Below are 56778 nucleotides of genomic sequence, written 5' to 3' on the forward strand. Positions count from 1 at the left end.
ATCGCGGTGAAAACGGCTACCTGGAGCCAGAGGGGCAGCGGGACACCCCAGACCATCGCGACCATCGCCAGGCTCATCACCGCGTGGCCGCCGCTGGTGACCCGCTCGGCCCCGGCAGCCGTGGCGCAGCCGATCGTGAACCACACGCCGGTCCCCAGGAATAAACCGGTCAGCAGCCAGTTAAAAGACATCAAGACACCTCCATGTCAATACAGACCGGATAGGAGGCGGAAACTGATCGGGGCGGTACCGTGGATTTCATGGGGTACGTGACCAGGTTGGGCAGTGCGGGGTAGGCGATGGGCGGCTTGGCCATCGGACCTGTGGATCCCTTCGGCCCGCTCGCCGAGCTGGCGGTGCGGAGGGTGATGCTCAGCGATCTGGTCGCGGCCGCGAAGTTCGGCACGGGTCAGCAGATTGACGACCCGGTGCGGGAACAGCAGATCCTCGACGCCGTCGTGGCCGAGTCAGTGCGCCGAGGCATGCCCTCGGGGCCACCGGCCGGGTTCTTCCGCGCGCAGATCGAGGCGAGCAAGGTCGTCCAAAATGGACTGTTCAAACGATGGGAACGGCACCCGGACCAGCGGCCGGCTCGCACGCCTGATCTGGCGACCGAAGTACGCCCGCAGCTGGACCTGCTGACCGAGCAGATTCTGGGCCAGTTGCACGCGACGGTGGAGCTCTGGCGGCCGACGATGCTGTGCGGGATCTGGCGCCTCGACGACATCGTTCACTCGCTGGACGAACTGCACCGGCACGCGGTCGCGGTGTCCTTGCGCCCGATTTTCGCTAGCTGAAGCCGATGCGAGAGACGCACCGGCTTCACGCGTGCTTCACAGGGTTTCGGTCAAAGCGTTCGTCAAGGACAAGTCCGGTGATGGTCAAGCCGGATGACGATTGGCCGAAAACCAGGCGGCTACTGGAAGTCGCAGCCGGGGTTCGGTTCGTCCACCGACAGCGGCGCACCTTCCGGCAGGACGTACAGGACGTCCAGCACCACTGGTGTTTTTCCTAGGTTGCGGCCGACGTGGATGTTGCTCTGTCCGGCGGGCTCGACGAACACCGAGCCGGGCTCGTAGATGCCGTCGATCGAGCAGTCCGCCTTGTTGTGCGTCAGTGTTCCGCTGCGTACCAGGGCGTAGAGCGTCCCCTCGTGGTGGTGCCAGCCAGTCGTTCCGCCCGCGGCCAGGGTGATCTCCCTGAGAATGTAATCCTTGCCACCGGCGGTCGTCTTGCTGATGATTGTCCCAGTGACCCCGCTGGGGGGAGTGGCGTTGGCTGTGGTCGCCGACAAAGCGACCGTGGTGAGCACCGCGCCGGCGAGTGCGGCTAACCGCATGAGTTGTCTCCTCTCGTCATGGTCCATTCTGGGTCCATAAACCATCATGGACTGTCCACTCTCGACATCCATCCTGGCCCGATGCCCGAATGGTCACCACACACTGCGCGAAAACTCCAGGCCGAACGCCTTGCTGGCCGCCTTTGCGGGTGTAGCGTCGTTCTTGTCGCACTGCGATGGGGTGTGACAGCCTCAAGAAACGCTTTACCGAACAGATATGAGGGCAGGGCTCGTATCTGCTCACAACTCGGTGCCGATGCCCCCTTCGGCACCGGGCAGCGTATGAGGCACGGCCTGGTGTGATGTCGGCGCTGGCATCACACCAGGCGTCCTACCGACCGCCGTATCGGGAGCCGTACCGAAATGAAGCCCTCTACCACTCCACGTGTTGTCGTTCTCGACCGGGAACAGCGGGAATTGCTGCGCTTGCTCGCCACTGGCCTGCCGGACACCGCGATCGCCCGCCGGATGTCGCTCGCGCCACGGACTCTGGCTCGCCGGATCTCCAGCCTGTACCAGATGCTCCAGGCGGACAACCGTTTCCAGGCCGGTGCCGCGGCCGAACGCCTCGGCCTGCTGGCCGGTGCGCGCGCGGACGAACACCCGAAGTCCGTCGCCGTCTGACGTTCTCGTTCGAACATGTGTTCGAACCTGTGATAAGTTCTCCGTCGGTCTTACCGTGCTCGCGAGCCGACGGGGAATGGCGGACATGCGCAGTCGAGTGATCAGGATCTACCAGCCGTGGCCGACGCCTGTGCGGGCCGCGTGCTACACCGATCCGGCTGTGTTGCCGGAGATCGATGCCTGGGTCGACAGGTTGCGGGAGCAAGGCCTTGTCCCGCCGGACGTCGACTTCGCCATCCGGGATGGCAAAGCCGGCCCGGTGGGCGTGCTGGGTGATCACGAAGGCGAGCACGAACTTCGGCCGACCGGGTTCCTGGTCTTCGGCCGCGGCAGGTTGCAGGTACTGGACGAGTCGGCGTTCTTCGGCCAGTACCACGACCCCGCCAGGGATGAGATCTGAAAGAACACGTTCCAGTCGCGACCCTTGCTGCTTGGCATAGCGGGCATTGCGAAACTGAAACGTGTTCTAATACTCTGCCTGGTGTGCGGTATGGGATCGTGCTGTTCACCAGTGACCGTGGCATCGCGCCCGCGGTGGCGGCGGCTGCCGCCGAGCGGGCCGGCCTGGATTCCTTCTATGTGCCGGAACATACGCACATCCCGGTCAAACGGGAGTCGCCGCATCCGCACACCGGCGATTCGTCGCTTCCGGACGACCGCTACATGCGGACCCTCGATCCGTGGGTCGCGCTCGCGACCGCGGCCTCGGTGACCACTCGGATCAGGCTGGCGACCGCGGTGGCCCTCCCGGTTGAGAGCGATCCCATCACGCTGGCCAAAACAATTGCCAGTCTCGACCACTTGTCCGGCGGTCGGGTGACCCTGGGTGCGGGGTTCGGCTGGAACGTGGACGAACTCACTGACCACGGCGTTCCCGGTGCGAAACGCCGGACCGTCCTGCGTGAGTACCTGGAAGCCATGCGTGCACTGTGGACTGACGAGGAGGCCAGCTACGCGGGTGAGTTCGTGTCGTTCGGTCCGAGCTGGGCGTGGCCGAAACCGGCGCAGGCGCACATCCCGGTGCTGATCGGCGCCGGCGGTACCGAGAAGACCTTCACATGGATCGCGCGGTCGGCCGACGGCTGGATCACCACGCCGTACGAAGTGGACATAACCGACCAAGTGGCCACGCTGCAGGCGATCTGGCGGGACGCCGGGCGCCGCGGTGCGCCGGAGGTCGTCGCGCTGGGCGGGCGGCCTGATCCGGATCGGTTGGCGCACTTGGCGTCCATTGGCGTCACAGAGGTCGTGTTCGGTTTGCCCGACCGTGCCGCGGATGACGTCGCGGCCTGGATCGGCAGGCTCGGTGAACGGCTCGGCCTTCAACCGAGGTAATTCATCCTCGCAGTTGACTTTGGCAACGGATTTCGTCGCAATCGGGCGTTGACAGTGCGAGATTCGTGCTGTTGCATCTTCGCCATGCCGCGTACAGAGATGTTCCGCTTCGTGCGTCAGGTTGCGGTGGACCATGCTGTAGCCGAGCGACTTGGCATGCCTGTGCTCGAACACCGCGAGGCGCGGCTGGCGCGTGCTGCCGAAGCGCGCACGATCAGCCGTCGCGATGTCCTGAAAATCGGTGGTGTGCTGGCAGGCGCCGCGATGCTCGGCCTGCCGAGACCCGCCAGTGCCGCGACACATCCCAAGGTCGCGATCATCGGCGCCGGGCTCGCCGGGCTCAACGCCGCGCTGACCCTCGCCGACGCGGGCGTGAAGTCCACGGTGTACGAGGCGAGCGACCGAGTCGGCGGCCGGATGTTCTCAGAGCGCACGTACTGGGACGCTGGGCAGATCGCCGAGCACGGCGGCGAGTTCATCGACACCGACCACGAAGCTGTGCGGGACCTGTGCGTCCGCTTTGGCCTCGGGCTGACCGATGTCCGTGCCGCCGCGCCGAAAGACGGCAAGGACGTGCTGTTCTTCGACGGCCGGTACCGCTCGCACAAGGAGTTCGTCGAAGACTTCCGGCCGGTCTACAAAGCGCTCGAGGCGGACGTCGAGAACGCGCCGGACGCACCGACATGGGACGCGACCACACCCGCCGCGACGGCACTGAGCAACATGAGCGTGGCCGAATGGATCGCGACACGCGTGCCCGACGGCTGGCTCGCCCGGTTCCTCGAAGAGGCATATGTCGTCGAATACGGCAGGCAAGCCGACGAGCAGACCGCGGTCAACCTGGTCTACATGATGATCGACCAGAGCGATCTGGAAAACCCGAACGTCTGGGGCGCGTCCGACGAGCGCTACCACATCACCGGCGGAAACCAGCGGCTGCCCGAAGCGATCGCGGCCGCGTTGCCCAAGGGCACGATCGAACACGGTTGGCGACTTGAAGCCATCAAGCGCAATACCGACGGCAGTCAAACCCTGACGTTCGAGGGCGGCAAGACGGTCACAGCGGATCACACGATCCTGGCCGTGCCACTCGGCGTGCTGAAACACATCGACTACCGGCGCGCAGGTTTCGACGCCAGGATGAAACGTGCGATCAGTGAGCTGCACATGGGCTACTGCACGAAACTCAACATGCAGTTCCGGGAACGCGACTGGCTGGGCCGTGGTGTGTGGCCGGGGATCTCCAACGGTGCCAGCTTCACCGACCTTGGCTACCAGCAGATCTGGGATGCGACAGCAGGACAAGCGGGCACGAAGGGCATCGCGGTCCAGTACGGCGGCGGCGATGGTGCCCTGCGGTTCCGCCCGTCGCGGCCGTTCCTGGATTCGGGCAACGCGTACGTGCGGGCAGCGGTCCGGCAGAACCTCGACCAGTTCGGCAAAGTCATTCCCGGCGTGGCCCAGGACTGGACCGGCAAGGCAACGCTGGCCGCATGGCATCTGAACCCGGACTCGTACGGCGCCTACAGCTGCTATCCGATCGGCTACTGCCATCGCTATGCCGGTTACGAAGGAATGCGACAAGGAAACATCCACATCGCCGGTGAACACACCTCGGTGGACTACCAGGGATATATGAACGGTGCGGCCGAAAGCGGTGCCCGCGCCGCCGCGGAAATCCTCGGTTAGAGGAGGGGAAGTGGACCGGCTCAAGCCCAATTCGGTCGGCCTGCTCGGTGTGGTGTTCATGGCGGTGGCCACTGCGGCACCGATCACCGCGATGACAGGCAATGTCCCGGTGGCAGTCGCGTTCGGAAACGGTATCGGCGCACCGGCCGGTTACATTTTCGCGACTGTCGTGCTGACGGTCTTCAGCATCGGATTCGTCGCGATGGCGCGCCGGATCACCTCGGCGGGCGCGTTCTACGGCTTCATCTCCCACGGCCTGGGCCGGGTGATGGGATTGGCCAGCGGGCTATTGGCGGTGCTGGCGTACATCGTGTTCGAGGCGTCGATCGTGGGCATCTTCGCGTACTTCGCGGACACCACGATCAACGCCCAGCTGGGTCTCGACCTGCCGTGGCAGCTCTACGCGGCGATCATGCTGGCGGTGACGGCGGCGTTGTCCTATTTCGACATCCACCTGGCCGCCAAGGTCCTCGGCGTTTTCCTCATCGCCGAGATCGCTGTGCTGGCACTGATGGCATTCGGAGTGTTGTTCCACGGCGGCGGACCCGACGGCATCCCGCTCGATCCGGTCGAACCGACGGCGGCGTTCGGCGGAGCAGCGGCGGGATTCGGCTTGTTCATGGCCTTCTGGTCATGGGTCGGCTTCGAGTCGACGGCGATGTACGGCGAGGAGTCCCGCAACCCGAAGAAGATCATTCCCATCGCGACACTCGTCGCGGTGGTCGGCATCGGACTGTTCTACGTTTTCGTGTCGTGGATGGCGATCGCGGGCAACGGCCTTGACGAGTCGGTCGCACTGGCGGCCAAGAGCCCGCTGGATCTGTTCTTCGCCCCCACCGAACAAACGGTTGGTCACTGGGCCGTGGTTGCCTTCCAATGGCTGATGATCACCGGTTCTTTCGCGTGCGGCATGGCATTCCACCAGTGCGCCGCACGGTACCTCTACGCGTTGGGACGCGAGGGCCTGATCTGGCGGCCACTCGGCCGGACCCACCCGAAGCACGGCTCGCCGTTCGTGGCTTCCTTCACCCAGACCGGAATCGCGGTCGTGATCGTGGCCCTGTTCAGCCTCTCCGGGCAGGATCCTTACCTCGGCCTGTACACCCTGATGGCATTGCTGGGCACAATGGCGATCCTGATCGTGCAGGCACTGTGCTCGTTCGCCGTGGTGGGCTACTTCTGGCGGCGCGGCGGCAACAAGCTGACGACTCTGTTGGCTCCCTTGCTCGGCGGCGCAGGCATGATCACCGTTGTCTGGCTGTTGTTCGACAACGCTGACGCGGCGGCAGGCCCAGCGGCGCGGTCCACTTTGTTCGCCGCGATCCCGTGGATCGTCGCGGGAGTGTTCGCAGCCGGTGTCCTCGGCGCGCTCTACCTGCGCAAGGCCAAACCCGAGACCTACGACCGGCTCGGCCGGATCGTGTTGGAGGACACCGAAGAACGCACCGAACGGATCGCCGCGACGTAGCCGTCCGGGCGAACCAGCACCTGCGTTGCGGGGAGCACGTCGTAAGCGCCGAAGGCCTGTCCTTCGTGATCGGTGAACTCTCCGCCGAAACCGGGCGGGAACACGCTGTACGTGCGTACTTCACCCGGCCAGTTCGGCGGATCCGCGGATTCCTGTCCGAAGGCCAGCACAGTGGCATGCGTGCCGTGGAAGAGCTCGAACAGCCGAGTCAGGCGCCCGTCGCGGGCCTGGACGAGTGCGTCTGGAGCACGGTCACCGGCACGCAGGGTTCCTGGTTTGGCGCGTTCGTCAACCGACAGTGGGCTATGACGGTAACTCAGGTCGAGCTCCGGCGGTACTTTGTCACCGCTGGCGTAAGTCCGCGTCAGACCGGTGATCATGGTATGGATCTGACTCGCGACCCTGTGCCGCTCCTGGTGGTAGCTGTCCAGCAACGCCACGCATTCCGAATTGGACAGTGCGGTGGCGAGTTTCCAGCCAAGGTTGTACGCGTCCTCGACACCGGTGTTGAGCCCGTAACTTCCGGTGGGCGGATGGACATGTGCGGCGTCACCGGCGAGGAAGACACGGCCGATCCGGAAGCGTTCCGCGACACGGAGATTGGACCGCAGCACGGTCGACCACCTGAGGTCGCGCAGGCGGACTTCGCCGGCGCCGCAACGGCTGTCCAGCAGGGCTTGTACGCCCGAGTGTGTGGTTTGCGGGGCGTCCGCACCGAGTGGTGCCCGCAGTTGGAACAGCGGTGGCTGGCCGGAAACGGGCACGAGCGCGAGCCCCTGCGCGAACCAATGCGCGCACGTCGTGTCCAATCCGTCGATCTCGACATCGCAGATCAACATTCGGACCGTTTCGTCGGTCGTGCCCGGAAACGGCACGCCGAGTACGTGACGCACAAAGCTCTTTCCACCGTCGGCGCCGACGAGGTAAGCGGCACGTATCTCCTCGCCGTTTAGACGCACCGTCACCGCTTGGGCGTCTTGGGACAAACCGGTCACAGCGGTTCCCAGCTGAACCCGCACACCGAGCGCGGCGAGCCGGTCCCGGAGCAGCTGTTCGGTTCTGGCCTGACCCAGCAACCACATATTCGGACGTTGCCCGGTGTGCGTGATCCTCTCCCGACGATGCGACAGCGCGCCATCGCGGTAGGTCTGTACCGGGTACTTCGCGTGACCTGCTGCCAAGACCTCGTCGAGGACGCCGAGATCGTCGAAGACAGTCAACGTCCGGGGGACCAGCGCGTCGCCGCGTGAGCTCGTCGGATACGCATCGACCTTGTCGACTATCCGCACGTCGACGCCGCGCCGAGCCAGCTCGATCGCCAGCACGAGGCCGGTCGGTCCGGCCCCGGCGATCAACACTTCGGTGTCCATGTCCCTCCTCACGACAGCAGCAGCGCGCGGTCCCAGTCCGGCGGCTCCGGTGCGACGGCGGCGAGCAGTGCGAGCACCACACCTGCTGTGCCGTCGAGGAAACCCGGCTCATCGGGCGCGGACGTCACGAGCTCGGCTGCGAGCTTCGGCATGGCCGCGACGAGCTCAGGATCGCCGGTGTCCGAGGCGAACCGGAAGGTGACCTGAAGCAGGCCGGCCCTTCCGTGGCAGAGGCCGACGTCCGGCGTCGCGCCCTGACGGTGTGCGGCTTTGACCGTTGACACCGCACGATCGCACATGTCCGGGTCACCAAGGGAAATCCCCGCGTGCCACAGCGCGCGGGCCATACCGGCGCTGCCACGGCACCACGTTGTCCCTGGCATCTCGACGGCGTGCTGCAAAGCCAGCGTGGCAATGGCGTCCCGCTGTCCCGGGACGCGCACGCCTGCCCTTTCGGCCAAACAAAGCAAGGCAAGCGGGCCGGAGCTGCCGTGGGCCATACCTGGCGGAAGGTCCGCACTCGCAGCGGCCAGCGCTGTCAACACGGTCGCGAGCGCCGGTTCGTCACGTCGGCACAGCATGTACGCGCCAGTTCCGGTCAGTCCGGAGATGAGGTCGACCTCGCGTTGACTGCCGCCACCAAGTGCGCGAGATCGTGCGATGGCTTGCCGTACCACGCTTTCGTGTATGTCCGGCACGTCCCGCGCCAGCATCCACGCGGCGAAGGCGACTCCGGCAAGCCCGCCATACATTCCCGGTGACGCGCCGAGCCCACCGAGCCGGTGGACGCCCGCGACGGTCGCGTCGAGATAGTTCTCGGCCATGGCACGCCAGCCCTGCCCCGGCAGGCAGCGATCGAGCTGGTTGAAGGCCAGCACGAGACCAGGCCCGCCGTCAGCGAGGGCAGGCCGGACGCACTGCGGCGCCGGACGCGGCTCGCCGACGAGTGCGGTGATGGCGTCGAGCGTGATCATGGTTCTCCGTGATCGATGGAGCCGGGTTCTGCGCGGCCGCGCGACAGGTGGCCGCGCAGAACAGCGCCGCCGTTATTCCTTACAGCGCGGCGGATCGGTGCACGAACCGCTGGTCCAGTCGGTGTCGCAGCACATCACCGGGTTCAACTGCTCGGTGTCGGTCTCCGGCAGCGTCTGGAGTTCAAGGACGTCACTCTGCATCTCGCTCTCACCTCCTCAAGGTCACTCGAAGTCCGGCAGCCACGCTCGGCCACCGCCGTATTCGAGGCGGAGCAGGAAATCCAGCGCCCCGGACAAGCCGACTTGGTAGCTGGCCTGGACTTCGCGCAATGTCTCGTCGGGTACCAGCAACCGGTCGGCACGCCGGGTGGCTCGCGTCGCGAGGCACACCACCGCTTCCTCCGCCCAATACCTGTACTGCGCCTCGCCAGTCGCGTCGGCGACATCGAGCAACAACTGCGCATTGCCCGCGACGCCGTGGCACGTACTGGGGCTGTGCCGCCAGCGATCCCGATGGACCACGCGGGCGGCTCGCTCGGCGTGATCGAGGAACACCTGTTCACCGGTCGCCTGCCACAGCCGGATCAGGAAGGTGCCGATGCCGCTGGCGCCATGGCACCACAGTGTCAGGCCCATCCGCTCAGTACGACCAGGCCCTTTGGGCCACAACACCAATTCCCCGTCGCGCTCGGCCACCGCGCACAACGCATGGCCGCCGGACGCCGCGATGTCCACCAGTTCAGGCCAGTCCAGTGCGCGCCCGGCGATGAGCAGGAACGTGGCAACGCCCGCTATTCCGTGTCCGAAGCCGTAACTCGGGCATCCGGCGAGCTCCCGGCGATGTTCCAGCGGCCATTCCACACCGCTCGCCGAGTTCTCGAGTAGACGGAGCACTCGATCCGCGCATTCCGTGGCTCGGTCGGCGAACCGTCGATCCCCAGTCGCCCACCAGAGGTGCACCTGGGCAAGACCAGCGCCGGCCAGCCCGTGGCAGATGTCGGGATTGGACCAGTCCAACGGAATGCGCAGGGCATACGCGGTGGCCTGGTCGGCCAGCGCGGTGTCACCGAGCGTCCTTGCCGCGTCATACAACGCCCACACTGCGCCGGACCGTCCAAAGTGGAGGCCAGGAAGGATCCGGTCAGGTTGGGTCAGTCGTCGTCCCAACCACTCGGCCGCACTCCGCAGCACGGGTTCGACCTCGGGATGCGCCCCTGTCCGGACGGCACGGTCGAGCACCGCGAGCACTCCACCGGCACCGAGCTGGACATTGCAGGGATCGCCCGCAGGCACGCCACGGCCACGGGGCCACAGGTATTCGGCATTCACGTCGATGGTTTCGGCCAGATAAGCAAACCCGTCACGCGACAACCGGTTGGCGACACCATTCAGTGCGGGAGCCTCGACAGCGGCTACATCTGGCTTGGCACTGAGAAATGCGACGGCCTTGTCCAGCGGCCACCGATCCGGCACGTCCGCGGTCATGCCGATGACCAGCGGGGCGAGGGCACGCAGCGCCGGATGTTCCGGCGCCGCGGCGCCGACGATCGCGGCGAGCCGGTCAGCGACCGGCCTGACTGGCTCGGTGTCCTCGGCCAGCACCGGATTGATTCCCGTCGCGGTGTGCAGCAGTGTCGCGCCGATGCTGAAGCAGTCCACTTCGGGCCCGGCCTTGACACCGTCGGCGGCAGCGAGGTGTTCGGGCGCGGTGAACCCGGCCGTGCCCCTGACATGGACGGCGGCACCGAGCTCGACCGCGCATTCCAGATCGATCAGCACCGGCTCGTTCCGTGGCGTCATCATCACGTTGCTGGGCTTGAGATCCCGTACGACGAATCCGGCGGCGTGTGCCTGTGCCACAAGCCGGGTGAGGTCACGGGCCAGCCGCCACATCAGCTCCAGTGGCATGCGCGCGCCGTTGCGCGTCGCCTGGTCGATCGACCACTCGGTCAGGCTCGTGCCCTCGATCAGGTCCTCGACAAGGAAGACATGGCCACTGGACTCGAAGACCTCTCGCACCGCCGGCGTCACCCCGAGCGGAGCGAGTTTGCTCAGCACGTGCGCCTCATACCGCAGCCAGTCCCGGGCGTCGCCGTCGCTGGTCCCCGCGCCGATGTGCGGGCGCGCCTCCTTGATCAGCACCGCCTCGCCCGTGCGCTGGTCCTCAGCCCGGTAGACCCCGCCCCGGTTGGCGTGCCGAATTGCCTCACGGACCAGATAACGGCCTGCGAGCAGCACAGGTCGGCCGGTGCCGCCGTTTCGGGCAGACTGCTCGAACGGCGGCACCGCCCATTCGGGAGGCGAGAACCACGGATTGCGCTTGTCTGGGACGAAGCTGCCGTCGGGAGCCAGCAGCTGCCCCTCGTAGAAGCCTTCGTCGTTCAGTTCGCGAGCGGACGTGAAGCTGCCGTAGCGGTAGTGCACGACGCTGTCCGGCCGATAGCGCCGATCGGACAGGATGGCCGGTCCAGCCAGGCCGATCGTTGCCTCGTGCAGGCGCTGAGCCAGCTCACGCAGCTGGTCGTCGTCAGTGGGATAGACGGTGAGGAACTTGCCTGACTGGGCACGCGGCGCCCGCACGCCGGTCAGGTCGATGAGAACCCGCGGGCAGGAAGCGAACTTGAACGCACAACGGTGTTCGGCCAGGATCGGTGTCACGGCTTCGAGGACGTGGTGGGCCGTCGAGGCGATCGCCGAAACGTGCAGTTTCCAGCCCTGCCTGCGGTGTGTGTGCAGGGCAGGCGTCACCATGCACCACGTTGCCCCGTCCTGGAGTGTCCACCCGGGAGCCTCGGTGCCCAGCACCCGCCGGACTATCGCCTGGTAGTCCGACGATGTTGCCGTTGTCAGGCTGGACAGTGCGCCACCCCCTTGCCGGAATTACCTGTCCGACAAGGTAACGACGCGTGACGGTGATTCTCTCTCCCGAAGGGGCGGCAGTTCGGGAGTGCCCGTTCATCGCCCCCTTCGGGCGGCGCCAAGTCAGAGCAGGTGCCACGCCTCGGTGAGCACCTTGCGCAGGATCTGCTCGATCTCGTCGAACTGCTGCTGGTCGCAGATCAGCGGGGGCGAGAACTGGATCACCGGCTCGGCGCGGTCGTCGGCACGGCAGTAAAGCCCGGCGTCGAACAGGGCACTGGAGAGGAAGCCGCGCAACACGCGCTCGGACTCCTCGGCGCTGAAGGTCTCCTTGGTTTCCTTGTCCTTCACCAGCTCGATGCCGTAGAAGAACCCGGCGCCACGGACGTCGCCGACGATCGGCAAGTCACTCAGTTTGTCCAACGTGGACCGGAAAGCTGCCTCATTGGACAGCACGTGGTCGTAGATCCCCTCGTTCTCCATCAGATCCAGGTTCGCAATGGCGACGGCACACGACACCGGGTGTCCGCCATACGTCGAGCCGTGCAGGAATGTTGTCGTGCCTTGGAGATACGGCTCCATCAGCCGGTCGCTGACCAGGACCGCGCCCAGCGGGGCGTATCCGGACGTCAGTCCTTTGGCGACGGTGATGATGTCGGGCTGGTAACCGTACCGCTTGGCGCCGAAGTCGTGTCCCAGACGGCCGAACGCGCAGATGACCTCATCGGACACCAGCAGAACGTCGTACTGGTCGCAGATCTCGCGCACTCGCTGGAAATAGCCAGGCGGTGGCACGAAACACCCGCCGGTGTTCTGCACCGGCTCAAGGAAAACCGCCGCGACCGTGTCCGGGCCTTCCATCTCGATCGCCGCGGCGATCTGGTCGGCGGCCCAACGGCCGTACGCCTCAGGGTCGTCGCCGAACACCGGTGCGCGGTAGATGTTGGTGTTCGGCACCTTGATCGCACTGGGCACCAACGGTTCGAAGTCCTGTTTGGCCGCCGGGATGCCCGTGATGGACAGTGCGCCCTGCGACGTCCCGTGGTACGCGAGCGAGCGGCTGATCACCTTGTGCTTGGTGGGTTTGCCGGTCAGCTTGAAGTACTGCTTGGCCAGCTTCCACGCCGTCTCGACGGACTCGCCGCCGCTCACCGTGAAGAAGACCCGGTTGATGTCACCCGGTGCGGACGCGGCCAAACGCTCGGCCAACTCGACCGCTTTCGGGTGGGCCGTGCCCCACAACGGGAAGTAGCCCAGTTGACGCGTCTGCTCGGCGGCTGCCTGCGCGAGTTCCTCGCGGCCGTGGCCGACCTGCACCGCGAACAGGCCTGCGAGGCCGTCGAGGTAGCGCTTGCCTTCGGCGTCGAAGACGTAGGCGCCCTCGCCGCGCACGATCACCGGCGGCGGCGTGTCAGCGAAGGTGGAGTGGCGCGTGAAGTGCATCCACAGGTGCTCACTCGCGGATCGGGCCAGGTCGGCGGCGTCGTAGGCGGTCATGCCTGCTTTATCGCACACTCGCTACGGATACGCAAGTAAATCACCCTTGCGACCGATGTTTCCGGTATTCAGACCGTGATCAAACTACGGATTCCGTAGTCACCGAGTGCCCCACTGATAGGACTGCTTGCGCAGCTTCAGGTAGACGAGGGTCTCCGCGTTGCGCACGCCGGGGATCGCGCGGATCCGGGTGGAGATCAGCTCGAGCAGGCTGGCGTCGTCGGTGCAGATGACCTCGCAGAGGATGTCGAACCGGCCCGCGCAGACCACCACGTAGTCGATCTCGTCCATCTCGGCGAGCGCGTCGGCGACGGGCTCGATCGGGCCGGCCACGTTGATCGCGATCATCGCCTGGCGGAACAGCCCGACCTGCATCGGATCGGTCACCGCGACGATCTGGATCACGCCGGCGTCGGCCAGTCGCTGCACCCGCTGGCGGACCGCGGCTTCGGACAGCCCGACGATCTTTCCTATCGTCGAGTACGGCATCCGGCCGTCCTGCTGCAGCTGCTCGATGATCTGTTTGGCGATGTCGTCGAGCAGAGGGGCCGCTGTCCGCTCTGGTGCCGTGTTCTTCCGGTTCACGCTGGCATTATGACCGGTCGGTCAGAAAGGCTCGCCGGTCCGGCGGATCCGGGACGTGTCGCGACGTAAACAACGGATTTCGTCGGCGATAGGCCGTTGACATTGCGGTATCCGCGTTGTTTTATGCGTCACACCACGGTGACGTGAGGCGAGGAGAGTATGGATGACCGATACGGCGACTCCCGCCAAGGCCGCGCTCGTCCCCACCGAGCCGCGGCGGCTGACCAGATCGATCGGCGTGTTCGGGGGAACGCTGTTGACGTTGAGTTGTCTGACTCCGGCGTCTTCGCTGTTCGTGGTAGTGCCTCCGCTGCTCGGCGAAACCGGCACCGGGACAGCGTTGACCATCGCGCTGGCCGCGTTGCTCTGTATCGGCGTGGCCTTGTGTTACGCGGAGTTAGGCACGCTCGTGCCCAGCGCCGGTGGTGAATACGCGATGGTGGGCATCGTCGCCGGGAGGTTCGCCGGCTGGATGATGTTCGTGCTGTCGTTCATCATCGTGTTGATCATTCCGCCGGTCATCGCGTTGGGCACGGCGGACTACCTGCATTCCGTGATGGACGTGGATCCGCGGGTCGCGGGGGCGGTCGTCATGCTGCTGGGAACCCTGATGGGCCTGCTCAACCTGCGTGCCAACGCCTGGATTACCGGCATCTTCCTGGTTCTGGAGATAGTCGCGATCGCCGTGGTGGCGTTCCTCGGCTTCGGCAACGCACAGCGCCCGGCCTCCGTGCTGGTCAACCCCACCGTCACCGACCCGGTCGAGCCGCTCAGCACGGTCACGATCATCGCCGGGCTAGCCGTCGCGCTGTTTGTCCTGCAAGGGTTCACCACCGCTGTCTACCTGTCCGAGGAGATGCACAACCCACGCCGCACGGTCGTCCGGACCGTTCTGTGGACGCTCGGCATCGGCGCGTTGGTGGTGATCATCCCCGTCATCGCGATCACGTTGGGAGCGCCGGATATCACGACGCTCACCGGCGGCGACATCGCGGCGATGGTCACCGGCTGGAGCAACACCGGGGTCGGCGTGTTCGTCAGCCTCAGCATCGCGTTGGCGATCATCAACGCGGTGATCGTCATGGTCATCCAGAACTCCCGCGTGCTGTACGCCTCCGCCCGTGACCGCGCCTGGCCGGAGGTTGTGAATCGCGCATTCAGTACGGTCAGCAACCGGTTCTCGTCGCCATGGGTGTCCACATTGGTCGTTGGTATCGGCGGCGCTGTGCTGTGTTTCGTGCCAGTGGAGACGCTCAGCGGCGTCACCAGCGTCGTGGTCGCCGCGCTCTACCTGGGCGTCGCCATCGCCACGTTGACAGGGCGCCGGGGCGAGCACCGCGGCAAGCCTGCGTGGCGAATGGCGGGTTGGCCGGTGCTGCCTGTTTTGATCGCGCTTGTCCTGCTTTACGTCGTGGCTCAGCAGGCGCCGCTCGATCTGCTGATCACGCTCGGGGTGCTCGTCGCGGCTACCGTGTACTGGGTGGCCTACCTTCGCCCGCGACCAGCGGACCGCTGGGTCGTCACCGTTCCGACCGAATGACATCACCGGAGATTCTGTTGTCTGACAAGCAAGTCTTCCGCAACTTCGTCAACGGCAAGCACGCCGACGCGGCCGACGGGCGGACGCTCGACATCGTCAACCCGGCGACCGGCGAGGTCTACGCGACCTCCCCGCTGTCCGGTCAGTCCGATGTGGACGTCGCGTTCGCTGCGGCCGGGACCGCGTTCGAGACCTGGCGGGACACCACTCCGGCGGAACGCCAGCTGGCGTTGCTGCGAATCGCCGACGCCCTGGAGGCGCGGTCCGAGGAGTTCGTCCAGCGTGAAGGCGAGAACACCGGCAAGCCGATGGCCGTGACCCGGGTCGAGGAGCTGCCGGTCGCGGTCGACCAGATCCGGTTCTTCGCAGGCGCGGCCCGCGTACTGGAAGGCAAGTCGGCCGGGGAGTACCTGAGCGGCTTCACCTCGTACGTCCGTCGCGAGCCCGTCGGCGTCTGCGCGCAGGTCACGCCCTGGAACTATCCGCTGATGATGGCGATATGGAAGATCGCGCCCGCGATCGCCGCCGGGAACACCTTGGTACTCAAGCCGTCGGACACCACACCGGCGACCACAGTGATGCTGGCCGAGCTGGCCGCGGAGTTCCTGCCGCCTGGCGTGCTCAACATCGTCTGCGGTGACCGGGACACCGGCCGATCCCTGGTCACGCACCCCACGCCGCAGATGGTGTCGATCACCGGCTCGGAACGCGCCGGCATCGAGGTCGCGGGCGCCGCCGCGGCTGATGTGAAGCGCGTACACCTTGAACTGGGCGGCAAAGCTCCGGTCGTGGTGTTCGACGACGCCGACATCGCCGCGGCCGCAAAGGCAATCGCTGCGGCCGGGTACTTCAACGGTGGCCAGGACTGCACCGCCGCGACCCGGGTGATCGCGGGCGCGGGCGTACACGACGATTTTGTCGCTGCTCTTGCCGAGGCCGCCAAGGAAACCCGAACCGGCGGGCCCGACGAGGACGTCTACTACGGCGCACTGAACAACGCATCCCAGCTCGCCCGGGTCAGCGGCTTCATCGACCGCCTTCCGGATGCCGCAACCATCCACAGTGGAGGATCGGCGGTCGGCGAGCGTGGCTACTTCTACGCGCCGACGGTGGTTTCCGGCCTGAACCAAGGCGACGAGATCGTCACCGATGAAGTGTTCGGCCCGGTCATCACCGTGCAGGAGTTCACCGACGAGGCCGAGGCCGTGCGGTTGGCCAACGGCGTGCGCTACGGCCTGGCCTCATCGGTGTGGACGCGCGATCACGCCACCGCGATGCGGATGTCCCGGCGGCTGGACTTCGGCTGCGTGTGGATCAACACGCACATCCCGATGGTGGCCGAGATGCCGCACGGTGGCTTCAAGCACTCAGGCTACGGCAAGGACCTGTCCATGTACGGCCTCGAGGACTACACCAGGATCAAGCACGTGATGTCCGCGCTGGACTGAGCGCTTGCTCGATGTCGGCCCACAGGTCGTCGGGATGTTCGACACCCACGGCGATCCTGACCATGTTCTGGCTGACACCGGCGGTCCGTAGCTCGTCGGCGGTCAGGTGCCGGTGGGACGTGGTCGCCGGGTGCATGACGGTGGTTTCCGTGCCACCGAGGGAAGACGCGTTCATGATCAGTTCCAGGTTGCCCATGAACTGCTGTGCGTCGGTGACTTCGGTCGCGATGATGGCGCCGTAACCGCTCAGCAGTTTGGTCGCCCTGGCATGACTGGCGTGTGTCGGCAGGCCCGGATAGTGCACTGCGGACACCGCTGGATGCGCCGCCATGCGTTCCGCCAGCATGGCGGCGCTCTCGCAGGCACGGTTGACCCTGAGCGGCAATGTCTTGAGGCCACGGATGATCAGCCATGCCGCGAACGGGTCTGCGACCACGCCGAGGTTGATCGCGTGCTTCCAGGCTTGCCGGTAAAGGGCTTCGTCGGCGAACACGGCGACACCGCCGACCACGTCGTGATGACCGCCCAGGTACTTGGTCGCCGAGTGGATCACGATGTCGGCGCCGTGTTCGATCGGCCGGCACAGCAGGGGAGTGGCGAACGTGCTGTCGACCGCGGTGAGCAGGCCGTTCTGCTTGGCCTCGGCGGCCAGCGCGGGCAGGTCCGGCACGTGCCCGATCGGGTTCGCGATCGTCTCCAGGAACAGCAGCTTGGTGCTTGGCCGCAGTGCCGTGCTCACCTCGGCCGGGTCGACGCCGTCGACATAGGTGACTTCGATACCCCATCGGTCGGCGAGGTGGTTGAACATCGCGACTGTGCCGCCGTAGAGCGCCTTCTGGGCGATGATGTGGTCGCCGTGGCGCAAGATCGTCTGCAGTACGGTGCTGAGCGCGCTCGATCCCGACGCTGTGACCAGCGCTTTCTCGCCCTGTTCCAAGTCGGCCATGGCTTGCTCAAGCGCTCGGTTGGTCGGGTTGCCGTACCCGCTGTAGGCGAAGGAGTCCGGATCTGACATGGCCCTGGTCAGCTCTTGCGGGCTTTCGAACCGGAAGTTGGACGTCTGGTAGAGCGGCACGGTCACGGGCTGACCAGGCGCAGGGGCGGTCAAGCGGGCTGCTCGTGTCTCACGGTGCATGATCAGAGTCTTGTCGGAAAATTGGCCCTATGGCAGAGCCAATCTGGCAGAATTGGTTTGGTGACGAGACCGGAGGACCTGGTGACCCGGCTCGGCCGCTGGTCGGCTGGGCGTGGTCCGCTGTACCTGCTGCTCGCTGGGCGGATCCGGCGCCTGATCGACGACGGCGAGCTGCAACCGGGCACACCACTGCCGCCGGATCGCACGTTGGCCGCGGCTCTGGCGGTTGGCCGGACGACTGTGGTGTCCGCGTACGACCTGCTGGCGCAGGAGGGCAAGATCGTGCGGCGGCAGGGCAGCGGGACGAAGGTCGCTCCAGCCGCGTTGCGCCCGGAGCGTCCTGCCGACAGCGCGAACCCGTTGTTCATGCACCTGCTCGAACCGCTCGACAAGATCGTCCAACTGACGTGCGCGGCGCCGAACGTCATGCCCGCGGCTGTCACCGAGGCCTACGCCAAGGCGCTGTCTGTCGAGGTCACCGACGACATCGGCTACCACCCACTCGGTTACTACGAACTGCGGGCCGCGCTGGCGGACCGCTTCACCGCGCGCGGACTGCCGACCAAACCCGGCCAGATCCTGGTGACAACGGGCGCGCAGCAAGCTTTGGCATTGCTAGCCAGGTTGTTCGTCGCGCCAGGGGACCGGGTTGTGGTGGAGACACCGACTTATCCCGGTGCGCTGGAAGCTTTCCGGGAGTCCACTGCGGACTTCGTACCTGTTCCGGTTGGTGATGCCGACGGGCTGGTTCGTGCGATGCGGGCGCGACCGGCGGCCGTGTACGTGATTCCCACGCATCACAACCCGACCGGGTCGGTGATGTCCACTTTGACCCGTCAGCGCCTTGCCGCCGAAGCCGCGGAGCTGGGCGTCCGGCTGATCGAGGACGAGGTGCTCGCCGACCTGAGCTTCACGGACGAGGCCCCGTTGCCTGTCGCGGCTCACGGTCCAGCGGTGACGATCGGGTCGTTGAGCAAGGTCGTGTGGGGCGGGCTGCGGATCGGCTGGGTCCGGGCGTCCGAATCGGTGATCATGCAGCTGGCGCGGCTCAAGGCCGTACACGATCTGGGCAGCAACTACATCGGCCAAGTCGCCGCGGTGTCCCTGGTGTCTTCTTTGGACGCTCTGCGAGCTGATCGCGTCTCGGCGTTGTATGCACAGCATGCGCAGCTTTGCGCTTCGTTGCGGGAACATCTTCCGTCGTGGGAGTTCACCCCGGCTGCCGGCGGCCAGAGCTTGTGGGTCCGGCTGCCGCACGGCGACGCGGTTTCGTTCGCTCAGTTGGCGTTGCGGCACGGCGTCGCCGTGTTGCCAGGCGGATCGCTGGACGCCTCCGGCGCCAGCAAGGAATTCCTGCGGATTCCGTTCCTGGAACCCGCGGATGTCCTTGCTGGCGCGGTGGTGTCGTTGGCCTCGGCTTGGCGCGAGTACAACCCCGGCGTCCCCGGCGACTCGCTTACGACCCTAGTCGTGTGAACGTCAGCTCGATGCTCGCCTTGTGGGCGTGCAGCTGGTACTGCGGGAGCACACCTGGGCCGCAAGCAGCTGTGCCCACGCCGTTCTGGGCGATGTCGAGGTTCAGATAGATCCAGTCGGTGGGCGTCAGATCGATCGTGTGCTCGGCCGCGTCGAGGTCTTCGGACGTCCACCGCCTCGCGGTGAATTCGAAGTCGCCTTCGATCCTGATGCCCTCGCCGGTGTCGTTGGTGAGCTCGGCCCAGCGGACTTCAGTGCGGTTGCCGTTCTCTTGCGGGACAACGTACGGCGTCTGCATTTCGTCCACTGTGTACTTGTATCTGCCGACGGCCGCGGCTTGCCTGGTGTCAGCGTAGGCTTCGTTCGGGCCTCGGCCGAACCACTCGACGTTGCCGTATTCCTTGGGCAGGGCCATCCTGAGGCCCAGACGGGGCAACGTGCCCGGCCATTCGCCGTCCGGCTCGATGTCGACTTTGAGGTTCAGCGTGGTTTCGTCGCCGGTCCACGTGTAGGTGACGAACATGCCGAACGCTCTCGCGGGCGGGGCCACCCGAGTCTTCGTCGTCCCGCCTTCCACGCTGATCAGGCGGTGCTGCAGGCGATGCAGGCCGTTCTTGCGCCAGGTTTCCTCGTCGGACGGCTTGTCGTTCTCGGTCGGCGCCCGCCACAGGTCCAGCTTGGGCGCTTCGATCGGGATCCCGCCGATGTCCCGGGGTACTTCTCGGGGCTCTCGGCTTCCTTGGGTCTGCTGGCGGGCTTTGACGTTGACTTGTCCCCACGCGATCGGGTGATTCGCGTTCGCCCACGCGGCGTCCTTGGCCAGCGTGGCGGTCACCGTCACCCACGATTCGCCTTGGGTCTCAGGCATTTTCGGCAGGTCAAGGGTGACTTCCTGGCCCGGCTGGACGGTGGGGGTGTGCAGGATGCCGGAGGCGACCTCGACCCCTTCATCCTCCAGTTTCCAAGCGAAACTCAGCTGCTCAAGCCCGGAGAAGTCGTAGTGATTAGCCACAACAACCTTCAAGTTGTCCACAGCTCCCAGCGAACCCTTCTCCCCATCCCCACCCCCCGATACGCTGGATGCGGGGTGCCCCCCGGGAAGGGCGGGGGCTGCCTGGGGGCTGGTCGATGGTGGAGGGGAGTCGAAATCTCCTTGGGGGGCAACGGTTTCGGCGGAATTCGACGATGCTGGGGACTTCGATGCCGCTGGGTTTGCGGTGCCGGGTGTCCCGTGGGTCTGTGTCGTTGGGATGGCGGCGCCGGGAGCCGAGATGCGGACTGGTTCGAAGATCTTCTTGAGCTCGTGCAAGCCTGGAGAAGGCGTGCGATCCGGGAACACCAGGCCGTCGATCACGAAGCTGCCGTCGTGGATCGTCTCGCCGAAGTCGCCGCCATACGCGAAATACGGTCGGCCCTCCGAATCCACCTGACGGATGCCGTGGTCGAGCCATTCCCAGATGAAGCCGCCCTGGCACCGCGGGTACTTCTCGAAAAGCTCCCGGTACTCCAGCAACCCGCCAGGCCCGTTGCCCATCGCGTGGGCGTACTCGCATTGGATGAACGGCAACTCGGTCGTCTGGCCGATCTCGTCGACCTCCGCGTGTGAGGCGTACATCCGGCTGTAGACGTCGACATACTCGCATGCGGCGTCGCCCTCGTAGTGCACGGGCCGCGTCGAGTCACGGGAACGAGTCCACGAGGCCATGGCGGCGAGATTGCGACCGGTGTGAGCCTCGTTGCCGAGTGACCACATGATGATGCTGGGATGGTTCTTGTCGCGCTCGACCATCCGCTTCATCCGGTCGAGGTACGCCGCTTCCCACTGCGGGTCGTCGCTGGGATTGCGTTCCCAGCCGACCTCTGAGAAACCGTGCGTCTCGAGGTCGCACTCGTCGATCACCCACAACCCGTACTCGTCGCACAGGTCGAGGAAGGCCGGGTGCGGCGGGTAATGCGAAGTTCGCACGGCATTGATGTTGTGCTGCTTCATCATCAGCACGTCGGCCAACGCAGTCTCATACGGCACAGCACGGCCCAAGTCCGGGTGGTGTTCGTGCCGGTTGACACCCTTGAGAAGGATACGCTTGCCGTTGACTTTGAGCTGACCGTCCGCAATGGTCACCGTGCGGAAACCGATGCGCAGCGGCACGCGTTCGTGGTCCGAAGCCAGGTATCCCTCGTACAACCGAGGAGTTTCCGCGGTCCACGGCTCCACGACACCCGCGTCGATCGGCAAGTCGGTTGATGCCCGCAGAATGCCCAGCTCCGGGATGGACAGCCACGCCGGACCGTCCACTTCGACGCTAAGGTAGCCGCGACCCGTGGTGTGGTCGTAGTCAGCGCGCAGCCAGTAGTCGCTGATCCCGCCGGTCGGCCGGGCCAGCAGCGTCACGTCACGAAAAATCCCGGACAGCCACCACATGTCCTGGTCTTCCAGGTAACTCCCCGAAGACCATTGGTGCACGCGCACCGCAAGCACGTTTCCGCGTTCCCGCAACAGCGAGCCGACGTCGAACTCGGAAGGCAACCGGCTGCCACGTGTCACACCCAACTCTGTGCCGTTGAGCCAGATTCGCCCGCACGAGTCGATGCCGTCGAACCTCAGCACCGCAGGTTGCGTGAGCCAAGCCGAGGGAAGGTCGAACGTGAGCCTGTAGTCGCCGGTCGGGTTGTCCGATGGCACGTAAGGAGGGTCGACCGGGAACGGGTATTGCACGTTGGTGTACGCGGGCTTGCCGAAGCCGTGCATCTGCCAGTTGGCTGGCACAGCCAAAGTGGACCAGGACGAGTCGTCGAACGTGTCCTGCTCGATGCCCGGTGGCGCGTCGGCCAATGAGGGTGAGAGGTGGAAACGCCAGTCCCCGTTGAGACTTAACGAAGGCGCGTCCGAGGAGAAGGCGGCGCGTGGTGGCAACGCGCCGTATCCCGGGGACACGTCGTCGAGATAGGACATGGTGACCTTTCAGCCTTTGACCGCGCCTGCGGCGATGTTTCGGATGAAATGCCGTGCTCCGAACAGGAACACGACCAGCAACGGGATGACGGCCATCAACGTGCCGGCCATCACCAGGCTGTAGTCGGCGCCGTAGAGGCCGTTGAGCTGGTTCAGCGCGACCTGCAGCGTGGTGTTGGACGGGTCGACCATCACGATCAACGGCCACAGGTAGTCGTTCCACGTGGTCACGAACGTGAAGATGCCGAGGAACGCCAGTGCGGGCCGCAGGATCGGCATCGCGATCGTCCAATAGGTACGGAAGAACCCGGCACCGTCCACCTTGGCCGCTTCCAGCAGTTCGTCCGGGATCGCCGACGCGGCGTACTGACGCATCCAGAAGATGCCGAACGCGTTCGCCGCCGCCGGGACGATCAACGCCTTGAGGTCGCCGACCCAGCCGATCGACGCCATGATCGAGTACTGCGGGATCGCCGAGAGCTGTGTCGGCACGACGAACGTCGCCAGCAGGATGGTGAACAGCACGTTCCGGCCAGGGAAGGCGTACTTGGCGAACGTGAAGGCCGCCAGCGAGTCGAAGAACAACACCAGCACGGTCGTGGCCACCGAGACGATCACGGTGTTGAGCAACGACCCGAAGAAGTCGATCCGGTCGAGCACCTCGCCGATGTTGTCGAACAGGTGCGTGCCGAACGTGAGCTTCGGTGGCGTGGTGAAGATGTCCCCGGTCGTGTTGGTCGCCATCACGGCGAGCCAGTAGTACGGGAACAGCACGATCACGGCGCCGATCGCCAGCAGGATGCCGCCGGTGAGCCTGGTGCGCAAAGTCGGGGTCACGCCTTGACCTCCGCCCGCTCGGGCCGGTTGATCAACCGCCAGTTGATGATCGCGAACAGCAGCACGATCACGAAGATGCCCCACGCGATCGCGGCGCCGTAACCGAAGTCGTTCTCCAGGAACGCCTGGTTGTAGAAGTACAGGACCATGGTCATCCCAGCGTCTTGCGGTCCGCCGCGTTCACCGACCAGCACCTGCGCCTCGGCGAAGATCTGCAGGCCGTTGATCGCCGACATCACCACGGAGAACAGCAAAACCGGGCGCAGCAAAGGAAGTGTCACGCGCAAGAACGTCTGCACCGTGCCGGCGCCGTCGATTCGGGCGGCCTCGTAGACCTCCTGCGGGATCGCCTGCAGGCCGGCGAGGAAGATGATCGCGTTGTAGCCGACCCACCGCCAGATGATCATCACCGAGATGGCGATCTTGATGCCCCACGGATCGGTCACCCATTCCACCGGGTCGAGGCCGAGCCAGCTGGCGAACGCGTTGAGGATGCCGAACTCGGGGGAGAAGATCGAGCTGAACACGATCGCCATGGCCACAATGGACGTGACGTTCGGCGTGAAGTACGCGATCCGGTACAGGCCCTTGAACCGCACCGAGGAGTTCAGTCCGACCGCGATCAGCAGCGCCAGTACCGTCATCGGCACCGTCGACATCACCCAGATGACGAACGTGTTGCCGACCGAGTTCCAGAACTCCAAGTCGGAGACCAGGAACTCGAAGTTGGACAGCCCGATCCACTCGGCCGGGCCGATCCCGTCCCACCGCTGGAACGCCAGATACAGCGAGTAGAACACCGGATAGGCGCCGAACACGGCGAACAGGACGAAGAACGGTGCGATCGCCAGGTACTGCGGCAGGTACTTCAGCCGTTTGCGGGGCATCAGAGCACTCCTCGCCGCCGCAGCAGCCGGTTGACCGAGTTCTGGGCGTCCCGCCACGCCTGACCGGGATCCTTGCCCGCGGACTCCACGTTCACCAGTTCGTCGGTGAGGATGTTGCTGATGTCGATGTCCTGCGGGCTGAAGTACGCGGGCTTGACCTCTTTCGCGGCCTGGCCGAAAACGTCCACTGTGACCTGTCCGCCGAAGAACGGGTCTGGTTCGCGCATCAGCGGATCGTCGAACGCGGCCGGTGCGGACGGGAAAAGCCCGGCGTCCACGTAGTGCCGTGCCTGGTTGGCTGGGTTGAGGATCCAGCTGGTGATCTCGAACGCCGTCTGTGGATCGGCGCAGTACCTGGTGAGCGCCATGAACGAGCCACCCTGATTGCCCGCGCCGCCGGGACTGCGGCAGATCCGCCACGCGCCGGCCGTTCTCGCCGCTGATTCCTTGATCTCGCCGGTGATCCAGGACGCGTTGACCAGGCTCAGCTCCTTGCCGTTGTTCCACGCGGCGTGCCGGTCGACCGAGCCGGACTCACTGCCCGTGTCGACGAGCCCGGCGGTCAGTCCTTTGCGGACAGCGGTGAGCGCGCGGTCCCACGCCAGCTGAACATGCGCTTGGTCACCGATGTACTTGTGCTGCCGGTCAAGATACTTCTGTGGTTCCTGCGCCATCGAGTACGTGAACACGGTCTTGGCGTCGGTGATCATGTACCGGCCGGGCAGCGCCTTCTGGATCTCCGCGCTGAAGTCGAAATACTGGTCCCATGTGGACACGGCACGGGCCACGTCGTCCGGTTCGCTCGGGAACCCGGCCTGTGCGAACAGGTCGTGCCGGTAGAACAGCGCCGCGGGCCCGGTGTCGATCGGGAAACCGAGCAGCTTGCCGTCCGGTGTGGTGCCTGCCTGCCACTTCCACGGCAGGTACTGGTCCTTGAGCCGGTCCGCGCCGAGCGTGTTGAGGTCGATGAACTGGTCGGCGTCCTCGAAATACCCGGCGATGTCGTCGTTGAGCATCGTGATGTCCGGGATGTACGCGTTGCCGGAGATCGCGGCCAGCAGCCGGTGCCGCAGGTTGTGGCCGACGTTGGCCGGGTTGAACTTCGCGTCGGCGAAGCGGGTCTTCGCCTCGTCGAGGACCTTGTCCGACAGGCCGCGGGTCCAGTACCAGAGCGTGAGCCTGCCGGGACTGGTCGTCTGCGGGCTCGTGCACCCGGCGAGCGCGAGCAGACAAGCCCCTGCTCCGGCCAGGAATCCCCGTCGATCCACGGCCACGAAATCACCTCCGGCCAGCGCTGCCCAGGCTTGCCGTGAACGGTCACGTGACCGGTCACGTCCGGCGAGTGTTGAACACGGCAAGCCCAATGTCAAGGATCAGGCGGACCCGCGCAGCAGGAGCGTCGCCTTGATCGTCGCCACCTCGGGCCGCGTGCCGCTGAGCAACTGTCCTACCTGGTCGATGGCGGTTTCGCCGACCTTGCGGGTGTCGATCCGGACGCTGGACAGCGGCGGCTCGACCATGTTGCCGATCGCCAGGCCGTCGAAGCCGATCACCGCGAAGTCGGCGGGAACGCGCCGCCCGAGCAGCCGGGCCTGGAACATCGCGCCGATCGCGATCACGTCGTTGTACGTGAAGATCGCGTCGAGCTCCGGGTGCTTCTCCAGCATGGCGGCCATCGCGCGTTGCCCGCCCTCGATGGACTGCGGGGCTTCGGCGACGAACGTCGGCAGACCGTGCTCGCGCATCGCGTCGCAGTACCACGAGTAGCGGACGCTGGGCTGATGGTGGTGATCGTGGTCGAGCATGCCGATCCGGCGCCTGCCGGTCGACGCCAGGTGCGCGATCGCCGCGTGCACGCCTTCCTCACCGTCCACCCGGATCTCGCCGAACCGCGCGCCGACGTCTGTGCGTCCTATCTGGACAACCGGCATCCCGCTGGTGTACCGGTCGATCACGTCGTCCGGCTGGCTGAAATAGCCGACAACGGCGTCCACTTGCGAGCCGATCATGCCCAGAGTGGACAGTTCCTGGCGCTCGTCGTCGGCGGTGTCGTAGACCACGACGTGCCAGTCCTTGCGCCGGGCGGCGTCCAGTGCACCCGCCGCGACCTCGGTGAAGTACGGGTTCAACAGGTTCGGGATGACCAGGCCGACGGACGTGCTGTCCTGCCGGACAAGACCACGGGCGAATCGGCTCGGCCGATACCCCAGTCGCTTGGCGGTATCCAGGACACGCTGCTTGGTCGTGGTGTCGATTTCGCCTTTGTCGTTCAGTGCACGGGAGACCGTCTGATACGACACGCCAGCCGATTTAGCAACGTCGCGGATCGTGATCCGCTTGCCTGGAACCGGCCCGTCCGTCATTTCGCCGACGTTAGCAGCACTCGGCGCGACACTCTTGCTTCCCAACGATCGGTGCCCTTACCCTGTGGTTCCCGCCGCCTCTGGGAACCCTGCACCGGAGGATATCTGTGGCAAGAAAAATCCCCATTCTCGCCGCTGTGCTCGCGTCCGCTGGCAGCCTCGCGCTGTCCGCGCCCGCGGCCAACGCGCAGGTCGAAACTGGGCCGTGGACTTCGTACAGTCCTGGATTCTCGGTACAGCAGCAAGGCTGCGGAACGGTCAGCGGACTCACCTTCAGCCTCAGCTGCACATCGACGAGCGGCGTCCAGCGCGCCGAGCGCCGGTACGACACCTATTGCGACGGTGTCCGCCAGTTCCAGGGCACGTTCCGGATCAACAGCATGTCCGGTGACCGGCTCAGCCTGAAGCAGACGTTCGGGCCGTCGGACGCCGACTTCATGCTCGCCGTGGACAGCAGCCGGAGGCTGTACTCGGTCCGTAACGGCGGAGCCACCATCTCGCCTGCCGGAACCGCCCCGAACGGACGGTCGGTGACCGTCAACACCGTGCACTCCGGATCGACGCACCGCATCTACATCAACGGCTCGCAGCGGCTGGTCTACGCCGGCCTGAGCGGTTGCCACTACGACAAGTTCGGTGCCTACCGCACCGACAGCGGTCGCGGTGCGATCTCGGTGACCTGGAGCAACGTCAGGTTCTGGCGCAGGTGATCAAACAGCTGACCGCGGTGTCGCTCGTGGTGCTTGCCGGATGCTCGGCCGGCCCCACGGGCGATGCCCCGAACCTCACCGCGACGCTGAAGACGCCGGTCAACGTCGAACTGACGTGGAAGATCACGGACCAGGCCGCGGCGGGACAGGTGGTCGAGTACTCCAACGAGGAAAAAGGGGAGTACACGATCCTGGACTTCCTGCCGCTGACGCGGACGACGTACCAGCACACGGACCTGATCCCGCAGACCAAGTTCTTCTACCGGGTCCGGCCGTACTACGGGACCGCGTCCACACCGGTCGAGCTGACGCTGCCACCCGGTGACCTTGTTGAGAGCGAGTCCGAAGAATGGCTGCAGCCCTCGACCCGTCCGGGCCCGCCCGCCCGAGCTTCCGTCCGCGACGTACAAGGCGCGCCGACAGATTTCACGGTGACGATGATGCACGCCAACGGCGTGAAGCTCGCGTGGACCGACCAGACCACCGACGAACAGGGCTTCCTGATCGAGCTCAAGGCGGACGGGGCGGCGGACTTCGCGAACGTCGCGATGGTGGATCCGAACGTGAACACCTTCGGCCTGATCACCCAGCCGCAGGAGAAGAAAGCGACATATCGGGTGCGGCCGTACAAGTTCGGCGAACCGACGAACATCGCCCAGCAGACAACGGGTTCCTCTTAGTAGGGTTCGCTTCGTGGCGACGTGGGACGAGCTGGCCGAGTACGTACGGGCCGAATATGAGGTCCTCTCCGACAAGCCGGGGGAGATCCGGCTGCTGTACACGTTCGACGAGGAAAGCGATCGCACCCAGGTGATGATCGTGGCGCGGGAGGAGCTGGACCGGAAGTACGAATGGGTCCAGATCGCCACGCCACTCGGCCTGGCCCGCAACGTCGACCTGTACGCACTGCTCGATGCGATCGGGCACACGACCGTGTCCGGCGGCGCCGCGATCATGGGCGACCACATCGTGATCAGGCATTCGCTGCCGCTGGAGAACCTGGACATCAACGAGTTCACCGATCCGCTGACCTTGATCGCGGGTGCGGCGGACGAACTGGAGTCGGAATTCTTTGGCGGCGACGAGTACTGACCGGGCATACTCGCGCCTGTCCGGCAGCTCGGTGAGAGGAGTCGAAGTGCGCACGTGCATGGAAAACGATCACCGCTTCGACGCAGGGTCGCTGAGCCGAAAGCGCCACGGCCCCAGCAAAAGCCCATAACGCCATCGAATCCAATCCCGAGGGCGGCGAATCCCGAGGGCGGCCGAGCCGACAGCGGCCGAGCCGAGGGCAGCCAACCCGAAGGCGGCCAATCCCGAAGGCAACCGAGCCGAGGGCGGCCAACCCGAGGACCGCCAACCCGAGAGCGGCCGAGCCGACAGCGGCCAACCTCCGGAGTGGCCAAGCCCCGGAGTGGCCAAGCCCCAGAGCGGCCCCCGCCCTTTCCCGGGGGCACCCCGCCACGCCAGTCTATCGGTGGTAGACGATCGGCAGGGTTTTGGTCGCGCGCGATGGGGACAACTCGGCCGCTGTGGACAACTCGGTGCAGTTGATCTTCCGTCGGGCTGCGGTGTCGGTGCCCGGCGCTAGGCTGGATTCGGGGGCCGGAGGCTGGGCTCTGGGGCTGGAGCCGAGTTCCTTGTGTCGAAGCGGTCGATTGTCCTTGACCGTTTCCCTTTCGAGGAGTTCCTGTGCGAGCCCGGATTTCCGCGCGGTTCGACTTTGCCAAACTGTGGGCCGCGTCGGCTGTTTCCAACATCGGTGACGGGGTGACCATTGCGGCTGGGCCGCTGTTGGTCGCCCAAATGACCCAGAATCCCGCCTTGGTCGCGGGTGCCGCGTTCGCCCAACAGCTTCCTTGGCTGCTGTTCGGGTTGATCAGCGGGGCGTATGCGGACCGGATCGACCGGCGCAAGCTGGTCGTCTTGGTCAATGTTCTGCGAGGACTGGTGCTCGCTGCACTGGCTGTGAGCATTGCGGCCGACGTGGCGAGCATCCCCATCATCTATGCGGTGTTCTTTTTGCTCGGCCTCGGCGAGACATTCGCGGACACGGCGTCGGTCGCATTGTTGCCCGCCGTCGTCCCGCAGGAGAAATTGGCGTCGGCCAACGCGAAACTGATGGCGACCTACACCATCAGCAACCAGTTTGCCGCGAAACCTTTGGGTGCATGGCTTTTCGTTACCGCCGCAGCCTTGCCGTTCGCGTTCGACGCGGTGAGCTTCCTGGTTGCGGCGGGACTCGTCGCGACGGTCACCAGAGCGCCCAGGCGACTGGAGCCAAAGAAAACCAACCTCAAGGCAGACATCAAAGAAGGCGTCCGGTGGCTGATGAACCACCGCGTCCTCAGAACTCTGGCAATGACCATGAGCGTGGCCAATGTCGTGTTCTGCGCGGCCTTTGCCATCTTCGTGCTTTATGTCCAGCAGCGGCTCGTCTTGACCGAGGTTGGTTACGGCGCCCTGCTCACCACCTTCGCCATGGGCGGGTTGATCGGCGCGGTGATCGCACCGCGCCTGCAGCGGAGGCTTCTCGCCAAGCATCTGCTCAGGGCGGGCCTGATCGTTGAGACGCTGACGCACCTCGTGCTGGCGATCACCGGCGACTGGCTCGTCGCGAGCGCGATTCTGGTGGTTTTCGGCGTGCACACGACGGTGTGGGGAACCATCGTCATCACCATGCGTCAGCGCGTGGTGCCCGACGGCCTGCTGGGCCGGGTCACGAGTGCGTACTTGTTGCTGGACCTCGGCGGCGCGGCGCTCGGTTCCCTGCTCGGCGGGTTGGCGGCCACGGCGCTGGGAGTCACCGGGCCCTTCTGGATCGCGGCGGGGGTGATGCTCGCGATCTGCGTCGCCGCGTGGCGGCCGCTGCGCGAAGCCTGAATCATCGTCCAGTATGGACGCCAGGCAGTTGGAGTACTTTCTCGCGGTTGTCGACCACGGTGGAGTCAACCGGGCCGCGTCGGCGCTTTTCCTGACGCAGCCGTCGTTGTCCCAGGCGATCCGCGCGTTGGAGCGTGATCTGGGGCAGGAGCTGTTCCACCGGGTCGGCCGCCGTCTTGTACTCACCGACGCTGGGCGTTCGCTGGTCGAACCGGCGCGTGACGTGATCAGGAGCCTGGCGGTCGCACGCGACAGCGTGGCGTCGGTCGCCGGGCTCGTCACGGGGTGCGTCGAGATCGCTTCGATGCCCTCACAGGCCGTGGAGCCGTTGAGCGGGATGATCAGGGAGTTCACTGAACACCACCCAGGTCTGAAGGTGAGTGTCCGGGCCGCGTCCACCGCGCCGGACGTGATCGGCATGGTCCGCACCGGGGTGGCCGAACTCGGGCTGCTGGGCACCAGCGAAGAGCCCGCCGCAGCCGACCTGACACTGAAAACCCTGCGGCGACAGCGGTTCGTGGTGGTCGCTCCGGCCGGGTGGTTCGCGCGGCGGAAGGTACTGAAGCGTGCCGACTTGCACGGGCAACGGATGATCGTGGGGCAAGTCGGCACCGGCATGCGGCGGGTTGTCGACCAGATGCGGGCCGACGGGATCGAATTGACCGCGGTCGTCGAGTCGGAGCATCGGGAGTCGATCCTGCCGCTGGTGCTCGGCGGAGTCGGGCTGGCGGTGCTCACCGAGTCGTGGGCGCCGTTGGCCCGGCAGGCGGGCGCTGACGTGCTCGATCTCGACCCGCCCGCGTACCTCAACATCGCGCTGGTCAACCGGAAAGCCTGGCTCAGTCCCGCCGCGGAGGCCTTTATAGGCATCGCCTATAGGTCTGGACGTTAACGTCACTTGGACGTGCCGCCCCGGAAGTGGTGCTATCGAACGATGCAGACGCACCGCATCGCGCTCATCCCCGGCGACGGCATCGGCCAGGAGGTGACGCCCGCGGCCTGCTCGATCCTCGACGCCGTGGGCAAACGCCACGGCTACGAACTCAGCTACGACTCCTTCGACTGGTCCTGCGCCCGCTTCCGCAGCGAAGGCGCGATGATGCCGGCGAACGGACTCGACCAGATCCGCCACCACGACGCGATCTTCCTTGGCGCGGTGGGTGATCCGTCCGTGCCCGACCATGTGTCGCTGTGGGGTCTGCTGATCCCGATCCGGCGCCAGTTCCAGCAGTACGTCAACCTCCGGCCGATCCGCGTGTTCGACGGCGTGCCCAGTCCGGTCCGGTCGGCCACGTCCGAGGTTGACTTCGTGGTGGTCAGGGAGAACGTCGAGGGGGAGTACAGCGAGATCGGCGGCCGGATGAACCGCGGCTTCCCCAGCGAGATGGCCGTTCAGGAAGCGGTGTTCACGCGCGCGGGCGTGACCAGGATCGTCGACTACGCCTTCACGCTGGCGCAGGGACGCGGCAAGCACGTCACCTCGGCCACGAAGTCGAACGGAATCGTGCACACCATGCCGTTCTGGGACGAAGTGGTCGCCGAACGCGCCGGGACCTTCCCGGACATCGCGTGGACGCAGGAACACATCGACGCGTTGTGCGCCAAGGTGGTTCTCGACCCCGCGCGATTCGACGTGATCGTCGCGTCGAACCTGTTCGGTGACATCCTGAGCGACCTCGCCGCCGCGGTCGCGGGCAGCATCGGAGTGGCGCCCGCCGCGAACCTCAACCCGGAACGGGACTTCCCGTCGATGTTCGAGCCGGTGCACGGCTCCGCGCCGGACATCGCCGGGCAGGGCGTGGCCAACCCGGTCGGCGCGGTGTGGACCGGTGCGATGATGGTGCGCCACCTTGGCCACGCCGAAGCCGCGGACGAGATCGAGCAAGCGATTGCTTCACTTTTCGCGACCACGGACCTGCGCACCCGAGACCTCGGCGGCACGGCGACAACGCGCGAATTCATCGACGCGTTGCTGGAACGCCTCTCGTGAGACTTCCTTTCGACTACCAGCGGGTCGACGTCGGTGAGGTGCGCATCAACTGTGCGGTCGGCGGTTCCGGGCCGCCAGTGCTGTTGATGCACGGATACCCGCAGACACACGTCATCTGGCACCACGTGGCGCCAATGCTGGCCAAGGACTTCACCGTGGTGCTGACCGATCTTCGCGGTTACGGCGACAGCTCGAAACCCACGCCGAGTCCGTCCAATGTGGAGTACTCGAAGCGGGCGATGGCCGAGGATCAGCTGGGCGTCATGCGGCAGCTGGGGTTCGCGGAGTTCCGCGTCGCCGGGCACGACCGGGGTGGCCGAGTCGGGCACCGGCTCGCGCTCGACCATCCCGAAGCCGTGACAGCGTTGGCGGTGCTGGACATCGTGCCGACCAAGCACACCTTCGAGCACGCGGACAAGGACTTCGGCCTCGGCTATTTCCACTGGTTCTTCCTCGCCGCGGGCAACGGGATTCCCGAGCGCCTGATCGGGAAGGACCCTGAGTTCTGGATCAAGGCGCGGATGCGCAGCCGGCACGGCGGCGGTATCCCGTTCGACCCGGCCGCGATCGACGAATACGTGCGGTGTTTCTCCGATCCCGCGGCGATCAGCGCGTCTTGTGCCGACTACCGGGCTGCGGCGACGATCGATCTCGAACACGACGCTTCCGGTGGCACGCTGTCCATGCCGTTGCTCGCGTTGTGGGGCGAGCACAGCTTTGTCGGACGGACCTACGACGTGCTCGAGGTCTGGCGTTCGTATGCCGGCCAAGTCGCGGGTGCGGCGTTGCCCAGCGATCACTACCTGCCGGAGGAAGCGCCGCAGGAAACCGCTGCGGCGCTGCGGAAGTTCTTCACTTCGTAGCCCGTTCCGGCCGGTCGAGGATGCGCAGCCAGGTCCCGTCGGGTTGCCGACGCGCGACCTGGGTGCGTCCACCCGTGCCGTCCGCGGGGACGGTCGCGGTCAATGCGATGTCGCCGTTGATCAACGTCGGCAGCGGCTGCTCCACAGTGAACTGCGGACGCGCGGCGACGAGTTGCTTGAGCACCGCGCGGATCGCGTCACGGCCGATCGTCGGGTTGCCCGCGGGAAAGTCGAGGACGGCGTCCTCGGCGTACAGCTGGGCCATGCTGTCGGCGTCGCCCGCGTTGGCGTATTCGACGAACAAGCGGGCCAGGTCTTCCGGGTGCGTTGCTTTCTTCATGACTCCAGCGTGCGCCGCCATCAGCCAGAAGTCCAAGAGCTAGATCGTCTGAGAGCTAGAATCGTCAGTTATGGAACTCAGGCAGCTGGCGTACTTCGTCGCGGTGGTCGAGGAGGCGAATTTCACCAGGGCAGCGGAACGGATGCACGTGGCACAGCCCGGGATCAGCGCACAGATCCGTCAGCTGGAGAAGGAATTCGGCCATCAACTGCTCGACCGTTCCGGCCGCACGGTCCGGGTGACCGAGATGGGCGCCGCGGTCCTGCCGCACGCCAGAGCGGCACTGCGAGCCGTGGAAGGCGCGAAGCTGGCCGTTGACGAGCTGGCCGGGCTGGTCCGTGGCCATCTCGCCATCGGCATGGTCACCTCGCATCCGGTCGACATCCCGGTGCTGCTCGCCCAGTTCCACGACGACTTCCCGGCCGTGGAGATCACCCTGGCCGAGGCCAATTCCGGCAAGCTGGTCGACGATCTGCACGGCGGACGCCTCGACGTGGCGATCATCGGGCTCGCGACCGACCTGCCTGGTCTGGACCTGCACATGCTGTCGGACGAGCGGCTCGTGGCCGCGGTCGGCCTTGGCGATCCACTCGCGAAGGTCAAGCGGATGCCGATCAAGGACCTGCGTGGGCATCCGTTGATCTGCTTGCCGGACGGCACAGCGATCCGGGCGATCCTGGAAAACGCCTGCACCACAGCGGGTTTTCGGCCTCGCGTGGCGTTCGAGGCGGCAACGCCGTCCGTGCTGGCCGATCTCGCCGCGAGGGGACTGGGCATCGCGATCTTGCCGGAGTCCCTTGTGCGCAACCGGGCTGACTTGCATCCGATCACCGTGACCGGCGCCGAGCTGCGGGGACGGCTGGCGTGGGGATGGCGCGCGAGCGGTCCGCGGAGCCCGGCCGCGCGGGCCTTCATCGCAACCTTGCGTAACTCGTGAGAGCGCTCCCCTTGCCCTGAGTGGTCTGGACCGCCATACTTTGTTGGCTGCCACAACAAATCGTGTCCTGGACGCGATCCCTGCGCTTTCGTTGTGACCTCGGGGTTTTTCGCGTGCCAGTGCGCCGCCGGGAAGTCCAGAAGAGAGGTGACAACGATGTCCAAACCCTTCTCCCGCCCCTTGTCGAGGCTGTCACGCGTTGTGGTCATCGCCGCGATGGCCGTGGTGTGCGGGCCGGTTGTCCTTGTGCAATCGGCCGGTGCCGACGTCGGCATCGCGGCGACGACGTTCTCCGACGAGTTCAACGGTGCGGCAGGCAGTGCTGTCGACACTCGCAAGTGGAATCTCGAAGTCGGCGACAACGTCAACAACCACGAGCGGCAGTACTACACCAACCGCACGGCCAACGCTTCGATGAACGGCCAGGGCCAGCTGGTGATCACCGCCCGCAAGGAGAACCCAGGCAACTACAACTGCTGGTACGGCCGGTGCACGCACACATCGGCCCGGCTGAACACGTCCGGCAAGTTCAGCCAGACGTACGGCACCTTCGAAGCAAGGATCAAGATGTCGCACGGCCAAGGCATGTGGCCGGCGTTCTGGTTGCTGGGCAACGACATCGGCCAGGTCGGCTGGCCGGCGTGCGGCGAGATCGACGTCATGGAGAACATCGGCCGTGAGCCCAACACGGTGCACGGCACGATCCACGGCCCCGGCTACTCGGGCTCCGGTGGGATCGGCGCGGCCTTCAACGGCCCGCGCTTCGCCGACGGCTTCCACACCTTCCGCCTGGAATGGTCGCCGAACCTGCTGGTGTGGAAGGTGGACGGACGCGAGTTCCAGCGCCGCACCCCGGCCGACCTCGGCGGACGGCAGTGGGTCTTCAACAAGCCGCACTTCGTCATCCTGAACCTGGCGGTCGGCGGCTACTGGCCGGGCGATCCCGACAACAGCACGCCTTTCCCGAACACCCTCACAGTGGATTACGTGCGAGTGACCAACTAGCAGCCGGTTCACTCGCCGGGTGTGTCCTCGGCTTGGCAACGGGGCAGCCGAGGGCACACTCCACGGGCAGGAATGCGCGCGTGTCCACCTTTCCGACACCCCGTGTCCACCTTTCCAACACCATGAAATTCCCTCGCCAGTGGACATTTCACCGTGCCGGAATGGTGGACACGCGTTGGGCGGCTATGGCCGATTCAGCGTCACGATGAACTTGCCTGCCGAGCTGACGTTCCCTGCCGGGTCGACGGCGCGGTATTCGATGGTGTGGCGGCCGTATCCCGGCGGCACGTTGTCCCAAGGGGACAGTCGAGGTTCGCCGAGCTTGCCGTACACCAGGTTGTCGATGTTCGTGCCCTCCGCGGTGAACAGGAAGGGCGCGTTGGCGTCGGTCGGCCAGCCGAAGTAGTTGTACCACCCGTCGCCGTTGACGCGGAACTCCGTGATCCCGGTACCGGGTGTGTCATCGCTGGACGTCAGCTTCATCGTGAACGGTCCATTGAAGACGTACTCCGGTGGCTGGCCGGGCCGAGTGACCGCGCTGACCGGTTTGGACAGTTCGAACTTGGCGACCGGGTCGGTGGCGTCGACTTTCCACGTCAACATCTTGCCGGGAATCGACGCGGTCAGCGTGTGCGATCCCTTGAGAGGCAGGCGCTTCAGGTCGAAGTCGCGGTCGTTGCCCGCAGTGGGCACCGGACGGCCGTCGATCGCCCACGACACGGCAGTCGGCCGGGATGTCTCGACAAACACGACATCCTCGCCGCCGACCGGTCGATCAGCGGGAGTCGACGATGTGAAGCCGAGGGGAGTGGTGTCCGGCGGGGTTTTGATCGACGTGTCCACAGTCCACGTGCGGGTCTTGCTCATCGCGCTGCGAATGGCCGGATCGCGCACGAACGGCGTCGGATCGACCACGGTGGCGGTAAGCGTGTGTATGCCAGGGCTCATCCGCACGCGCCGGAGATCGACACTACGACTCCCGTTGGTCGGCAAGTCGCGATTGTCCAGGCGCCACGTCACGTTCAGTGCGTGCCCAGCCGGGTGCAGGGTCTCCACCCAGACCACGCGGTCGGCGCCGATCGGTGCCGTGTTCGGGGTGCCGCCCTGCAGGATCGACGTCTTGCCGGAGATCCGCTGGGTCATCCGCTCCCGGCTGATCTGGTCGAAGTAGTACCCGAGCGACTTCATCATCGAGTGCTTGCTCGGCCGCCAGACACCGGTCCCGCTGTACAGCCCGCCTTCGAACCGGTCGATGATGCCGCCGGACTCACTCGGCTCGCCCAGCCACCGCCACCATTTCGCTCGCTGCGAGCGCATCTGCTGTGGCGTCAACAGCGAATGGTGGATCGACGACGGTTCGGCGCCGGTGTACTGGTCACCGCGCACACCTCGGGAGTAGTAGTCGTACTCGTCGTCGAGGCCACCGAGCGAATGACCGAGTTCGTGCGGCGTGATCAGCGCGGAGAGCGCGTTCCCGCCCGATGCGGTGGCGTACGTACCGCCGGCACCGCCATAAGTATTGCTGTTACCGATCGCGAGAAGCTGGCGGTTGTTCGCGTTCGTACCAGCGACCAGATCGGCGTACTGGGTCAACGCCGAGTTGTTCACAGTTAACAGACGCTGCACGCTTGCCGAGTTGCAGCCGCCCCAGAAACCCATGCCCAGAGGCGTGTTACGGCGCGGCGAAGTCAGATCGGGGTCGCAGCTCACGCCCGACTCGGTGGACGGCACCTCCACCGAGTACACGTTGAGATAACTGCGATATGTCTTGAACGGCTCGAGGGTGAGCAACACGTTCACGTGCCGGTCCACGTGTTCCCGGAACTTCGGCATCTCCGCGGCGGTGTACCCGTCGCCGACGATCACGATGTTGAAGCGTTTCGCGGGGTCGCCGGTGATCCGGACCGGGACGACGGTCGCGGCTTCGGCATTCGCCGGAGCCGGTAGCGCCACCAGGAACGGGATCACGGCGACGCCGGCTGTCACGAGGGCACGTCTCCACATGTGCCCGCACGTTATGCAGGGCCTCTCGCCCTTGTGCAGAGCCGAAAGTAGCGACTTTCCCAACTCGGCCTGCCCCGCGTTTTCGCAGGTTATGCTCGTGCGGTGGCGCGTGTCCCTGCAGAACAACGTCGCCGGCAATTGCTCCAAGCCGCTTTGCGGGTGGTCGCCACGGAGGGTGTGGCTGCCGCGAGCACGCGCCGGATAGCAGGCGAGGCCAACCTGCCTCCCGCGGTCGTGCACTACTGCTTCCGCTCGGTCGAAGACCTGCTGGACGCCTTGACGGCGCTGGTCTTCGGCGAGATGGCCGAAGTCGCGGCGGTGGCCTTGCGGGCGCGTGGCGGCGTCGAGTCTTCGATCAAGGCCGCGCTGCACCGGCTTTGGGCGCCGTACCGGACGGATCCCGCGCGCTACAAGGCACTGTTCGACCTGATCCCGTATGCCCTGCGGCGCCCGTCGGCGACGGTGGTCATCCGGGAGTACGAGGACAAGATCTGCGGCCTGGCCGAAAGATTCCTGATCGATGTGGCCGAACGCAACAACAAGACATGGCAGGACCCGGCCGACGTGATCGGCCGGGTCCTCATTTCCACTGTGGACGGTGTGGTGCTCGCGTGGCTGATCGACCGGGACGATGGCAAGACCGAGGCCGCACTGGACTGGCTGGCGGCATCGATCGCCTCAGGTGTTACGGATAGCTCGGGACATAGCTGACTTGGTTTGCCGTGTTGGCCACCGCGCCAGTGTCGTTGATGACCCGGTTGATCGTGCCGACGCCACCGAGCGAAACCGAGACAAGGCCGTGGAACCGCACGCCCGGCGTGTTCGGCACTTCGAACGATCGGCTCGCCACAACACCCGGATTGATGTTGAAGAAGCAGTAACTTCCCACGCCCCAAGCCTCGTGCGTGGTCACCGAGTTGGCGACCTTGTACGCGGCCCATCCTTGCGTCCCACCACCGGGTGATCCCCATTGGGCGTTCGACGCTGGGTCGTAAGGCATTTCGTTCTGGAAGAAGTACGTGCGCCCGCCGTTGCCGTTCCAGATCACCTGGTACTGCTGGTAGTGCTCGACGAACAAGCCGTACATCGTGACGTTGTTGCCGTTCACGATCAAACCGTTCGCGGCGGTGTTCTGGTCCCACCCGATGCCGTCGCCGTGATCACCACGCCAGAGCCATAGGTGGTCGCCGATCACGTTGTGGCTGTTGATCCGCAGGCTCGTCGAGGCCTTGCCGACACCAGGGCCGCCGATGCGGAAGAACACGTCGTGCAGCGAGGTGGGGTTGGCGCTGTGGTTGGCGTTCGACCCGGCCGGGCCGACCTCCATCAGCACCGGCGAGTTCGCCGGGCCCGCGTCGATCAGCAGACCGGCGACCTTGACACCGTCCACATCGGCCACCGTGATGGCGGGCAAACCAGTCCGTGGCGACAAAGTAGCCAGACCAAGACCGAGGATGACGGTGTCCGGCCGGGTGACTCGGATCGTGTCGGTCAGGTTGTACACGCCCGGCGTGAACAGCAGGTGCTTGCCTTGCGCCAGAGCCGCGTTGATCGTGGCGACCGGGGAAGTCGGGTGCACGACGTAGAACTGGCTCAGTGAGATCGATGTACCGGCCGGGTTCCCGCTGCCCCACGACGTGCCGCGGGCATTCTGCCGCAACGCGGGAACGAATACGTTGTAGTTGCCCGCGGCGTCGAAGTAGAGGAAGGGCTTCTCGCGGATCACCGGCGTGTTCGACACGACGGTGTGCGACGGGTTGGGGAAGTTCTGTGGCGGCGACCCGTTCGCGCCCACGAACACCATGTTCCACACCGACCCGGACCAGCCGCCGTTGAGATCCGAGTTACGGGTCAGGAACTGTTGCTGCGAGCCGGATTCCACCAGCCCGTCGATCCGTGAGTCAGCGAACAGGCCGCCGCTGGCCCAGCCGATGTAGCCATCCCACAGCTGGACCTGGCCGCGCAGGTGCATCCGCCGGTATGGGGCGGCCTGCGCGACAGCCCACCGCTCGATCTGACCGGCGGGCAGCGTGACCGACAGGTTCTCGGCGGCACGCCAGAAGTTCTGCGTCGCGTTGCCCTTGTAGTTCGGGTCTTCGCCCTGCTGCAGCCAGTCGGCCTCGACCCGGACATGCCCGTTGATGTTGACCTGGTCCGGCAGCAGCCCGAGCCCGGCGACCTGCGTGTAGAACCGCAGATTCACGTCGGCGTTGTAGGTGCCGGGCTTGAACAGAACGGCGTAGCGCTGCGATCCGAACTGGTTGGTGTGCATCTGGGTCGAGATGGCGTTGAGCCGGCTCTGAATCTCACTCTGCGGAGTGGACGGGCTGTAGACGAACGTATTGGGCCCGAGGTTCGGGTTGCGCGGATCCGTTGGCGGAACAGTGGGATCGGTTGAACCGTCGTCGACGTTGACGGTCATTTCCCACAACGAATGCCCCCATCCGGTCGCGCGGGCCGTCCCGTTGATCCTGACATAACGGGCGGTGCCGACAACATCGATTGACTGGTTCCCGCCAGTGCTCGTGGTCGTCGAATAGGCGTTGGTCCACGAGGTGCCGTTGGCGGAGAGCTGGATCTGGAACGCACTGGAATAAGCGGCTTCCCAGTTCAACCCGACCCGGCAGACGGCCTGTGCCGACCCGAGGTCGACCTGGACCCATTGCGGGTCACTGAAAGCGCTGGACCACCGGGTGCCGGAGTTGCCGTCGACGGCCGCACTCGCAGGCGTACCAGCGTTTTCGGTGGAAGAGGCGGTGGCCGGCCGGTTGAGCGCGACGTTGGTCGTGCCGCAGGCGGCCGAAGCCTGGTTGGCGGTGATGATCAGGGTGAACGTACTGAGCAAGGTGACTGTCGCTGCCGTCAAGGCGGTTAAGCGACCAGGCCGGGACGACTTCATCTGCCTGCCTCTCGTCGTCGGGGAGCAGGTCTCGCAGGGGAGTTCGTGCAGGGCTAGCAGGGTTGATCGATACAGAGAGCGCTCTCCCGATACCGGTTCCGGAACCGGTTACGGGAATGATTGGAGTTAACAACGCGGATATCCGGCCGTCAAGAGGTCGTCCCTCATCCGGTCGTCCCGTCAGGGGTTACGGTCGGTGGCGTGCCCTAGACAGCGCGGGTGCCCGCCTGGGATCGAGGTTCGACTGTCCACAGTGGTCTGTAACCCTGTGTCGGATTGTCGTTTTATGACAAGGTGCTGACAGATTTCTGGCACGTTTTCCGCGTTTGTGTGTTCTGGCTTTGCAAGGCTCGGCGGAAGGTGGTGGCACAATGTCGGATGGGCGTTCATTCGTACAGATGTTCCAAGAGATGCATGCCGCGGATCCGATGTCCGGGCGTGCTATGGAACTCGTCAAGGAGGCACTTGAGCGGCCTCCGGCAGTCGAATTGCTTCGTGGCTTCCTCGACCTTGCCAAGGTCATTAAATTTCATGGTGACATAGCCCGGATGAAGATATTGGTCAGCCGCTGCCTGCAGTTGCTGCGTACGTCGCAGGAACTGATGCCGGACGACTGTGACCGTGAATTGATTATCCGCACCTGCGGCAAAGTGTGGTACCTGTGCTGTGAGCAGCGGCTCGATTATGCGCTGGAGGAGGCGCACCGCAGTATCCGGATCGCCGAGTCCAGGGTCAATCAACGGCGGACACTGGCGCACGCCAGGAAGTACGTCGGCGAAATCGCCCGGCGGATGGCGGAGGAGAGCACCGGCCACGACCGCACCTACCGGCTCGACACGAGCGCCAACAATCTGCGGGAAGCCATGGCGCTGTTCTCGGCCATCGACGGTGACTACACACCCGAGAGCGAGGTTGGCGTCTGCCTGCTTCTGCTGGCACGTACCCAGTTGGTCCGCTACCGGCTGTTGGGCGACCAGGCCGCTCTTGCCGAGGCCGAGCAATTGGCTGACCAGGTTGTCGGGATGGATCAGGTCGAATCCTACGACCGCGATCTCTTCCTGGCGGAGATAGCCGCTGCGAAGGGGCGCTATGCCGAAAGCAAAGACCAGCTCGGCCACTTGATCGAAACGTTGATCACGCTACCGGGTGCCTATGCCGAAGTACTCGCTCGTGCTTACTGCGCTCGCGCGCGTATCGACCTTGAACGGCGGGTGCGAGGGGCCAAAACATGGCAATGGCTGACCTGCGTAAGCGCGTGACGTGTACCAGCAACGTGGACTCGCTTACCCGGAGGCGGCCACGAAATGGGAGATGGTCAAACTCGATCCCAAGGAGGTACGTCAGCTCGGGATCAATCAGGAAGATGTCGTATCACTCGAACAGGCGACTGGCGACGCGCGGCTGCGCTTTGCCGCGATCGACGATGTGCGGCGAGAGTTGGACTCGCGGGTCGGCAGGCAGCCGGGGCGCCGGATCAACTGGGTACAGCGGGTGAATCGAGTGCGGCTCCGGCAATCTACGCGGATTCCCGGACAACCAGTGAAGTCGGGATGATCTGTGGCTCCTGCGGCAGCGTCTCGCCTGCCAACCGCGAGAGCAGCATTCGTGCGGCTGCCTCGCCCATTTCACGTGAAGGCTGGCGGACCGTGGTGAGCGCCGGCTGGGTGTGCGAGGCGATGGGGATGTCGTCGAAGCCGATCACCGCGACGTCATCCGGCACGGATCGGCCTGCCGCGCGCAAGGCGTCCAGCACGCCGACGGCCATCAAGTCGTTCTGCGCGAACACGCCGTCGACCGCCGCGCCGGTGTCCAGAATGGACTGGAATGCTTCCCTGCCGCCGTCGCGGGTGAAGTCGCCCTCGACTTGCAGCCGGGCGTCGAACGGAGTGCCTGATTCGTCCACTGTGGTGCGAAAGCCGTCGGTTCGGTCCCGTGTGCAACCGAATTGAGCGGGCCCGGTGACGACCGCGAGGTGCTTTCGGCCGCCGGTGAGCAGGTGCTGGGCCGCGGAGGCTGCGCCTTCCCGGTTGCTTGTTGCCACTGAGGGGAATTCCGGGTGGTGGCCCCGGTCGTCGATCATCACCATCGGGAAGCCGGACTCGTGCAGGCTGCTGATGTAGCTGAGGGTGTCGGGTGGTTCGACCAGCAGCAGCCCGTCGAAAGCGTTGGCCGACACGTGTTTGGCGAACTGCGTCAGCGATTCCGCACCTCGGTTCATCGTGTTCAGCAGCAGGCCGTAGCCCTTCGCTTCGAGCACGTCGGCGACGCCTTGCAGCACGTCTCCCATCCACGGCCACGTCAGGCCGGGCACGAGCATGCCGACTGTCTGCGTGCGGCCCTTGGCCAGGCCGACCGCGCGGGCGCTGGGCGTGTAGCCGGTCGCAGCGATCACTTCTCGTACCCGGATCGCGGTCGCGGCGTCGACATCGCCCTTGTTGTTGAGCACCCGCGAAACGGTCGCCTTGCTCACACGTGCCCGGCGGGCGACTTCAGCGATAGTGACGCGCACGTGATCAGAATAGCCATTTCCCCAGCCAGTCCGGGGTGCGGCCAGTCATATTCCGATCAGCGGTAAATCTCGGGCCGCGGGAAGAGCCCGAGGAATCGCGCCGCTGATCGTTCGTCGCCCGCCACCACCTCGTCGGCGAGGGCCCGGCCACCGAACACGATGCTCCGGAGGGTGACCGCGTCCGTCTCGATCACCGCGTCAGGTTCCGCGGCGTGTCCCGGTTCAATCTCGATCTTGCCGTTGGCGACGACCGCTCGGAAGTGCTCGCCGGACACATGCAGGTCGTAGGTCGCGTCCAAGTCGCCGGCCAGTGTGGGGGAGAAGGTGGTCAGCATCGCGAGCATCAGTGCGGCGACGCTCAACGTCGCGGCTGACGCTGTCGGTGCGTGGCAGCCCCACTTGGCCAGTTCGATGATGACGGGCCGCAGGTCGTAGCCGCGTCCGGTGAGTTCGTAGACCCACGCGCCTGCGGGCGGGCCGAGTTTGCAGCGGGTCAGGATGCCGGATTCCTCGAGCTCTTTCAGACGGTGTGACAGCACGTTCTGGCTGGCAGTGGGCAGTCCGGCTTTCAGATCCGTGAAGCGTTTCGGGCCGAACAGCAACTCGCGCACCACCAGCAGCGCCCAGCGTTCGCCGATCAGGTCGAGCGCGCGGGCGATCCCGCAGGGGTCGTCGTAGCTCCGGTCCGCCATTGCCACTCCTAATTTAGGACCAACTAGTGCTAGTGTAGGACAACGAACTCGAGAAGGGAACCGCGATGACCCTGCCGCAAGGACACCTTGACCTGCTGAAGACCGATGTCGCGCAGCGTTTGCTCGAATCGAAGGAGCTGGCCCGGCTGGCTTACGTGGCGGCGGACGGCACGCCGCGTGTCATGCCGATGATGTTCCACTGGAACGGTGCGGAGATCGTGTTCGCCACGTTCGCGGGCGCCAAGAAGATCAAGGCCTTACGGGCCAAGCCGGACGTCGCGATCACCATCGACACGTCCGGCATGCCGCCGGAGGTCCTGCTTCTGCGTGGTGCCGCCGAGGTGACCGATGTGGACGGTGTGGTGCCGGAGTACGGCTTGGCGCACAAGCGTTACGGCGGGGAAGAGCAGGGCAAGCAGGCGGTGGCCGAAGTCGACAAGCCCGGCTTGAAGATGGCAAGGATCGCGGTCCGGCCGACGTGGGTGGGCGTGCTTGACTTCATGACGAGGTTGCCGGGCGGGGCCACGCCCGAGGAGTTCGCGAACCGAGGGCGGAGCTGACATGAGCACGTATGTCTTGATTCCCGGTGCGGGTGGACAGGCGTCATACTGGCGGTTCGTCGAGCCGGAGTTGCGGGCACGTGGCCATGACGTGGTCGCGGTGGATCTGCCCGCTGGTGACGACAGCGCCGGTCTTGAGGAGTACGCCGACGTCATCGTGCAGGCCATCGGCGACCGTACCGACCTGATCTTGGTGGCGCAGTCGATGGGTGGCTTCAGCGCCCCGCTTGTCTGCGAGCGGCTCAAGGTCGACCTGCTGATCTTGCTCGCGGCGATGACCCCGAAGCCCGGGGAGTCGGCGGGGGAGTGGTGGGCCGCGACCGGTCAGGGCGAGGCGGAAGCCGCGGTCAAGCAAGCTCTTGGCCAGCCCGCCGACGGCCCGTTCGACCCGCTTTTCTCCTTCCTGCACGATGTTCCGCTGGACGTGGCCGTCGAGTTGATGGCCGAGGGCGAGATCGTGCAGTCCGGCACGCCGTTCGCCAAGCCGTGGCCGTTGACGGCCTGGCCGGACGTGCCGACCAAGTTCTTGCTCGCTCGGGACGACCGCTTCTTCCCTGCCGAGTTCCAGCGCCGGGTTGTCAAGCAGCGCCTGGGTTTCCAGCCGGACGAGATGCCCGGCGGGCACCTGGTCGCGCTGGCCCGGCCACTGGAACTCGTGGAACGCCTTGAGGCCTACCGTCGCAAGTAGGCGCGTTCGAGCACCGTCCAGGTTGTCGTCGTGAGCAAGTACAACCCGGCGGCCAAGGGGATCACCGCGACAGCGAAGGACGTACCGAACGGCAACAGCCGCAAGAACTTGGGCGTTTCCTCGGGCATCGCCCGCGAAGCGAAGTAGCCGACCACGAGCAGCGCGGCGAACAGGCCGAGGAACACGACCACATCCGCGCCCGAGCTGAAGAAATGACTGCCGAGCGGCGCTCCGAACAACACGTCGGACAGCAGGTTGTTCGGTGTGCCGTCGAACGAACCGGCCGTGAAAAGCCGGTACAGCACCATGAAGACCGGGATCTGCAGCAGCATCGGCAAGCAGCCCGCGAACATCGAGACGCCGTTGTCCTGGTACAGCGCCAGCAGTTCCCGTTGCATGCGTTCGGGATTCTTCTTGTGTTTCTCGCGGAGTTTCGCGGCCTGCGGAGCGAGGGCGGCCCTGGCCTTCTCGCCGCGAATCGCCGAGCGGGCAAGGGGATGCAGCGCCAGTCGGACGGCCGCGGTGAACAACACGATCGCCGCGGCCGTTCCCGTCGCGCCTGCGATCAAGGACACCAGGTCATACGCGCCATGTGCGGGCACGTCAAGGAAATCGAACATGGGGGCAGCACTCCGTCATGCCAGAAAGGACTGGGGACAAACGGAAGCGGCTGCTTGGCAGTCACGCAGCCGCGAGGGCTGCGCCTGGCGCTCGAGGACGCGGACGGCCTGCGGCGTCCGGATCCCTGAGGCGCAGGAAGACGCTCTGGCGAGCGCGTTCCTGCAAGGAGATCGCCCTTACCTGGGCGGGAACAGCGGTGGGCACGCCGATCGACAGCAGGATCGCGACACCGGCGATCACCGCCAGCACGATCGCGTCCGAGGTGGTGCCCGTCAACAGGATGAACGCGACCGGGAGGAACAACGCGAGCAGCAAGTGCAGGCGCAGCATGGCGTCCCCCTTTCGAACCGGTCTCCTCACGGTAGCAGGTCGAGGCCCTTCACCAGTTTGCTGATCCTGTTGCGCGGGCCCATGATGCTGATCGCGCACAGGTCCAGATCGGCCGGTTTGGTCTCGGCCAGCTCGGCCATGTACTCGGTGTAGACCCGGGTGCGCTGCGCCATCGCCGGCATCTCGGTGACCAGAACGCCCGCGCTGGCAACGGCTTTCGCGCGGAGTTCGGCCAGCTGGGGTGCTGTCGCGCGCAACACCGTGCAGCCTGCCCATGGCAGTCCTGGATGAACGCGGCCCGATGCGTCCGGTGCTTCGGGGCCGATCATGCCGGTGACGGACTGCCCCACGGAGGCCGCGACGCATGCGACGGCGTTGACCATCTGACCAGGTGGGAGCGCTTCATCGACGATCACCACCCACTTCAACCGGGCAGCCTTGGTAGGTCCGTCCAGCTGGACTTCGTCCGGAGCGAAACCAAATACATCTGCGGACACGTTCGACCTCTCACTCATGCGGGATAGGAGCCAAACGCTAATCTGATTTCTGGCAGGATTCCAACAGTGGCGAACTTAATTCGGCAGAGAGGCGTGCGGCGTGGAACTCGACGAACTTGATACGGCGATCCTGCGCGAGTTGCAGGTGGACGCTCGGCGGACCAACCGGGACATCGCGACCGCGGTTGGTGTCGCGCCTTCGACCGCGCTTGAGCGGACGCGCGGGCTGCGCGAGCGAGGCGTGATCCGTGGTGCGGTACTGGACGTGAACCTCGCCGCGATTGGACGCGCTGTCCAAGCGCTCATCGCGGTCCGGATCCGGCCGCCGTCACGGCGGAACATCGACGCCTTCCGCAATTGGATAACGTCGTTGCCGGAGACCATCGGAGTGTTCGTGGTGTCGGGCAACGAGGACTTTCTGGTGCATGTCGCGGTGCGGGACAACCAGGACTTGTACGCGTTCGTCATCGACAAGCTGACCCTGCGCGCCGAGGTTGCCGACGTGCGCACGAGCGTGGTGTACGAACACCTGCACAGCACCAAGATCGAACCCCGGTGAGTGGCGTTCACACTTTTCCGCTGGGAACGCCTTGCGCGCCCAGCGGTCCGGCATAGTGTCGCGCATGCCGACGCCAACGGGATTCTTCTGGGACATGATGGCCGGCCGCACGCCCGCCCCGGCGGCCGCCGCGACACTGGGCTGGAAGCTGCGCGAGGTCGACCCGGACGAGGGGACCATCGAGGTCGAGTTCGCCGCGACGGACAAGTTCACCAACCCGGCCGGGCACGTCCAAGGTGGCTTCCTGGCCGCGATGCTCGACGACACCATGGGTCCCGCGCTGGCCGCGACGCTCGGTCCCGGCCAGTTCGCCCCCACTTTGGACCTGCACGTGCAGTTCCTGCGCGTGGCGTGGCCGGGTACGTTGATCGGCAAGGCGACTGTCGTCCGCCGTGGCAAGCAGGTCTGTCACTTGCGCGGCGAGCTCACCGACAGCGCTGGCCGCGTGATCGCGACGGCCGTGGCCACCGCGATGGTGCAGCGCGGCGAGCGTGTCCGGGACCGGAGCACGGCTTCCGCGGAGTCGCTGATCGGTTAAACGCCATACGCGGCAAGGAAAACGCGGACACCTTCGTCGGCGAGGTGGTCGAGTTCCTCGTCAGTGAACGCGGGCGTGTCGCCGAAGAACATGGACTTGTCCAAGGCCACGCCGAGGACAAGGAACGCGAAGTGCTTGGCAGCCAAGGGCGGGTCGGGCACGCGCAGCAGGCCGCGTTCGTCCAAGTGCTTCAACTCCGGCGCCAATGCGGTGAGCACGCGTTCGGGCGCCCGCTCGTAGTACGTGCGCGCGAGTTCGGGGAAGCGGGCGGCTTCGCCGACCAGTAGCCGTCGCATTTGCAGCACCTGCGGGCGCATCACCGAGTGCAGGTACTGGCGGGCCAGCACGGGCAGGTCCTGCGCCAGGTTCTCGGTGTTGTGCAGCTTGTCGCCGATCAGCTTGATGAAAGCGTCCACAGTGGTCGCGACGCTCATGATGATCTCGCTGAACAGGCCTTCCTTGTCGGTGAAGTTCTTGTAGACGGTCTGTTTGGACACCGCCGCCAGCGCAGCCACCTCGTCCATGCTCGTGCCCTGGTAGCCGTTGCGCAGGAAGAGCGTGGTCGCCGCTTCCATGATCAGCCGCCGTTTGCGGGCGGAGCGGCCCTCTTCGTTCCCGACACCGACACCCGCGATTCCCATGATCAGCCTCCTGGTCGGAAATGGTACTAGACGGCTCAGTACCCGTCAGAGTACTGTACGGTCTAGTTCCAGTTAAGCCACTGAACAGGGGAAATGTCATGACGCACGCCATCTGGACGCCGCGGACCATCGGTACCAACTGCGAGCTGCCGGTCCGTATCACCAGGTCTCTGCTGGGCTACGGAGTTCTCGCCGGCCCGTTTTACGTCATCGTCTCCGTGGTGCAAGGACTCACCCGCAGCGGGTTCGACTTCACCAGACATCCGTGGAGCGTGCTGGCCAACGGTGACCTCGGCTGGATCCAGACCACGAACCTCATCCTGACCGGCCTGATGGTGCTCGCCGCCGCGGTCGGTATGCGCCGGCTGCTCAAAGGAGGAGTGGGCGGGACATGGGGACCCGGGCTGATCGGCGCGTTCGGGCTGAGCATGGTCGCCAGCGGGATCTTCCCCGCCGATCCGGTGCCCGGCTTCCCGAGCGACATCGTCAACCTGGCCATGCCGACCATGGCCAACACCCTGCACTTCGCCTTCGGTGCGATTGGTTTCGTCTGCTTCGCGATAGCGACCTTCGTCATCGCCCGCAGGTTCGCCGGACTCGGCTGGGCGACTTACTCACGGATCACCGGCGTGGCGTTCCTGCTTTCCTTCGGTGCCATGGCCGCAGGTCCCGGCGTCGGTATCCTGATCTTCACTGCTGGGGTCCTTGCCGCGTTCACGTGGCTCGCAACAACTTCTGTGCGCTTCTACCGCGGCGCGGACAGGTGATCGACAATGGGTACTGCCATCTCCCGTGACGGCACGAAAATCGACTTCGACCGGGTCGGCTCTGGCCCGCCCGTGGTGCTGCTGAGCGCGGGACCGAACGACCGCTCGGTGTCCCAGCCGCTGGTTGAGGTGCTGAAGCCGTTCCTCACCGTGTATACCTACGACCACCGCGCGCGGGGTCGCAGTGGCGATACATTGCCGCACACCCCTGAGCGGGAGTTCGAGGATCTCGCCGCGGTGATCGCCGAAGCAGGCGGGGTCGCGGGGGTGTTCGGTAGCTCGGGTAGCGGCAACATCGCGCTCGACGCGGCCGATCTCATGCCGATCAGCCGGGTCGCGATGTGGGAACCGCCGTACATCGTCGAAGGCGCGCGTTCGCCCGTCCCGCCGGAGTGGGGCCAGACGGTCCAGGAGGCCATCGACGCCGGGCGCCCCGAGGACGGCATCGCATACTGGCTCACCGACATCATCGAGATCCCGGCCGACTATGTGGCACAGATGAAGGGCACACCGTTCTGGGACGGCATGGTCGCGCACGCGCAAGGCTTGGTGTACGACGCTTCAGTGTTGTGGGATTTTTCCGTGCCCGCCGCTCCGACCGAGGTGCCGGTCCTGGTGGTCGACGGCGGGCAGGCGACCCTGCCGTGGATCAGGGCAGGCATCGACGCGCTGCTGAAGAACCTGCCGATCGGCCGGCACGAGGTCCTGGAAGGCCAGCCGCATGACGTCTCGCCGGACGTCCTCGCCCCTGTCCTGATCAAGTTCTTCACCGAGGAGTGAGCCGTGAAGTTCCGTGCCGAGCTTGAGGCGACCGGCAAGAACACCACCGGGATCCCTGTGCCCGACGAGGTGGTCGCCGCGCTGGGAACCAGTAAGAAGCCGCCGGTCGTGGTGACCATCAACGGCTACACGTACCGCAACACTGTGGCCAGGATGGGTGGCCGCTATCTGCTCTCGGTGAGCGCGGACAACCGGTCGAAGGCAGGGGTGTCCGCGGGGGACGAACTCGAGGTGACGCTTGAGCTGGACACCGAGCCTCGTGTGGTGACCGTTCCGGACGACCTCGCCGCCGAGTTGGACAAGGAAACAGCTGCTCGGCAGGCATTCGACAAGCTCTCGTACAGCCATCAGCTGCGGTGGGTGCTGTCGGTCGAGGACGCCAAGACGGCCGAGACGCGCCAGCGCCGGATCACCAAGGCCGTCGAGTCGCTGAAGTCGGGAAAATAGGTTCCTGATTGAGGACGGAAACTGACCGCTATGCCTCATAGAGTTGTCCTCAACAGGGCAACCGAGGAAGGCGGAAGACAATGAGCAGCACCTACACCGAGCCGAGGACCACCGTTACCGGCGAGCGCGCGGACTTCCTGCAGATGCTGGCCAAGCACCGCGGGTTCCTGAAGTTCACGGTCCAGAACCTGACCGACGAGCAGGCCAACCAGCGGACCACGGTGAGCGAGCTGACGCTCGGCGGGCTGATCAAGCACGTCGCGGTGACCGAACGCGGCTGGGTCAACTTCATCCTCGGAGGCGCCGCGGGAATGTTCTCCGAGCCGGTCGACTGGGAGGCTCAGTTCTCCATGCGGGAGGGCGAGACGCTGGCCGGATTGCTCGAGCAGTACGAGGAAATCGCCCGCCGGACCGACGAGCTGGTCGCGACGGTCGACCTGGACGAGTCGCACCCGCTGCCCGAGGCGCCGTGGTTCGAGCCGGGTGCGGCCTGGTCGAACCGCCGGGTGCTGATGCACATCATCGCCGAGACCTCGCAGCACTCCGGCCACGCCGACATCATCCGCGAGTCACTGGACGGCTCGAAGACGATGGGTTGACCGGCCGGGACTGGGTACTCGAATGCCGTGACCACCACCACGTCAGCCCAGTCCCTCTGGCTCAAAGCCCTTCCGGCCGACGGCTACCCGCCCTTGCAGGCCGACGAGACGTTCGATGTCGCCGTGGTCGGCGGTGGCATCGCCGGAATGACTACCGCCTTGTTGCTCAAACAGGCCGGCCTGCGAGTCGCCGTACTCGAGGCCGGCCGGGTGGGCGCAGGCGTGAGCGGCAACAACACCGCGAAGGTGACCGCCCTGCAGTCCACTGTGTACTCGACGATCCTGCAGAAGCACGGCGAGTACGCCGCGCGGGACTACGCGGCGGCGAGTCTCGCGGGCGTGGAGAAAGTGGCGGAACTGGCCGTCGACTGCGATCTGCAGCGCAGGCCCGCGTACACCTACGCGCTGGCACCCGGCGAAGTCGAGGCTGTGGAAAACGAGGCGCAGGCCGCCGCGAAGGCGGGACTGCCGGTCACGTCAGAGCCGATGGACGTGCCATTCCCGGTGCACGCCACAGTGAAGCTCGCCGACCAGATCCTGATCCACCCCACGAAGTACGTGCTCGGCCTCGCCGCGCAGTTCGTCGGCGACGGCTGCCAGATCTTCGAGCACACCCGGGTCGGCCAAGTCGAGGAAGGACGGCGCTGTCGCGTTAGGACAGCAGGCGCGACGGTCGAAGCCGACCGGGTCGTGGTCGCCACGCACTACCCGATCCTGGATCGCGGGCTGTACTTCGCCCGTCTTGAACCGACTCGTGCCTACTGCGTCGCCGCGAAACTGCGGTCCGGCTCGCCTCCGGAAGCGTTGGCCATCAACCCGGGCACGCCGACACGGTCGTTGAGTGCTTCGGGTGATCTGCTGATCGTCGCGGGGGAGAGCCATCCAACCGGTCAGCCCGGTGTCGGCATGAGACGGTACGAGGAGCTGGAGAACTTCGCCCGTGAGTACTGGGATGTCGACCAGATCACGCACCGGTGGTCCGCACAGGACCCGAGTTCGTACGACAAGCTCCCGATGATCGGGCGCTACAACCGGTTCTCCGACCGTGTGTACGTGGCGACCGGGTTCATGAAGTGGGGGCTGGCGACCGGTACCTTCGCCGGGATGATCCTCGCGGACGTGCTGACTGGCAAGGACAATCCGTGGGCCGAACGGTTCGATCCGCACCGCGTGACGCTGAACTCCGTTCCGGAACTGGCGCGGCTGAACGCCAAGGTCGCTGTCGACCTCGTCGGCGATCACCTGACCACGCCCGGCGAACTGCCTGCCGATGTCCGCATCGAGCGGGACGGTCTCGGCAAAAAGGGCATCTATCGCGATCGTGACGGAAAGCAGCACGCGGTGTCCTTGCGCTGCACGCACCTCGGTTGCCTGCTCCGGTTCAACGCCGCCGAGACCAGCTGGGACTGCCCGTGCCACGGCTCACGGTTCGATGTGGACGGTAATGTCCTCGAAGGACCGGCGACCAAGCCACTGGAGCTGCGCGACGTTTGAGAGAGCGGACGCCGGGTGACCCATGGAACATGGACCACAGTCGTGCTCCGGTGCTTGAGGCGCTGCAGCGCTACCACGAACGTGCGTTCGTGCCCTTCAACGCACCCGGCCACAAGCAGGGACGCGGGATCGACCCGCGGGTGCTCGACGTCGTCGGCAAGGACGTCTTCCGTTCCGATGTGCTGACACCGAACGGTTTGGACACCCGGCGCGTCGAGAACAGCGTGCTGCAGGACGCGCAGGACCTGATGGCCGACGCCGTCGGCGCGGACAAGACGTTCTTCTCCACGTGTGGCAGTTCGTTGTCGGTCAAGAGCGCCATGCTCTCGGTCGCCGGGCCCGGCGAGAAGATCCTCGTCGTCCGGCACGCGCACAAGTCTGTCATCGCCGGTTTGATCATCAGTGGTGTCGACCCGGTGTGGGTGCATCCGCGGTGGGACACCGAACGGCATCTGTCCCACCCGCCGGGCCCGGATGACGTACGGGCCGCGTTCAAGGCGGAACCCGAAGCCAAGGGCATGCTGCTGGTGACGCCGACGGACTACGGCACGTGTGGCGACATCACCGCGATCGCCGAGGTCTGCCATGAGTTCGACCGGCCGCTGATCGTGGACGAAGCATGGGGCGCCCACCTGCCGTTCCACTCCGACTTGCCGCCGTGGGCGATGTACTGCGATGCCGACCTGTGTGTCACGAGCGTGCACAAGATGGGGGCGGCCGTCGAGCAGAGCTCGGTCTTTCACCTGCAGGGCGACCGGGTGGACCCCGCGGTGCTGAAGATGAGGGAGGACCTGCTCGGCACCACGAGCGCGTCCTCCTTGGTGTACTTGGGTTTGGACGGCTGGCGCAGGCAGATGGTGGAGCACGGCAAGGAACTGCTCGGCGGCGCGTTGACGCTCGCGCGGTCGGTACGGGCCGAAGTCGATCGGATCGCAGGCCTGCACCTGGTCGGTGACGAGGTCGTGGGACCCGAGTACGCCTCGTCGATCGACCCGCTCAAGGTGATGGTCGACGTGAGCGATCTCGGCATCAACGGTTACCAGGCAGCCGACTGGCTGCGCGAGGAGCGCCGGATCACCGTCGGACTGTCGGACCATCGCCGGATCGTCGCTGAGTTCACTCATGCCGATGACCAGGAGACAGCGTCGGCTTTCCTGCGGGCGATGGAGGACCTTGCCGACTCCGCGGACTCGCTGCCGAGGCCACCGCGGGTCGATCTGCCGACGCCGGACGAGTTGGAGCTTCGTACCGAGATGCTGCCCCGTGACGCCTTCTTCGGTGAGACGGAGCAGATCGCGGTGCAGAAGGCGGTCGGCCGGATCGCCGCGGAGATGATCACTCCGTATCCGCCTGGCGCGCCGGCCGTGCTGCCTGGTGAGGTCATCAACAAGGCCGTGCTCGACTACCTGCGGTCAGGCCTGGATGCCGGGATGTACATCCCCGACGCGGTCGACGGAAAGCTCGATTCGGTCCGCGTAGTCGCGCGGTAACCGCATACGCCAAGTTCAGCCCCTGTGAGAGCGACTCTCACAGGGGCTTTTTGGATGTCCGCACGGTTGACGGGATCCGGCTCATGGAAGTACGGTTTCGTTAGATGGAAGGTGAGTTCCGCAGAGCGAAATTAAGGAGCGACGGTGGACCATCGCTTCCGGTATGACGTGAACCTCTCGATCTTGTTCACCGAACTGGACGTGAACAGCCGGGCGGCCGCGGCGAAAGCCGCGGGTTTCAGCGCGGTCGAGTTCTGGTGGCCGTTCAGCGACGCGGTGCCCAAAGACTCCGATGTGGACGCTTTCGTCCGCTCGGTGCGCGAAGAGGGCGTGCGGCTGATCGGCTTGAACTTCTTCGCCGGCGACATGCCCGGCGGCGATCGCGGTGTGCTGTCCAACCCCGCGCGCAGCACGGAGTTCAGGGAGAACATCGAGGTCGCTGTCGAGATCGCCGACCAGCTCGGCTGCCGCGCGTTCAACGCGTTGTACGGCAACAGGATCGACGGCGTCCCGGTGGAGCAACAGGACGAGGTGGCGCGGGAGAACCTGGCGATCGCCGCGAAGGCGGCGAGCCGGATCGGCGCGAGCGTCCTGATCGAGCCGTTGAGCGGCGCACCGGCATATCCGCTCAAGACCGCGGCTGAAGCGCATGCTGTGATCCAGCGAGTACGCAAGGAAGGCGGCGTCGACAACGTCGCTTTGCTCGCGGACCTGTACCACTTGGCGGTCAACGGTGACGACCCGGCGCGGGTCATCGACGACTACGTCAAGCAGATCGGGCACGTCCAGATCGCCGACGCACCGGGCCGCAACGAGCCTGGCACGGGCGACCTCGACTTCCGTGATCTGTTCGACCGTCTCGCTGAGAACGGCTATGGCGGCTACATCGGCTTGGAGTACAAGCCAAGCGGTGCGAGCGCCGACAGCTTCGACTGGCTTCCCCGCGACTTGCGGGCGTGACACCGGAGGAATCATGACGACGGTGGGATTCATCGGCCTGGGCATCATGGGCAGCCCGATGGCCGCACACCTGGTCAACGCAGGACATGAGGTGATCGGCTTCGACGTGGTGCCGGAGTCGCTGACCGCGCTCACCGAGGCGGGCGGCAAAGCGGCCTCGAACGTGGCAGAGGCGGTGACAGGTGCCGAGGTCGTGATCACCATGCTGCCCAACCACCCGCACGTCGAGTCGGTGGTGCTCGGCGACGACGGTGTGTTGCAGAACGCCAAGGACGGCATTCTGCTGGTCGACATGAGCACGATCCGCCCGGAGAGCTCGCTGGCGATCGCGGAAGCCGCGAAGGCAAAGGGAATCCGTGTGCTGGACGCGCCCGTGTCGGGTGGCGAGGCCGGCGCGAAGAACGCGGCACTGTCCATCATGGTCGGTGGCGATGCGGCGGACTTCGAAGCCGCGAAGCCGTTGTTCGACGTGCTCGGCAAGACGGTCGTCCACGTTGGACCGCACGGCGCCGGCCAGGTCGTCAAGGCCGCCAACCAGCTCGTGGTCGGTGGCACGTACGCCTTGGTGGCCGAGGCCATCGTGCTGCTCGAAGCGTCCGGAGTGGACGCCAAGACCGGGCTTGACGTGCTCGCCGGTGGCCTCGCGGCCAGCCGGATCCTCGACCTCAAGCGGGAGTCGATGGTGGCCCGCCAGTTCCAGCCGGGCTTCCGGATCGACCTGCACCACAAGGACATGGGCATCGCATTGGCCGCCGCACGGCAGGCCGACGTGTCGCTGCCGGTCACCGGCCTGATCGCGCAGCTGGTCGCGGCTGCACGGGCGATGGGCCACGGCTCACTTGACCACTCGGCCCTGCTCAAGGTCACCGAGCAGCTCTCCGGCCGCGGTTGATCGGCGCCGGGTCAGGAAGGACATGACAGATGCCTAGAGTTCCCGCGATGCAAGCGGTTGTCGAAGTCCTCAAATCCGAGGGTGTGGACACCGCGTTCGGCTGCCCAGGCGCCGCGATTCTCCCGCTGTACAAGGCCCTCGAGGTGGTCGGCGGGATCGAGCACCTGATTGTGCGGCACGAAGAGGGCGCGACGCACATGGCCGACGGCTGGGCGCGCACCAACGGCAAGGTCGGTGTCGCGATCGGCACGTCCGGTCCGGCCGGGACCAACATGATCACCGGTCTGTACACCGCGATCGCCGACTCGATCCCGATGATCTGCATCACCGGCCAGGCGGCGTCGACCAAACTGCACCAGGAGGCGTTCCAGGCGGTCGACATCGTCGAGATCGCCAAACCGGTCACCAAGTGGGCGGTGCAGATCAAGGAAGCCGCACAGGCGCCGTGGATCTTCCGTGAGGCGTTCCGCATCGCGCGGTCCGGCAGGCCAGGGCCCGTCCTGATCGACATCCCGGTGGACATCGCGAAGCAGGAGATCGAGTGGGACGGCACGATCGACGCGCCGTTGCCGCTCAACCCGGTGCTGCCGCACCTGCCTCGCGTCGAACGTGCGCTGGACATGTTGCTGGCCGCGGAAAAGCCGCTGCTGCTGGCCGGCGGTGGCGTGATCCTCGGCGAGGCGCACGAACAGCTGCAGGAACTCGCCGAGTACCTGCAGATCCCGGTGCAGGCCACGCTGATGGGCAAGGGTGTGCTCGACGAGAACCACCCGCTGTACTCCGGGATGACAGGAATCCAGACGTCCCAGCGGTATGGCAACGCGTCCTTCCTGGAGTCCGACCTCGTGCTCGCGATCGGTGCGCGCTTCGGGGACCGGCACACCGGTGATCTGCCGACCTACCGGGGCGAACGCAAGTTCATCCACGTGGACATCGAGCCGACCCAGATCGGCAAGGTGTTCGCGCCGGACCTGGGCATCGTGTCGGACTCGAAGCTGTTCCTGCAGGCCATTCTGGACCTCGCCAAGGCGCGGGGCGCCGGTCGCCCGGCCGGTGCGTGGGTCGCCAGGGTGCAGGAGTTGAAGGCGACGCTCACCCGTCGTGAGGACTTCGACACCGTTCCGGTCAAGGCACCGCGCGTGTTCAAGGAGATCAACGAGTTCTACGGTCCGGACACGTACTTCGTGACCGCGATCGGGCTGTACCAGATCTGGTCGGGCCAGCACCAGCTGGCGCACAAGCCAAGGCACTACCAGGTCTGCGGCCAGGCCGGTCCGCTCGGCTGGGAGATCCCCGCCGCGATCGGTGTGAAGAAGGCGCTCAAGCACACCGAGCCGGACGCGGAAGTCGTCGGCATCGTGGGTGACTACTCATTCCAGTTCCTGGTTGAGGAACTCGCCGTCGCGGCGCAGTACGACGTCCCGTTCGTGCTGATCATGCTGAACAACGAGTACCTCGGGCTGATCAGGATGGCCGAGGACCACGGTGGGTACGACATGAACTACGAAGTCGACATCCACTACGACACGGTCGGCTCGGACAACATCAAGATCATGGAGGCCTACGGCTGCTCCGGCCGTCGCGTCACGCAACCCCGTGAGATCACGGATGCGTTGGCGTGGGCCAGAAAGCAGGCCGAGGCCACCAGCAGGCCGGTGCTCGTGGAGATCATGATCGAGCGCGAGGCGAACACGGCCAACGGTG

General features: G+C 65.7%; 55 protein-coding genes and 1 pseudogene (2 of these 56 only partly in view). 33 read left to right on the forward strand and 23 right to left on the reverse strand.

Features of this window, described 5'->3' with window-relative positions:
- Positions 1 to 146: the 5' portion of a DUF5134 domain-containing protein gene (locus tag B9C43_RS27535; protein ID WP_160096729.1), read on the reverse strand. Its footprint begins 253 nt before the window's first position; 146 of the gene's 399 nt are visible here — the first part of the coding sequence; it begins with the start codon at positions 144 to 146; its stop codon lies beyond the left edge, outside the window.
- Between the two features lie 153 nt (positions 147 to 299).
- Here B9C43_RS27535 and aroQ point away from each other — a divergent pair, with 153 nt between their 5' ends.
- Positions 300 to 797 (forward strand): gamma subclass chorismate mutase AroQ, encoded by a 498-nt coding sequence (gene aroQ, locus B9C43_RS27540; protein WP_084429926.1) that lies wholly within the window; start codon positions 300 to 302, stop codon positions 795 to 797.
- A gap of 119 nt (positions 798 to 916) precedes the next feature.
- Here aroQ and B9C43_RS27545 read toward each other — a convergent pair whose 3' ends face one another.
- Positions 917 to 1339 (reverse strand): cupin domain-containing protein, encoded by a 423-nt coding sequence (locus tag B9C43_RS27545; protein ID WP_084429927.1) that lies wholly within the window; start codon positions 1337 to 1339, stop codon positions 917 to 919.
- A gap of 363 nt (positions 1340 to 1702) precedes the next feature.
- Here B9C43_RS27545 and B9C43_RS27550 point away from each other — a divergent pair, with 363 nt between their 5' ends.
- From B9C43_RS27550 to B9C43_RS27570, 5 genes are all read left to right on the forward strand, one after another.
- Complete coding sequence (locus tag B9C43_RS27550; protein ID WP_037267227.1) at positions 1703 to 1963, forward strand: LuxR C-terminal-related transcriptional regulator; 261 nt, start codon at positions 1703 to 1705, stop codon at positions 1961 to 1963.
- 85 nt (positions 1964 to 2048) lie between these two features.
- Entirely contained in the window at positions 2049 to 2363 is a 315-nt protein-coding gene (locus tag B9C43_RS27555) for a hypothetical protein (protein WP_143446636.1), read from the forward strand.
- A gap of 83 nt (positions 2364 to 2446) precedes the next feature.
- Positions 2447 to 3298: an LLM class F420-dependent oxidoreductase gene (locus B9C43_RS27560; protein WP_084429929.1), complete on the forward strand. Its 852-nt coding sequence runs from the start codon at positions 2447 to 2449 to the stop codon at positions 3296 to 3298.
- 84 nt (positions 3299 to 3382) lie between these two features.
- Positions 3383 to 4987 (forward strand): flavin monoamine oxidase family protein, encoded by a 1605-nt coding sequence (locus B9C43_RS27565; RefSeq protein ID WP_084429930.1) that lies wholly within the window; start codon positions 3383 to 3385, stop codon positions 4985 to 4987.
- Between the two features lie 10 nt (positions 4988 to 4997).
- Positions 4998 to 6455: an APC family permease gene (locus B9C43_RS27570; protein WP_084429931.1), complete on the forward strand. Its 1458-nt coding sequence runs from the start codon at positions 4998 to 5000 to the stop codon at positions 6453 to 6455.
- On the opposite strand, the gene B9C43_RS27575 is transcribed toward B9C43_RS27570, so the two are convergent.
- The 6 genes from B9C43_RS27575 to B9C43_RS27595 form a co-directional block, all read right to left on the reverse strand.
- Entirely contained in the window at positions 6386 to 7825 is a 1440-nt protein-coding gene (locus B9C43_RS27575) for an FAD-dependent monooxygenase (protein ID WP_084429932.1), read from the reverse strand. The two genes, B9C43_RS27570 and B9C43_RS27575, sit on opposite strands and share 70 nt — an antisense overlap.
- An 8-nt stretch (positions 7826 to 7833) precedes the next feature.
- On the reverse strand, positions 7834 to 8799 hold the full coding sequence (locus B9C43_RS27580; RefSeq protein ID WP_084429933.1) for a lanthionine synthetase C family protein: 966 nt from the start codon (positions 8797 to 8799) through the stop codon (positions 7834 to 7836).
- Positions 8800 to 8871: 72 nt separating this feature from the next.
- Positions 8872 to 9000: a hypothetical protein gene (locus tag B9C43_RS59660; RefSeq protein ID WP_268811593.1), complete on the reverse strand. Its 129-nt coding sequence runs from the start codon at positions 8998 to 9000 to the stop codon at positions 8872 to 8874.
- Positions 9001 to 9021: 21 nt separating this feature from the next.
- The gene (lanL, locus tag B9C43_RS27585; RefSeq protein ID WP_200825713.1) at positions 9022 to 11604 is read right to left on the reverse strand and encodes a class IV lanthionine synthetase LanL; all 2583 of its coding nucleotides are present in this window, start codon (positions 11602 to 11604) and stop codon (positions 9022 to 9024) included.
- A 177-nt stretch (positions 11605 to 11781) separates the two neighbouring features.
- Complete coding sequence (locus B9C43_RS27590; protein ID WP_084429935.1) at positions 11782 to 13155, reverse strand: aspartate aminotransferase family protein; 1374 nt, start codon at positions 13153 to 13155, stop codon at positions 11782 to 11784.
- A gap of 99 nt (positions 13156 to 13254) precedes the next feature.
- Complete coding sequence (locus B9C43_RS27595) at positions 13255 to 13740, reverse strand: Lrp/AsnC family transcriptional regulator (protein WP_033387786.1); 486 nt, start codon at positions 13738 to 13740, stop codon at positions 13255 to 13257.
- A gap of 163 nt (positions 13741 to 13903) precedes the next feature.
- Here B9C43_RS27595 and B9C43_RS27600 point away from each other — a divergent pair, with 163 nt between their 5' ends.
- Both B9C43_RS27600 and B9C43_RS27605 read left to right on the forward strand, forming a co-directional pair.
- Positions 13904 to 15280, forward strand: a complete 1377-nt coding sequence (locus B9C43_RS27600) for an APC family permease (RefSeq protein ID WP_084429936.1) — start codon at positions 13904 to 13906, stop codon at positions 15278 to 15280.
- Positions 15277 to 16728 carry a gamma-aminobutyraldehyde dehydrogenase gene (locus B9C43_RS27605; protein WP_200825714.1) on the forward strand — a complete coding sequence of 484 codons (1452 nt, stop codon included), beginning with the start codon at positions 15277 to 15279 and terminating at the stop codon, positions 16726 to 16728. The genes B9C43_RS27600 and B9C43_RS27605 overlap by 4 nt, the downstream gene beginning before the upstream one ends.
- Here the strand turns inward: B9C43_RS27605 and B9C43_RS27610 are convergent.
- Entirely contained in the window at positions 16700 to 17836 is a 1137-nt protein-coding gene (locus tag B9C43_RS27610) for a trans-sulfuration enzyme family protein (protein ID WP_200825715.1), read from the reverse strand. The genes B9C43_RS27605 and B9C43_RS27610 overlap by 29 nt on opposite strands.
- An 87-nt stretch (positions 17837 to 17923) precedes the next feature.
- On the opposite strand from B9C43_RS27610, the gene B9C43_RS27615 reads away from it, so the two are divergent.
- Positions 17924 to 19339, forward strand: a complete 1416-nt coding sequence (locus B9C43_RS27615; RefSeq protein WP_143446638.1) for an aminotransferase-like domain-containing protein — start codon at positions 17924 to 17926, stop codon at positions 19337 to 19339.
- Here the strand turns inward: B9C43_RS27615 and B9C43_RS58675 are convergent.
- The 5 genes from B9C43_RS58675 to B9C43_RS27640 all read right to left on the reverse strand — a co-directional run bounded on the left by B9C43_RS58675 (position 19320) and on the right by B9C43_RS27640 (position 26379).
- On the reverse strand, positions 19320 to 22292 hold the full coding sequence (locus tag B9C43_RS58675; RefSeq protein WP_084429938.1) for a glycoside hydrolase family 2 TIM barrel-domain containing protein: 2973 nt from the start codon (positions 22290 to 22292) through the stop codon (positions 19320 to 19322). The genes B9C43_RS27615 and B9C43_RS58675 overlap by 20 nt on opposite strands.
- Before the next feature lie 9 nt (positions 22293 to 22301).
- Positions 22302 to 23129 (reverse strand): carbohydrate ABC transporter permease, encoded by an 828-nt coding sequence (locus tag B9C43_RS27625; RefSeq protein WP_200825716.1) that lies wholly within the window; start codon positions 23127 to 23129, stop codon positions 22302 to 22304.
- Entirely contained in the window at positions 23126 to 24016 is an 891-nt protein-coding gene (locus tag B9C43_RS27630; RefSeq protein ID WP_084429939.1) for a carbohydrate ABC transporter permease, read from the reverse strand. Before B9C43_RS27630 ends, B9C43_RS27625 begins: the two co-directional genes overlap by 4 nt.
- Complete coding sequence (locus B9C43_RS27635; protein WP_160096731.1) at positions 24016 to 25290, reverse strand: ABC transporter substrate-binding protein; 1275 nt, start codon at positions 25288 to 25290, stop codon at positions 24016 to 24018. The genes B9C43_RS27630 and B9C43_RS27635 overlap by 1 nt, the downstream gene beginning before the upstream one ends.
- Before the next feature lie 99 nt (positions 25291 to 25389).
- On the reverse strand, positions 25390 to 26379 hold the full coding sequence (locus B9C43_RS27640; protein ID WP_084429941.1) for a LacI family DNA-binding transcriptional regulator: 990 nt from the start codon (positions 26377 to 26379) through the stop codon (positions 25390 to 25392).
- A gap of 107 nt (positions 26380 to 26486) precedes the next feature.
- Here B9C43_RS27640 and B9C43_RS27645 point away from each other — a divergent pair, with 107 nt between their 5' ends.
- The 7 genes from B9C43_RS27645 to B9C43_RS27675 all read left to right on the forward strand — a co-directional run bounded on the left by B9C43_RS27645 (position 26487) and on the right by B9C43_RS27675 (position 32825).
- Positions 26487 to 27089, forward strand: a complete 603-nt coding sequence (locus tag B9C43_RS27645) for a hypothetical protein (RefSeq protein ID WP_235038871.1) — start codon at positions 26487 to 26489, stop codon at positions 27087 to 27089.
- Positions 27086 to 27769 (forward strand): fibronectin type III domain-containing protein, encoded by a 684-nt coding sequence (locus tag B9C43_RS27650; protein ID WP_084429942.1) that lies wholly within the window; start codon positions 27086 to 27088, stop codon positions 27767 to 27769. The genes B9C43_RS27645 and B9C43_RS27650 overlap by 4 nt, the downstream gene beginning before the upstream one ends.
- 13 nt (positions 27770 to 27782) lie before the next feature.
- Positions 27783 to 28181, forward strand: a complete 399-nt coding sequence (locus tag B9C43_RS27655) for a type III secretion system chaperone family protein (protein ID WP_084429943.1) — start codon at positions 27783 to 27785, stop codon at positions 28179 to 28181.
- Positions 28182 to 28781: 600 nt separating this feature from the next.
- Positions 28782 to 29972 (forward strand): MFS transporter, encoded by a 1191-nt coding sequence (locus B9C43_RS27660; protein ID WP_084429944.1) that lies wholly within the window; start codon positions 28782 to 28784, stop codon positions 29970 to 29972.
- 13 nt (positions 29973 to 29985) lie between these two features.
- Positions 29986 to 30864: a LysR family transcriptional regulator gene (locus B9C43_RS27665; RefSeq protein WP_033387766.1), complete on the forward strand. Its 879-nt coding sequence runs from the start codon at positions 29986 to 29988 to the stop codon at positions 30862 to 30864.
- A gap of 42 nt (positions 30865 to 30906) precedes the next feature.
- Positions 30907 to 31962: a tartrate dehydrogenase gene (locus tag B9C43_RS27670; RefSeq protein WP_084429945.1), complete on the forward strand. Its 1056-nt coding sequence runs from the start codon at positions 30907 to 30909 to the stop codon at positions 31960 to 31962.
- The gene (locus B9C43_RS27675; RefSeq protein WP_084429946.1) at positions 31959 to 32825 is read left to right on the forward strand and encodes an alpha/beta fold hydrolase; all 867 of its coding nucleotides are present in this window, start codon (positions 31959 to 31961) and stop codon (positions 32823 to 32825) included. The genes B9C43_RS27670 and B9C43_RS27675 overlap by 4 nt, the downstream gene beginning before the upstream one ends.
- On the opposite strand, the gene B9C43_RS27680 is transcribed toward B9C43_RS27675, so the two are convergent.
- Positions 32815 to 33165: a YybH family protein gene (locus tag B9C43_RS27680; protein WP_235038872.1), complete on the reverse strand. Its 351-nt coding sequence runs from the start codon at positions 33163 to 33165 to the stop codon at positions 32815 to 32817. The two genes, B9C43_RS27675 and B9C43_RS27680, sit on opposite strands and share 11 nt — an antisense overlap.
- Before the next feature lie 70 nt (positions 33166 to 33235).
- Between B9C43_RS27680 and B9C43_RS27685 the strand changes: the two genes are divergently transcribed.
- A complete protein-coding gene (locus B9C43_RS27685; protein WP_084429947.1) occupies positions 33236 to 34102 on the forward strand; it encodes a LysR substrate-binding domain-containing protein in 867 nt (288 codons plus the stop codon).
- 216 nt (positions 34103 to 34318) lie between these two features.
- Positions 34319 to 35104, forward strand: a pseudogene (locus B9C43_RS27690) (glycoside hydrolase family 16 protein); the annotation flags it as partial.
- A 186-nt stretch (positions 35105 to 35290) separates the two neighbouring features.
- On the opposite strand, the gene B9C43_RS27695 reads toward B9C43_RS27690, so the two are convergent.
- On the reverse strand, positions 35291 to 37111 hold the full coding sequence (locus tag B9C43_RS27695; RefSeq protein ID WP_084429949.1) for a M64 family metallopeptidase: 1821 nt from the start codon (positions 37109 to 37111) through the stop codon (positions 35291 to 35293).
- A gap of 102 nt (positions 37112 to 37213) precedes the next feature.
- On the opposite strand from B9C43_RS27695, the gene B9C43_RS27700 reads away from it, so the two are divergent.
- Positions 37214 to 37822, forward strand: a complete 609-nt coding sequence (locus B9C43_RS27700) for a TetR/AcrR family transcriptional regulator (RefSeq protein WP_160096733.1) — start codon at positions 37214 to 37216, stop codon at positions 37820 to 37822.
- Here B9C43_RS27700 and B9C43_RS27705 read toward each other — a convergent pair.
- Positions 37797 to 39977, reverse strand: a complete 2181-nt coding sequence (locus tag B9C43_RS27705) for a discoidin domain-containing protein (RefSeq protein ID WP_235038873.1) — start codon at positions 39975 to 39977, stop codon at positions 37797 to 37799. The genes B9C43_RS27700 and B9C43_RS27705 overlap by 26 nt on opposite strands.
- A gap of 431 nt (positions 39978 to 40408) precedes the next feature.
- On the opposite strand from B9C43_RS27705, the gene B9C43_RS27710 reads away from it, so the two are divergent.
- Positions 40409 to 41269, forward strand: a complete 861-nt coding sequence (locus B9C43_RS27710) for a hypothetical protein (protein WP_143446639.1) — start codon at positions 40409 to 40411, stop codon at positions 41267 to 41269.
- A gap of 257 nt (positions 41270 to 41526) precedes the next feature.
- Here B9C43_RS27710 and B9C43_RS27720 read toward each other — a convergent pair whose 3' ends face one another.
- Complete coding sequence (locus B9C43_RS27720; RefSeq protein ID WP_084429954.1) at positions 41527 to 42519, reverse strand: LacI family DNA-binding transcriptional regulator; 993 nt, start codon at positions 42517 to 42519, stop codon at positions 41527 to 41529.
- A gap of 56 nt (positions 42520 to 42575) precedes the next feature.
- Positions 42576 to 43211: a winged helix-turn-helix transcriptional regulator gene (locus B9C43_RS27725; protein ID WP_235038874.1), complete on the reverse strand. Its 636-nt coding sequence runs from the start codon at positions 43209 to 43211 to the stop codon at positions 42576 to 42578.
- Between the two features lie 65 nt (positions 43212 to 43276).
- On the opposite strand from B9C43_RS27725, the gene B9C43_RS27730 reads away from it, so the two are divergent.
- On the forward strand, positions 43277 to 43771 hold the full coding sequence (locus tag B9C43_RS27730; RefSeq protein ID WP_084429955.1) for a pyridoxamine 5'-phosphate oxidase family protein: 495 nt from the start codon (positions 43277 to 43279) through the stop codon (positions 43769 to 43771).
- A 1-nt stretch (position 43772) separates the two neighbouring features.
- Positions 43773 to 44459, forward strand: coding sequence for an alpha/beta fold hydrolase (locus B9C43_RS27735; RefSeq protein ID WP_084429956.1), 687 nt, complete (start codon positions 43773 to 43775; stop codon positions 44457 to 44459).
- Here B9C43_RS27735 and B9C43_RS27740 read toward each other — a convergent pair.
- The 3 genes from B9C43_RS27740 to B9C43_RS27750 form a co-directional block, all read right to left on the reverse strand.
- Positions 44444 to 45079, reverse strand: a complete 636-nt coding sequence (locus B9C43_RS27740) for a YidC/Oxa1 family membrane protein insertase (protein ID WP_084429957.1) — start codon at positions 45077 to 45079, stop codon at positions 44444 to 44446. The genes B9C43_RS27735 and B9C43_RS27740 overlap by 16 nt on opposite strands.
- 61 nt (positions 45080 to 45140) lie before the next feature.
- Positions 45141 to 45410 (reverse strand): DUF6412 domain-containing protein, encoded by a 270-nt coding sequence (locus tag B9C43_RS27745; RefSeq protein ID WP_084429958.1) that lies wholly within the window; start codon positions 45408 to 45410, stop codon positions 45141 to 45143.
- A gap of 26 nt (positions 45411 to 45436) precedes the next feature.
- A complete protein-coding gene (locus B9C43_RS27750) occupies positions 45437 to 45907 on the reverse strand; it encodes a DUF2000 domain-containing protein (protein WP_235038875.1) in 471 nt (156 codons plus the stop codon).
- Between the two features lie 100 nt (positions 45908 to 46007).
- On the opposite strand from B9C43_RS27750, the gene B9C43_RS27755 reads away from it, so the two are divergent.
- Together B9C43_RS27755 and B9C43_RS27760 are read left to right on the forward strand one after the other, a co-directional pair.
- Positions 46008 to 46466: an Lrp/AsnC family transcriptional regulator gene (locus B9C43_RS27755; RefSeq protein WP_084429960.1), complete on the forward strand. Its 459-nt coding sequence runs from the start codon at positions 46008 to 46010 to the stop codon at positions 46464 to 46466.
- A gap of 64 nt (positions 46467 to 46530) precedes the next feature.
- On the forward strand, positions 46531 to 47004 hold the full coding sequence (locus B9C43_RS27760; RefSeq protein WP_051896620.1) for a PaaI family thioesterase: 474 nt from the start codon (positions 46531 to 46533) through the stop codon (positions 47002 to 47004).
- Here B9C43_RS27760 and B9C43_RS27765 read toward each other — a convergent pair.
- A complete protein-coding gene (locus B9C43_RS27765; protein ID WP_033387736.1) occupies positions 47001 to 47645 on the reverse strand; it encodes a TetR/AcrR family transcriptional regulator in 645 nt (214 codons plus the stop codon). The genes B9C43_RS27760 and B9C43_RS27765 overlap by 4 nt on opposite strands.
- A 98-nt stretch (positions 47646 to 47743) precedes the next feature.
- On the opposite strand from B9C43_RS27765, the gene B9C43_RS27770 reads away from it, so the two are divergent.
- The 9 genes from B9C43_RS27770 to gcl all read left to right on the forward strand — a co-directional run.
- The gene (locus B9C43_RS27770; RefSeq protein ID WP_063751095.1) at positions 47744 to 48412 is read left to right on the forward strand and encodes a DUF998 domain-containing protein; all 669 of its coding nucleotides are present in this window, start codon (positions 47744 to 47746) and stop codon (positions 48410 to 48412) included.
- A gap of 6 nt (positions 48413 to 48418) precedes the next feature.
- Positions 48419 to 49192, forward strand: a complete 774-nt coding sequence (locus B9C43_RS27775) for an alpha/beta fold hydrolase (RefSeq protein WP_084429961.1) — start codon at positions 48419 to 48421, stop codon at positions 49190 to 49192.
- Positions 49193 to 49195: 3 nt separating this feature from the next.
- Positions 49196 to 49639 carry a YdeI/OmpD-associated family protein gene (locus B9C43_RS27780; RefSeq protein WP_084429962.1) on the forward strand — a complete coding sequence of 148 codons (444 nt, stop codon included), beginning with the start codon at positions 49196 to 49198 and terminating at the stop codon, positions 49637 to 49639.
- An 80-nt stretch (positions 49640 to 49719) separates the two neighbouring features.
- Complete coding sequence (locus B9C43_RS27785; RefSeq protein WP_084429963.1) at positions 49720 to 50238, forward strand: DinB family protein; 519 nt, start codon at positions 49720 to 49722, stop codon at positions 50236 to 50238.
- Between the two features lie 27 nt (positions 50239 to 50265).
- Entirely contained in the window at positions 50266 to 51732 is a 1467-nt protein-coding gene (locus B9C43_RS27790) for an FAD-dependent oxidoreductase (protein WP_084429964.1), read from the forward strand.
- Positions 51733 to 51761: 29 nt separating this feature from the next.
- Positions 51762 to 53222 carry an aminotransferase class I/II-fold pyridoxal phosphate-dependent enzyme gene (locus tag B9C43_RS27795; RefSeq protein WP_084429965.1) on the forward strand — a complete coding sequence of 487 codons (1461 nt, stop codon included), beginning with the start codon at positions 51762 to 51764 and terminating at the stop codon, positions 53220 to 53222.
- Between the two features lie 144 nt (positions 53223 to 53366).
- Positions 53367 to 54182, forward strand: coding sequence for a hydroxypyruvate isomerase family protein (locus tag B9C43_RS27800; protein ID WP_084429966.1), 816 nt, complete (start codon positions 53367 to 53369; stop codon positions 54180 to 54182).
- 13 nt (positions 54183 to 54195) lie between these two features.
- The gene (locus tag B9C43_RS27805; RefSeq protein ID WP_084429967.1) at positions 54196 to 55074 is read left to right on the forward strand and encodes a 2-hydroxy-3-oxopropionate reductase; all 879 of its coding nucleotides are present in this window, start codon (positions 54196 to 54198) and stop codon (positions 55072 to 55074) included.
- Positions 55075 to 55121: 47 nt separating this feature from the next.
- Positions 55122 to 56778 carry the 5' portion of a glyoxylate carboligase gene (gene gcl, locus B9C43_RS27810; protein ID WP_235038876.1) on the forward strand. Its footprint extends 41 nt past the window's final position, so the window shows 1657 of its 1698 coding nt (coding positions 1-1657); the start codon lies at positions 55122 to 55124; its stop codon lies off the right edge, out of view.

It is taken from the genome of Kibdelosporangium aridum, assembly GCF_900176515.1.
GTDB lineage: Bacteria > Actinomycetota > Actinomycetes > Mycobacteriales > Pseudonocardiaceae > Kibdelosporangium > Kibdelosporangium aridum.

Coding starts and splice junctions, on each gene's coding strand:
- aroQ (WP_084429926.1), top strand. CDS start 300: ATGGGCGGCTTGGCCATCGGACCTGTGGATCCCTTCGGCCCGCTCGCC.
- B9C43_RS27545 (WP_084429927.1), bottom strand. CDS start 1,339: ATGCGGTTAGCCGCACTCGCCGGCGCGGTGCTCACCACGGTCGCTTTG.
- B9C43_RS27550 (WP_037267227.1), top strand. CDS start 1,703: ATGAAGCCCTCTACCACTCCACGTGTTGTCGTTCTCGACCGGGAACAG.
- B9C43_RS27555 (WP_143446636.1), top strand. CDS start 2,049: ATGCGCAGTCGAGTGATCAGGATCTACCAGCCGTGGCCGACGCCTGTG.
- B9C43_RS27565 (WP_084429930.1), top strand. CDS start 3,383: ATGCCGCGTACAGAGATGTTCCGCTTCGTGCGTCAGGTTGCGGTGGAC.
- B9C43_RS27575 (WP_084429932.1), bottom strand. CDS start 7,825: ATGGACACCGAAGTGTTGATCGCCGGGGCCGGACCGACCGGCCTCGTG.
- B9C43_RS27580 (WP_084429933.1), bottom strand. CDS start 8,799: ATGATCACGCTCGACGCCATCACCGCACTCGTCGGCGAGCCGCGTCCG.
- B9C43_RS59660 (WP_268811593.1), bottom strand. CDS start 9,000: ATGCAGAGTGACGTCCTTGAACTCCAGACGCTGCCGGAGACCGACACC.
- B9C43_RS27590 (WP_084429935.1), bottom strand. CDS start 13,155: ATGACCGCCTACGACGCCGCCGACCTGGCCCGATCCGCGAGTGAGCAC.
- B9C43_RS27600 (WP_084429936.1), top strand. CDS start 13,904: ATGACCGATACGGCGACTCCCGCCAAGGCCGCGCTCGTCCCCACCGAG.
- B9C43_RS27605 (WP_200825714.1), top strand. CDS start 15,277: ATGACATCACCGGAGATTCTGTTGTCTGACAAGCAAGTCTTCCGCAAC.
- B9C43_RS58675 (WP_084429938.1), bottom strand. CDS start 22,292: ATGTCCTATCTCGACGACGTGTCCCCGGGATACGGCGCGTTGCCACCA.
- B9C43_RS27630 (WP_084429939.1), bottom strand. CDS start 24,016: ATGCCCCGCAAACGGCTGAAGTACCTGCCGCAGTACCTGGCGATCGCA.
- B9C43_RS27640 (WP_084429941.1), bottom strand. CDS start 26,379: ATGACGGACGGGCCGGTTCCAGGCAAGCGGATCACGATCCGCGACGTT.
- B9C43_RS27665 (WP_033387766.1), top strand. CDS start 29,986: ATGGACGCCAGGCAGTTGGAGTACTTTCTCGCGGTTGTCGACCACGGT.
- B9C43_RS27670 (WP_084429945.1), top strand. CDS start 30,907: ATGCAGACGCACCGCATCGCGCTCATCCCCGGCGACGGCATCGGCCAG.
- B9C43_RS27680 (WP_235038872.1), bottom strand. CDS start 33,165: ATGAAGAAAGCAACGCACCCGGAAGACCTGGCCCGCTTGTTCGTCGAA.
- B9C43_RS27685 (WP_084429947.1), top strand. CDS start 33,236: ATGGAACTCAGGCAGCTGGCGTACTTCGTCGCGGTGGTCGAGGAGGCG.
- B9C43_RS27695 (WP_084429949.1), bottom strand. CDS start 37,111: ATGTGGAGACGTGCCCTCGTGACAGCCGGCGTCGCCGTGATCCCGTTC.
- B9C43_RS27710 (WP_143446639.1), top strand. CDS start 40,409: ATGTTCCAAGAGATGCATGCCGCGGATCCGATGTCCGGGCGTGCTATG.
- B9C43_RS27725 (WP_235038874.1), bottom strand. CDS start 43,211: ATGGCGGACCGGAGCTACGACGACCCCTGCGGGATCGCCCGCGCGCTC.
- B9C43_RS27730 (WP_084429955.1), top strand. CDS start 43,277: ATGACCCTGCCGCAAGGACACCTTGACCTGCTGAAGACCGATGTCGCG.
- B9C43_RS27735 (WP_084429956.1), top strand. CDS start 43,773: ATGAGCACGTATGTCTTGATTCCCGGTGCGGGTGGACAGGCGTCATAC.
- B9C43_RS27740 (WP_084429957.1), bottom strand. CDS start 45,079: ATGTTCGATTTCCTTGACGTGCCCGCACATGGCGCGTATGACCTGGTG.
- B9C43_RS27745 (WP_084429958.1), bottom strand. CDS start 45,410: ATGCTGCGCCTGCACTTGCTGCTCGCGTTGTTCCTCCCGGTCGCGTTC.
- B9C43_RS27760 (WP_051896620.1), top strand. CDS start 46,531: ATGCCGACGCCAACGGGATTCTTCTGGGACATGATGGCCGGCCGCACG.
- B9C43_RS27765 (WP_033387736.1), bottom strand. CDS start 47,645: ATGGGAATCGCGGGTGTCGGTGTCGGGAACGAAGAGGGCCGCTCCGCC.
- B9C43_RS27770 (WP_063751095.1), top strand. CDS start 47,744: ATGACGCACGCCATCTGGACGCCGCGGACCATCGGTACCAACTGCGAG.
- B9C43_RS27775 (WP_084429961.1), top strand. CDS start 48,419: ATGGGTACTGCCATCTCCCGTGACGGCACGAAAATCGACTTCGACCGG.
- B9C43_RS27785 (WP_084429963.1), top strand. CDS start 49,720: ATGAGCAGCACCTACACCGAGCCGAGGACCACCGTTACCGGCGAGCGC.
- B9C43_RS27795 (WP_084429965.1), top strand. CDS start 51,762: ATGGACCACAGTCGTGCTCCGGTGCTTGAGGCGCTGCAGCGCTACCAC.
- B9C43_RS27805 (WP_084429967.1), top strand. CDS start 54,196: ATGACGACGGTGGGATTCATCGGCCTGGGCATCATGGGCAGCCCGATG.